The organism is Cellulomonas sp. Root485, from assembly GCF_001426705.1.
Classification (GTDB): Bacteria; Actinomycetota; Actinomycetes; order Actinomycetales; family Cellulomonadaceae; genus Cellulomonas.
The window spans coordinates 1-55,635 of the sequence record NZ_LMFC01000003.1; the positions used below are offsets into that span (position 1 = coordinate 1).

54 protein-coding genes, 1 pseudogene and 2 riboswitches (1 of these 57 only partly in view) are annotated in these 55,635 nt (G+C 72.9%); of the genes and pseudogenes, 23 read left to right on the forward strand and 32 right to left on the reverse strand.

The window, feature by feature from the left end; all coding sequences use genetic code 11:
* The 3 genes and pseudogenes from ASD16_RS22460 to purL form a co-directional block, all read right to left on the reverse strand.
* Positions 1 to 351 (reverse strand): right-handed parallel beta-helix repeat-containing protein (locus tag ASD16_RS22460; RefSeq protein WP_369817990.1); only part of this gene is annotated, 351 nt, incomplete at its 3' end.
* 41 nt (positions 352 to 392) lie between these two features.
* Positions 393 to 1,087: pseudogene (locus ASD16_RS21480) on the reverse strand (cellulose binding domain-containing protein); the annotation flags it as partial.
* A gap of 196 nt (positions 1,088 to 1,283) precedes the next feature.
* Positions 1,284 to 3,647 (reverse strand): phosphoribosylformylglycinamidine synthase subunit PurL, encoded by a 2,364-nt coding sequence (gene purL / locus ASD16_RS13770; protein WP_055918488.1) that lies wholly within the window; start codon positions 3,645 to 3,647, stop codon positions 1,284 to 1,286.
* A gap of 282 nt (positions 3,648 to 3,929) precedes the next feature.
* Here purL and ASD16_RS13775 point away from each other — a divergent pair, with 282 nt between their 5' ends.
* From ASD16_RS13775 to ASD16_RS13820, 10 genes are all read left to right on the forward strand, one after another.
* Complete coding sequence (locus ASD16_RS13775) at positions 3,930 to 4,946, forward strand: LacI family DNA-binding transcriptional regulator (RefSeq protein WP_055918491.1); 1,017 nt, start codon at positions 3,930 to 3,932, stop codon at positions 4,944 to 4,946.
* Between the two features lie 41 nt (positions 4,947 to 4,987).
* Complete coding sequence (locus tag ASD16_RS13780; RefSeq protein WP_055918494.1) at positions 4,988 to 6,262, forward strand: sugar ABC transporter substrate-binding protein; 1,275 nt, start codon at positions 4,988 to 4,990, stop codon at positions 6,260 to 6,262.
* A gap of 4 nt (positions 6,263 to 6,266) precedes the next feature.
* Complete coding sequence (locus ASD16_RS13785) at positions 6,267 to 7,280, forward strand: carbohydrate ABC transporter permease (RefSeq protein WP_055918496.1); 1,014 nt, start codon at positions 6,267 to 6,269, stop codon at positions 7,278 to 7,280.
* Positions 7,277 to 8,152, forward strand: a complete 876-nt coding sequence (locus ASD16_RS13790; RefSeq protein ID WP_055918499.1) for a carbohydrate ABC transporter permease — start codon at positions 7,277 to 7,279, stop codon at positions 8,150 to 8,152. Before ASD16_RS13785 ends, ASD16_RS13790 begins: the two co-directional genes overlap by 4 nt.
* 11 nt (positions 8,153 to 8,163) lie before the next feature.
* Positions 8,164 to 9,717, forward strand: a complete 1,554-nt coding sequence (locus ASD16_RS13795; protein WP_055918502.1) for a glucoamylase family protein — start codon at positions 8,164 to 8,166, stop codon at positions 9,715 to 9,717.
* The gene (locus tag ASD16_RS13800) at positions 9,714 to 11,510 is read left to right on the forward strand and encodes a xylan 1,4-beta-xylosidase (protein ID WP_055918505.1); all 1,797 of its coding nucleotides are present in this window, start codon (positions 9,714 to 9,716) and stop codon (positions 11,508 to 11,510) included. Before ASD16_RS13795 ends, ASD16_RS13800 begins: the two co-directional genes overlap by 4 nt.
* The gene (locus ASD16_RS13805; protein WP_055918508.1) at positions 11,507 to 12,982 is read left to right on the forward strand and encodes an alpha-amylase family glycosyl hydrolase; all 1,476 of its coding nucleotides are present in this window, start codon (positions 11,507 to 11,509) and stop codon (positions 12,980 to 12,982) included. The genes ASD16_RS13800 and ASD16_RS13805 overlap by 4 nt, the downstream gene beginning before the upstream one ends.
* Positions 12,979 to 13,692, forward strand: a complete 714-nt coding sequence (locus ASD16_RS22055) for a DUF2599 domain-containing protein (RefSeq protein WP_200942958.1) — start codon at positions 12,979 to 12,981, stop codon at positions 13,690 to 13,692. The genes ASD16_RS13805 and ASD16_RS22055 overlap by 4 nt, the downstream gene beginning before the upstream one ends.
* 101 nt (positions 13,693 to 13,793) lie before the next feature.
* Positions 13,794 to 14,015 (forward strand): hypothetical protein, encoded by a 222-nt coding sequence (locus tag ASD16_RS13815; RefSeq protein ID WP_055918513.1) that lies wholly within the window; start codon positions 13,794 to 13,796, stop codon positions 14,013 to 14,015.
* Entirely contained in the window at positions 14,012 to 14,590 is a 579-nt protein-coding gene (locus tag ASD16_RS13820; protein ID WP_055918517.1) for a pentapeptide repeat-containing protein, read from the forward strand. Before ASD16_RS13815 ends, ASD16_RS13820 begins: the two co-directional genes overlap by 4 nt.
* A gap of 25 nt (positions 14,591 to 14,615) precedes the next feature.
* On the opposite strand, the gene ASD16_RS13825 is transcribed toward ASD16_RS13820, so the two are convergent.
* On the reverse strand, positions 14,616 to 16,688 hold the full coding sequence (locus ASD16_RS13825) for an acyl-CoA dehydrogenase (protein WP_055918521.1): 2,073 nt from the start codon (positions 16,686 to 16,688) through the stop codon (positions 14,616 to 14,618).
* On the reverse strand, positions 16,685 to 17,518 hold the full coding sequence (locus ASD16_RS13830; RefSeq protein WP_082570881.1) for a TetR/AcrR family transcriptional regulator: 834 nt from the start codon (positions 17,516 to 17,518) through the stop codon (positions 16,685 to 16,687). The genes ASD16_RS13825 and ASD16_RS13830 overlap by 4 nt, the downstream gene beginning before the upstream one ends.
* 104 nt (positions 17,519 to 17,622) lie before the next feature.
* On the opposite strand from ASD16_RS13830, the gene ASD16_RS13835 reads away from it, so the two are divergent.
* The 3 genes from ASD16_RS13835 to ASD16_RS13845 are packed head-to-tail and all read left to right on the forward strand — an operon-like array spanning position 17,623 to position 21,157.
* Positions 17,623 to 18,951 carry an acetyl-CoA C-acetyltransferase gene (locus tag ASD16_RS13835; protein ID WP_055918525.1) on the forward strand — a complete coding sequence of 443 codons (1,329 nt, stop codon included), beginning with the start codon at positions 17,623 to 17,625 and terminating at the stop codon, positions 18,949 to 18,951.
* Positions 18,952 to 18,953: 2 nt separating this feature from the next.
* Positions 18,954 to 20,297, forward strand: coding sequence for a 3-oxoacyl-ACP reductase (locus tag ASD16_RS13840; protein WP_055918528.1), 1,344 nt, complete (start codon positions 18,954 to 18,956; stop codon positions 20,295 to 20,297).
* Positions 20,294 to 21,157 (forward strand): MaoC/PaaZ C-terminal domain-containing protein, encoded by an 864-nt coding sequence (locus tag ASD16_RS13845; RefSeq protein ID WP_055918531.1) that lies wholly within the window; start codon positions 20,294 to 20,296, stop codon positions 21,155 to 21,157. The genes ASD16_RS13840 and ASD16_RS13845 overlap by 4 nt, the downstream gene beginning before the upstream one ends.
* Here ASD16_RS13845 and ASD16_RS13850 read toward each other — a convergent pair.
* The 3 genes from ASD16_RS13850 to ASD16_RS13860 all read right to left on the reverse strand — a co-directional run bounded on the left by ASD16_RS13850 (position 21,141) and on the right by ASD16_RS13860 (position 24,061).
* The gene (locus tag ASD16_RS13850; protein ID WP_055918533.1) at positions 21,141 to 21,719 is read right to left on the reverse strand and encodes a GNAT family N-acetyltransferase; all 579 of its coding nucleotides are present in this window, start codon (positions 21,717 to 21,719) and stop codon (positions 21,141 to 21,143) included. The two genes, ASD16_RS13845 and ASD16_RS13850, sit on opposite strands and share 17 nt — an antisense overlap.
* A 34-nt stretch (positions 21,720 to 21,753) precedes the next feature.
* The gene (locus ASD16_RS13855; RefSeq protein WP_055918536.1) at positions 21,754 to 22,398 is read right to left on the reverse strand and encodes a fasciclin domain-containing protein; all 645 of its coding nucleotides are present in this window, start codon (positions 22,396 to 22,398) and stop codon (positions 21,754 to 21,756) included.
* 268 nt (positions 22,399 to 22,666) lie between these two features.
* On the reverse strand, positions 22,667 to 24,061 hold the full coding sequence (locus tag ASD16_RS13860; RefSeq protein ID WP_055918539.1) for an aminotransferase class V-fold PLP-dependent enzyme: 1,395 nt from the start codon (positions 24,059 to 24,061) through the stop codon (positions 22,667 to 22,669).
* A gap of 44 nt (positions 24,062 to 24,105) precedes the next feature.
* A riboswitch (SAM riboswitch) is annotated at positions 24,106 to 24,220 on the reverse strand.
* 118 nt (positions 24,221 to 24,338) lie between these two features.
* Positions 24,339 to 24,438, forward strand: a riboswitch (SAM riboswitch).
* Positions 24,439 to 24,442: 4 nt separating this feature from the next.
* Between ASD16_RS13860 and ASD16_RS13865 the strand changes: the two genes are divergently transcribed.
* The 3 genes from ASD16_RS13865 to ASD16_RS13875 are packed head-to-tail and all read left to right on the forward strand — an operon-like array spanning position 24,443 to position 26,315.
* Positions 24,443 to 24,649, forward strand: coding sequence for a DUF1737 domain-containing protein (locus tag ASD16_RS13865; protein ID WP_055918542.1), 207 nt, complete (start codon positions 24,443 to 24,445; stop codon positions 24,647 to 24,649).
* On the forward strand, positions 24,646 to 25,059 hold the full coding sequence (locus ASD16_RS13870) for a rhodanese-like domain-containing protein (RefSeq protein WP_055918545.1): 414 nt from the start codon (positions 24,646 to 24,648) through the stop codon (positions 25,057 to 25,059). The genes ASD16_RS13865 and ASD16_RS13870 overlap by 4 nt, the downstream gene beginning before the upstream one ends.
* Positions 25,056 to 26,315, forward strand: a complete 1,260-nt coding sequence (locus ASD16_RS13875) for an O-succinylhomoserine sulfhydrylase (RefSeq protein ID WP_157453948.1) — start codon at positions 25,056 to 25,058, stop codon at positions 26,313 to 26,315. The genes ASD16_RS13870 and ASD16_RS13875 overlap by 4 nt, the downstream gene beginning before the upstream one ends.
* On the opposite strand, the gene ASD16_RS13880 is transcribed toward ASD16_RS13875, so the two are convergent.
* Positions 26,312 to 26,794, reverse strand: coding sequence for a pyridoxamine 5'-phosphate oxidase family protein (locus ASD16_RS13880; RefSeq protein ID WP_055918553.1), 483 nt, complete (start codon positions 26,792 to 26,794; stop codon positions 26,312 to 26,314). The two genes, ASD16_RS13875 and ASD16_RS13880, sit on opposite strands and share 4 nt — an antisense overlap.
* A gap of 91 nt (positions 26,795 to 26,885) precedes the next feature.
* Between ASD16_RS13880 and ASD16_RS13885 the strand changes: the two genes are divergently transcribed.
* Positions 26,886 to 27,266 carry a hypothetical protein gene (locus ASD16_RS13885; protein ID WP_055918555.1) on the forward strand — a complete coding sequence of 127 codons (381 nt, stop codon included), beginning with the start codon at positions 26,886 to 26,888 and terminating at the stop codon, positions 27,264 to 27,266.
* Here the strand turns inward: ASD16_RS13885 and ASD16_RS13890 are convergent.
* The 6 genes from ASD16_RS13890 to ASD16_RS13915 form a co-directional block, all read right to left on the reverse strand.
* Positions 27,194 to 28,171: a GNAT family N-acetyltransferase gene (locus ASD16_RS13890; protein ID WP_055918558.1), complete on the reverse strand. Its 978-nt coding sequence runs from the start codon at positions 28,169 to 28,171 to the stop codon at positions 27,194 to 27,196. The two genes, ASD16_RS13885 and ASD16_RS13890, sit on opposite strands and share 73 nt — an antisense overlap.
* Before the next feature lie 3 nt (positions 28,172 to 28,174).
* Positions 28,175 to 28,870: a phosphoribosylformylglycinamidine synthase subunit PurQ gene (purQ, locus tag ASD16_RS13895; protein ID WP_055918561.1), complete on the reverse strand. Its 696-nt coding sequence runs from the start codon at positions 28,868 to 28,870 to the stop codon at positions 28,175 to 28,177.
* Positions 28,867 to 29,121, reverse strand: coding sequence for a phosphoribosylformylglycinamidine synthase subunit PurS (gene purS / locus ASD16_RS13900; protein WP_055918563.1), 255 nt, complete (start codon positions 29,119 to 29,121; stop codon positions 28,867 to 28,869). The genes purQ and purS overlap by 4 nt, the downstream gene beginning before the upstream one ends.
* Before the next feature lie 80 nt (positions 29,122 to 29,201).
* The gene (locus tag ASD16_RS13905) at positions 29,202 to 30,311 is read right to left on the reverse strand and encodes a hypothetical protein (protein ID WP_055918565.1); all 1,110 of its coding nucleotides are present in this window, start codon (positions 30,309 to 30,311) and stop codon (positions 29,202 to 29,204) included.
* Positions 30,308 to 31,405: a hypothetical protein gene (locus ASD16_RS13910; protein ID WP_055918568.1), complete on the reverse strand. Its 1,098-nt coding sequence runs from the start codon at positions 31,403 to 31,405 to the stop codon at positions 30,308 to 30,310. The genes ASD16_RS13905 and ASD16_RS13910 overlap by 4 nt, the downstream gene beginning before the upstream one ends.
* The gene (locus ASD16_RS13915; protein ID WP_200942959.1) at positions 31,405 to 31,752 is read right to left on the reverse strand and encodes a PadR family transcriptional regulator; all 348 of its coding nucleotides are present in this window, start codon (positions 31,750 to 31,752) and stop codon (positions 31,405 to 31,407) included. The genes ASD16_RS13910 and ASD16_RS13915 overlap by 1 nt, the downstream gene beginning before the upstream one ends.
* 208 nt (positions 31,753 to 31,960) lie before the next feature.
* Between ASD16_RS13915 and ASD16_RS13920 the strand changes: the two genes are divergently transcribed.
* A complete protein-coding gene (locus ASD16_RS13920) occupies positions 31,961 to 32,917 on the forward strand; it encodes a DMT family transporter (RefSeq protein ID WP_055918575.1) in 957 nt (318 codons plus the stop codon).
* A gap of 1 nt (position 32,918) precedes the next feature.
* Here the strand turns inward: ASD16_RS13920 and ASD16_RS13925 are convergent, their stop codons facing one another.
* Together ASD16_RS13925 and ASD16_RS21775 are read right to left on the reverse strand one after the other, a co-directional pair.
* Positions 32,919 to 33,953: a zinc-dependent alcohol dehydrogenase family protein gene (locus ASD16_RS13925; protein ID WP_055920436.1), complete on the reverse strand. Its 1,035-nt coding sequence runs from the start codon at positions 33,951 to 33,953 to the stop codon at positions 32,919 to 32,921.
* A gap of 31 nt (positions 33,954 to 33,984) precedes the next feature.
* On the reverse strand, positions 33,985 to 35,445 hold the full coding sequence (locus ASD16_RS21775; RefSeq protein WP_055918578.1) for an amidohydrolase: 1,461 nt from the start codon (positions 35,443 to 35,445) through the stop codon (positions 33,985 to 33,987).
* On the opposite strand from ASD16_RS21775, the gene ASD16_RS21780 reads away from it, so the two are divergent.
* Complete coding sequence (locus ASD16_RS21780; protein ID WP_055918580.1) at positions 35,446 to 36,237, forward strand: DNA/RNA non-specific endonuclease; 792 nt, start codon at positions 35,446 to 35,448, stop codon at positions 36,235 to 36,237.
* Here the strand turns inward: ASD16_RS21780 and ASD16_RS13940 are convergent.
* The 9 genes from ASD16_RS13940 to ASD16_RS13980 form a co-directional block, all read right to left on the reverse strand.
* Positions 36,234 to 37,052 (reverse strand): ABC transporter ATP-binding protein, encoded by an 819-nt coding sequence (locus tag ASD16_RS13940; RefSeq protein WP_055920440.1) that lies wholly within the window; start codon positions 37,050 to 37,052, stop codon positions 36,234 to 36,236. The genes ASD16_RS21780 and ASD16_RS13940 overlap by 4 nt on opposite strands.
* Positions 37,049 to 38,077, reverse strand: a complete 1,029-nt coding sequence (locus ASD16_RS13945; protein WP_055918583.1) for an iron chelate uptake ABC transporter family permease subunit — start codon at positions 38,075 to 38,077, stop codon at positions 37,049 to 37,051. The genes ASD16_RS13940 and ASD16_RS13945 overlap by 4 nt, the downstream gene beginning before the upstream one ends.
* A complete protein-coding gene (locus tag ASD16_RS13950) occupies positions 38,074 to 39,108 on the reverse strand; it encodes an iron ABC transporter permease (protein ID WP_055918586.1) in 1,035 nt (344 codons plus the stop codon). Before ASD16_RS13950 ends, ASD16_RS13945 begins: the two co-directional genes overlap by 4 nt.
* Positions 39,109 to 39,127: 19 nt before the next feature.
* Complete coding sequence (locus ASD16_RS13955; protein ID WP_055920443.1) at positions 39,128 to 40,159, reverse strand: ABC transporter substrate-binding protein; 1,032 nt, start codon at positions 40,157 to 40,159, stop codon at positions 39,128 to 39,130.
* 106 nt (positions 40,160 to 40,265) lie between these two features.
* On the reverse strand, positions 40,266 to 41,159 hold the full coding sequence (locus ASD16_RS13960; protein ID WP_055918589.1) for a phosphoribosylaminoimidazolesuccinocarboxamide synthase: 894 nt from the start codon (positions 41,157 to 41,159) through the stop codon (positions 40,266 to 40,268).
* A gap of 9 nt (positions 41,160 to 41,168) precedes the next feature.
* Positions 41,169 to 41,576: a hypothetical protein gene (locus ASD16_RS13965; protein ID WP_055918592.1), complete on the reverse strand. Its 408-nt coding sequence runs from the start codon at positions 41,574 to 41,576 to the stop codon at positions 41,169 to 41,171.
* Positions 41,577 to 41,600: 24 nt separating this feature from the next.
* Positions 41,601 to 42,905: a phosphoribosylamine--glycine ligase gene (gene purD / locus ASD16_RS13970; protein ID WP_055918596.1), complete on the reverse strand. Its 1,305-nt coding sequence runs from the start codon at positions 42,903 to 42,905 to the stop codon at positions 41,601 to 41,603.
* A gap of 55 nt (positions 42,906 to 42,960) precedes the next feature.
* Positions 42,961 to 44,817: a phosphoenolpyruvate carboxykinase (GTP) gene (locus ASD16_RS13975; protein WP_055918599.1), complete on the reverse strand. Its 1,857-nt coding sequence runs from the start codon at positions 44,815 to 44,817 to the stop codon at positions 42,961 to 42,963.
* A gap of 105 nt (positions 44,818 to 44,922) precedes the next feature.
* Positions 44,923 to 45,519 (reverse strand): helix-turn-helix domain-containing protein, encoded by a 597-nt coding sequence (locus tag ASD16_RS13980; protein WP_055918602.1) that lies wholly within the window; start codon positions 45,517 to 45,519, stop codon positions 44,923 to 44,925.
* A 67-nt stretch (positions 45,520 to 45,586) separates the two neighbouring features.
* Here ASD16_RS13980 and ASD16_RS13985 point away from each other — a divergent pair, with 67 nt between their 5' ends.
* Positions 45,587 to 46,852, forward strand: coding sequence for an MFS transporter (locus ASD16_RS13985; protein ID WP_055918604.1), 1,266 nt, complete (start codon positions 45,587 to 45,589; stop codon positions 46,850 to 46,852).
* Between the two features lie 19 nt (positions 46,853 to 46,871).
* Positions 46,872 to 47,447 carry a GNAT family N-acetyltransferase gene (locus ASD16_RS13990; RefSeq protein ID WP_055918607.1) on the forward strand — a complete coding sequence of 192 codons (576 nt, stop codon included), beginning with the start codon at positions 46,872 to 46,874 and terminating at the stop codon, positions 47,445 to 47,447.
* Here ASD16_RS13990 and ASD16_RS13995 read toward each other — a convergent pair.
* Together ASD16_RS13995 and ASD16_RS14000 are read right to left on the reverse strand one after the other, a co-directional pair.
* A complete protein-coding gene (locus ASD16_RS13995) occupies positions 47,440 to 48,726 on the reverse strand; it encodes an adenylosuccinate synthase (protein ID WP_055920446.1) in 1,287 nt (428 codons plus the stop codon). The two genes, ASD16_RS13990 and ASD16_RS13995, sit on opposite strands and share 8 nt — an antisense overlap.
* Positions 48,727 to 48,852: 126 nt before the next feature.
* Positions 48,853 to 49,281, reverse strand: a complete 429-nt coding sequence (locus ASD16_RS14000) for a DUF3151 domain-containing protein (RefSeq protein WP_055918614.1) — start codon at positions 49,279 to 49,281, stop codon at positions 48,853 to 48,855.
* A 109-nt stretch (positions 49,282 to 49,390) separates the two neighbouring features.
* Here ASD16_RS14000 and ASD16_RS14005 point away from each other — a divergent pair, with 109 nt between their 5' ends.
* Positions 49,391 to 49,762, forward strand: a complete 372-nt coding sequence (locus ASD16_RS14005; protein ID WP_055918617.1) for an STAS domain-containing protein — start codon at positions 49,391 to 49,393, stop codon at positions 49,760 to 49,762.
* Here ASD16_RS14005 and ASD16_RS14010 read toward each other — a convergent pair.
* On the reverse strand, positions 49,759 to 51,813 hold the full coding sequence (locus ASD16_RS14010) for a SpoIIE family protein phosphatase (RefSeq protein WP_082570943.1): 2,055 nt from the start codon (positions 51,811 to 51,813) through the stop codon (positions 49,759 to 49,761). The genes ASD16_RS14005 and ASD16_RS14010 overlap by 4 nt on opposite strands.
* Positions 51,814 to 51,964: 151 nt before the next feature.
* On the opposite strand from ASD16_RS14010, the gene ASD16_RS14015 reads away from it, so the two are divergent.
* Positions 51,965 to 52,384, forward strand: a complete 420-nt coding sequence (locus ASD16_RS14015) for an STAS domain-containing protein (protein ID WP_055918620.1) — start codon at positions 51,965 to 51,967, stop codon at positions 52,382 to 52,384.
* A 47-nt stretch (positions 52,385 to 52,431) separates the two neighbouring features.
* Here the strand turns inward: ASD16_RS14015 and fbaA are convergent, their stop codons facing one another.
* The 3 genes from fbaA to ASD16_RS14030 form a co-directional block, all read right to left on the reverse strand.
* On the reverse strand, positions 52,432 to 53,457 hold the full coding sequence (fbaA, locus tag ASD16_RS14020) for a class II fructose-bisphosphate aldolase (RefSeq protein WP_055920451.1): 1,026 nt from the start codon (positions 53,455 to 53,457) through the stop codon (positions 52,432 to 52,434).
* Positions 53,458 to 53,538: 81 nt separating this feature from the next.
* A complete protein-coding gene (locus ASD16_RS14025; protein ID WP_235523313.1) occupies positions 53,539 to 54,165 on the reverse strand; it encodes a TrmH family RNA methyltransferase in 627 nt (208 codons plus the stop codon).
* 10 nt (positions 54,166 to 54,175) lie between these two features.
* A protein-coding gene (locus ASD16_RS14030) for an alpha-N-arabinofuranosidase (RefSeq protein WP_055918624.1) crosses the window boundary here: on the reverse strand, positions 54,176 to 55,635 show its 3' portion. Its footprint extends 76 nt past the window's final position; 1,460 of the gene's 1,536 nt are visible here — the last part of the coding sequence; its start codon lies beyond the right edge, outside the window; the stop codon is at positions 54,176 to 54,178.

The following is a 55,635-nucleotide window of genomic DNA, read 5'->3' on the forward strand; positions in this document are numbered from 1 at the left end:
GCCGCGGTCCTGGGACCCGTTGTCGTCCGAGTGCCCGACCAGGGAGTTCTTGTCCTGCCCGTCGAAGTGGTTCCAGGAGATCGTCACGTAGTCCGAGCCRCGCTTGGTGTCCACCGAGCCGTCGTAGCCGGTGAAGAACGTGTTGTGGTCGATCCAGACGTTGGTCGACGTCTCGATGTTGATCGCGTCGTCGTCCCAGTCGTCGAACGAGATGTTCCGGACGATGACGTTCTTCGCGTTCTTGATGTTCAGGCCGCAGCCCACGATCTTGGCGCCGCCGGCCCCGAGCACCGTCTTGTTCGACGCGACGGTGAGCATGCCCGAGCACGAGATCGTGCCCGAGACCCGCACGACGGGCGCCGACCCGGACAGCGCGCTGGACAGCGCCGACNGTCTTGTTCGACGCGACGGTGAGCATGCCCGAGCACGAGATCGTGCCCGAGACCCGCACGACGGGCGCCGACCCGGACAGCGCGCTGGACAGCGCCGACGCGCTGGTCACCGTGGTCACCGAGCCGGAGCCGCCGCCGGTGGTGCCGCCGTTCTGCGACGCCCAGCCGACCAGGCCGGTAGCCGGCGGAGTGGTCGGGTTGCTCGTCGGCGGCGGCGTGGTGGGGTTGCTCGTCGGCGGCGGGGTGGTCGGGTTCGACGTCGGGTTGGTCGTGCCGCCCGTGCACGTCACGCCGTTGAGCGTGAAGGTCGTGGGCACCGGGTTGCTGCCCGACCACGACGCGTTGAAGCCGACCTGCGCGGTGGCACCGGTCGACAGCGAGCCGTTCCAGGCCGCGTTGCTGATCGTAACGGCCGCGCCGGACTGCGTCGCGTTGCCGCCCCAGGCCTGCGTGATCTGCTGGCCGGCCCCGAACGACCAGCCCAGCTTCCAGCTGGAGACCGCGTCGCCGAGGTTGGTGACGACGACGTCACCGCCGAAGCCGCTGGGCCACTGGTTGGTCACCTTGTACTCGACCTTGCAGCCGGTCGCAGCCTGCGCGGGTACCGCCAGGAGCGCGCCGACACCTGCCATCGCGACGAGCGCCGCGGAGGTGAACGCCGCCGTCGCCGTACGTCGTCGGGTCGTGAGTCGCATGGGAGGTCCTCTTCTCGTGCGGCGCCCGGGCTGCACTGCGATGTGCTGGCGCCGTCACGGAAGGGTCCACCTGGGACCTCGGCTCCCCTACCCGGCGAAAGCATTCGGGTAACCGGTTTCTCATTGTTTCAGCGCAGCGTCCCCGACAGGGGGTGGTCGCAGAGCGGCCCACCTGTCGGGGTTCGTCGTGCGCGGGTCAGCCGAAGTAGTGCGGGAGCGTCGCCTCGTGGGCCTCGCGCGCCTCCGCCAGGGGCAGGGTGAACAGGCCCTGCACCTCGACCGCAGGGCCGTGCACGTGGTCGGCGGCGTCGGTCGGGGTGCCGGCACCCGGCGAGCACGACTCCGCGGTCTCGCCCAGGCGCAGCGCCGGCACACCGCGCGCGGTGCAGAGGTCGACCAGGCGGACCTCCTCCGACCGCGGGACGGCGACGAGCACGCGGGCGGTCGACTCCGAGAACAGCGCCTCGAACGGCGTGACGCCGTCGCGTGCGCAGATCGGCTCCAGCGACACCTGCACGCCGACGCCGAACCGCAGGCTCGACTCGATGAGCGCCTGGACCAGGCCACCCTCCGACAGGTCGTGCGCGGCGTCGACGAGCTCGTCGCGGCTGGCGCGGATCAGCACCTCGGCCAGCCGGCGCTCGGCGGCCAGGTCGACGGCCGGCGGCAGCCCGCCGAGGTGGCCGTGCACGACGTCGGCCCACGCCGACCCGTCGAGCTCGGGGCGCGTGGTGCCCAGCAGGTAGACGGCCTGCCCGGGAGCGGTCCAGCCCGACGGCGTGGCGTCGGCGACGTCGTCGAGCACGCCCAGCACGCCGACCACCGGGGTCGGGTGGATGGCGGAGTCGATGAGGCCCGGCTCCCCCGTGCCGTTGTAGAGCGAGACGTTGCCGCCGGTGACGGGGACCTCGAGCACCTGGCACGCGTCGGCCAGACCGCGGATGGCCTCGACCAGCTGCCACATGGAGTCGGGGTGCTCGGGGCTGCCGAAGTTGAGGCAGTCGGTGACGGCCAGGGGGCGGGCGCCCGTCGTCGCGACGTTCCGGTACGCCTCCGCCAGGGCCAGCTGGGCGCCCGTGTACGGGTCGAGCTTGGCGTAGCGGCCGTTGGCGTCGGTGGCCAGCGCGACGCCGAGACCGGTGGTCTCGTCGACGCGGATCACGCCGGAGTCGTCGGGCTGCGCGAGCGCGGTGTTGCCCTGCACGAAGCGGTCGTACTGGTTGGTCACCCACGCCTTGGACGCGAGGTTGGGGCTGGCGAGCAGCTCCAGGACCGTGGCGCGGAGCTCGGCGTTGGTCGACGGCTTCCGCAGCGACGCCACGGTGTCCGCGTTGAGCGTGTCCTGCCACGCCGGGCGCGCGTACGGGCGGTCGTAGACCGGGCCCTCGTGCGCGACCGTCTTCGGGTCGACGTCGACGATGCGCAGGCCGTGGTGGTCGATGGTGAGGCGCCCGGTGCCGGTGACCTCGCCGATCACGGCCGTCTCGACGTCCCACTTGCCGGTGATGGCCAGGAACTCGTCGAGCTGGTCGGGCCGGACCACGGCCATCATCCGCTCCTGCGACTCCGACATGAGGATCTCGCCGGCGGTCAGCGACGGGTCACGGAGCAGCACGTTCTCCAGGTCGACGTGCATGCCGCCGTCGCCGTTGGAGGCCAGCTCGCTGGTCGCGCACGAGATGCCGGCAGCGCCCAGGTCCTGGATCCCCTCGACCACGCGCGCGGCGTAGAGCTCGAGGCAGCACTCGATGAGCACCTTCTCCATGAACGGGTCGCCCACCTGCACCGACGGGCGCTTGGACGGCTTGGTGTCGTCGAACGTCTCGCTGGCCAGGATCGACGCGCCACCGATGCCGTCGCCGCCCGTGCGCGCACCGAAGAGGACCACCTTGTTGCCCGCGCCCGAGGCGTTGGCCAGGTGGATGTCCTCGTGCCGCAGGACGCCCAGGCACAGCGCGTTGACCAGCGGGTTGCCCTGGTAGGAGGCGTCGAACACGAGCTCGCCGCCGATGTTGGGCAGGCCGAGGGAGTTGCCGTAGCCGCCGACCCCGGCGACGACGCCGTGCACCACGCGAGCGGTGTCGGGGTGGTCAACGGCACCGAAGCGCAGCTGGTCCATGACCGCGACCGGGCGCGCACCCATCGAGATGATGTCGCGCACGATCCCGCCGACGCCCGTGGCCGCGCCCTGGTACGGCTCGACGTAGGACGGGTGGTTGTGCGACTCGACCTTGAACGTGACCGCCCAGCCGTCGCCGATGTCCACGACGCCCGCGTTCTCGCCGATGCCGACGAGCAGGTGCTCCTTCATGGCATCGGTGGTCTTGTCGCCGAACTGGCGCAGGTGGTTCTTGCTCGACTTGTACGAGCAGTGCTCCGACCACATGACCGAGTACATGGCGAGCTCGGCGGCCGTGGGGCGGCGGCCGAGGATGTCCCGGATGCGCTGGTACTCGTCCGGCTTCAGGCCCAGCTCCGCGAACGGCTGCTCCTGGTCGGGAGTCGCGGCGGCGACGTCGACGGTGTCGGTCTGGGGGGCGCGCGCAGGTGCGGTGGTCATCGATTCCCTCGGTGGAGACCCGTGGGCCGCTCGTCGGCCAGGCGGCCGACGACACAGCCGACATCGGCAGACGCAGGTCAGGATACCGGCGCCCGGACGCGGTCCGGAGCCGCGTCCGCGCGCACGAGTTTCCGGGCAATTGCGGCGGTATCCCCCGGCTCGGCGATCGCTGCACTGACCTGCGGCGACAGGGTGCGCATGACTGAGCACGGCGCGAGATGACCGCGATCACGCGGCCTCGCTCGAGTTGCGCAACTCCGGGGATGGTGTGACGGTCGCCACATGAAAGCGCTTCCTACGCCGCAAGGCAACGAGCTGGGCACGGTGACGATCTACGACGTCGCCGCGCTCGCCGGCGTCGGGATCGCGACCGTCTCCCGGGCCATGAACGGGTCGGCGCCCGTCGCCGATGCCACCCGGGCCCGGGTGCTCGCCGCCGTGGAGGAGCTCGGCTTCCGCCCCAGCCACGCAGGAACCTCGCTCGCCGCACGCACGCACGCCGCCAACGGGATCGTCTTCCCCGACCTGTCGGGCCCGTACTACGCCGAGGTGCTCCTCGGGTACGAGGAGACCGCGTCCCGTCTCGGGCGCAGCGTCCTCGTCCTGGCCACCCACGGCCGTCCCGACCCCGACGCCGCGGTCCGCGACCTGGCCGGGCGGGTCGACGGGATGGTCGTCCTGGGCCGCACGGTCGCCGACGAGGTCATCGCCAGCCTGGCCGGCCTCCCGGTGGTCGTCGTGGCCCGGCCGGAGCTCGGCGACGTCGACTCGGTCCGCACCGACGGCCTCACCTCCGCCCGCGCCCTCGGCGAGCACCTCGCCGGTCACGGGCTGCGGCACATCGCCCTCCTCGGGTCCCCCGAGGAGTCCCCCGACGTCGCCGAGCGGTTCCTCGGCATCCGCGAGGGCCTCGGCGCGCACGGCATCGAGCCCACCGAGACGCCGTGCCTGTTCGACGAGGCGTCGGGCACCCGCGTCGCCGCCACCCTGCTCGAAGGGCGTCGCCGTCCCGACGCCCTCGTCTGCGCGAACGACGAGATCGCGCTGGGCGCCATCGTCGCGGCCGAAGGAGCCGGCCTGCGCGTGGGGCACGACATCGCGATCACCGGGTGGGACGACGTCATGGCCGCACGCCATGCCCGTCCGGCCCTCACCACCGTCCGCCAACCGATGCGTGCGCTCGGGTCCCTCGCCGCCGAGGTGCTCGACGAGCGCATCACCGCCACCCGCACGACCCCGCGGCACGAGTTGCTCGCCACCGACCTGGTGGTGCGCGACAGCTGCGGCCTGCACCCCTGACGGACCCCACGAGGGAACGTCCGGTTCGAGGAGGAACCACCATGAGGAGAACAGCGCGCATCAGCGTCGCCGCGCTCGCCGTCACGACGCTCGCACTGACCGCCTGCGGTCGCGGCGACGAGACCGCCACCGGGGACGCCAGCGCCACCGCCGTCGACACCAGCGAGCTCAGCGGCACCGTGACCGTCTGGGCGATGGGGACGGAGGGCGAGGCCCTCGGCGACTTCGCGCAGGCGTTCACCGAGGAGAACCCGGACGTGACGGTCGAGGTCACCGCCGTGCCCTGGGACGCCGCCCACGACAAGATCGCCACCGCGATCGCCGCCGACGAGGTGCCCGACGTCTCGATGATCGGCACCACGTGGATGGGTGAGTTCGCCACGTCCGGCGGTCTGGACCCGACGCCGCCGGACCTCATCGACGAGTCCACGTTCTTCGAGGGCGCCTGGGGCTCCACCGAGGTCGGCGGGACGTCCTACGCGGTGCCGTGGTACGTCGAGACGCGCGTGCTGTACGTCGACACCGCGCTCGCCGAGCAGGCGGGCGTCTCCCCGACACCCGCGACGTGGGACGACCTGATGGCGACCTCGACGGGCATGCAGTCCGCGGGCGCGCAGTGGGGCATCAACCTGCAGCCGGGCGAGACCGGGGCGTGGCAGACGTTCATGCCGTTCGCCTGGCAGGCAGGGGCCGAGATCATGAACGAGGACCAGACCGAGTTCACGTTCGACAGCCCCGAGTTCGTCAAGGCCCTCACGTTCTACCAGTCGTTCTTCACCGACGGGGTCGCCCCCAAGGAGCTGCCGGAAGGCACCCTGGAACCCGACTTCGTCGCCGGCAAGATCGGCGCGTTCCAGTCCGGCCCGTGGCACATCGGGATCCTCGACGAGACCGGCGGCGAGGGCTTCATGGACAGCGTGACCATCGCGCCGCTGCCCGCCGGCGAGAAGCAGGCGTCGTTCATCGGCGGCAGCAACCTCGCGGTGTTCAAGAGCGCCGAGAACCGCGACGCGGCGTGGGCCTTCGTGCAGTGGCTGAGCGACCCCGAGGTCCAGGCCGACTGGTACGCCGAGACCAGCGACCTGCCCGCCGTGCAGGCGGCGTGGGAGTCCGGCGACCTGGCCTCCGACGAGCGCCTCGCGGTGTTCGGCGAGCAGATGACGACCGCGCAGTCACCGCCCGCGATCCCCACGTGGGAGCAGATCGCCAACGTGATCGACACCGAGCTGGAGAAGGTCTGCAAGACCGGCATGGACCCGCAGGAGGCCGCCACGGCCATCCAGCAGCAGGCCGAGTCGATCGGGACGGGGCTCTGACCCCATGTCGACGACCCTGACCTCCGGGCAGGGCGTGCGACCCCCGGGGGCAGCCGACGAGGCTGCTCCCCGGGTGCGTCGCTCGTCGCCCCTGCGCCGTCGGCGCAGCATCGCCGCGTGGGGCATGGCGGCACCGTTCGTGGTGCTGTTCCTCGTGTTCACCGCGTGGCCGGTGCTCTCGTCGCTCTTCATGAGCGTCACCGACATCAAGAGCCGCGACCTGCAGAACCCGTTCGCCGTCAACTTCGTGGGGTTCGAGAACTTCGCGACCGTGCTGACCGACCCGATCTTCCACAAGGCCGCGTTCAACACGCTCTACTTCGTCGTCGTCGGCGTCCCGCTGACGATCCTCGTGGCGCTGGCCATCGCGATCGCGCTCAACACCGGCATCACCAAGCTGTCCGGGTTCTTCCGGGTCGGGTACTACATGCCCGTCGTCACGACGATCGTCGCCGTGGCGGTCGTCTGGCGCTTCCTGCTGCAGCCCGAGAACGGGCTGGTCAACGAGGTGCTGGGCTGGTTCGGCATCCAAGGACCCGACTGGCTGGGCAGCACGACGTGGGCGATGCCGTCGCTGATCATGATGTCGGTCTGGCGCTCGCTGGGCACGCTCGTGGTGATCTTCCTGGCCGGGCTCCAGTCGGTGCCCAAGGCTCTGCACGAGGCCGGCGCGCTCGACGGCGCCAACGCCTGGCAGCGGCTGCGGAACATCACGCTGCCGACGCTGCGCCCGACCATGCTGTTCGCCGGCGTCATCACCGGCATCGGGTTCCTGCAGCTCTTCGAGGAGCCGTTCGTCATGACCCAGGGCGGACCGTTGAACAGCACGCTCTCGGTCGCGTACCTGGTCTACAACACGTTCGGCTTCGGCAACTACGGGGTCGCCGCCGCGATGAGCTACGTGCTCTTCGCCGCCGTCGTCCTGCTCACGGTCCTGCAGTTCACGGTCCTCGGTGAGCGCGACGACGCGGCGGGCAAGCGGCGCCGCTGGTTCCGGCCGGCGGGAGGTGCGCGATGACCAGCACGAGCACCACCACGAAGCCCCGCGAGCAGGCGGGGTCGCACATCGGCGAACCGCAGCCGCGCCCGTGGATCTACGTCGTCCTCGGCCTCGGGCTCGTCCTCGTCGTGACGCCGTTCATCTGGATGCTCCTCGGGTCGTTCAAGACGAACGGGGAGCTGCGGTCCAACCCGCCGACGTGGTGGCCGCAGGCACCCACGATCGACAACTACCGGGAGCTGTTCACGCGGCTCGACTTCGCGCAGTTCTTCACCAACTCGTTCGTCGTCGCCGTCGTGGTGACGGTCGGCAACATGGTGTTCTGCTCGATGCTCGGCTACGCGTTCGCGAAGATCGACTTCTGGGGCCGCACCTGGCTGTTCCGGCTGGTCCTGGCCACGTTGATGATCCCGGGCATGGTGCTGCTGGTCCCCCTGTTCGTGCTGGTCAGCAACCTCGGCATGGTCAACACGTACTTCGGGCTGATCCTGCCGTTCCTGGCCGGGCCGTTCGGGGTGTTCCTCATGCGGCAGTTCATGCAGGGGATCCCCGACGAGCTCATCGACGCCGCGCGCGTCGACGGTGCCGGCGAGCTGCGGATCTTCGCGACCGTGGTCCTGCCCCTGTGCAAGCCCGCGCTCGCGACGCTCGCGATCCTCACCTTCCTCGGCTCCTGGAACAACTTCCTGTGGCCGCTGGTGGTCGCCAGCACCGAGGACATGTACACGCTGCCGGTCGCGCTCGCGCTCTACAGCGTCGGGCAGAACTCGACCAACTACGGGCTGCTCCTCGCAGGCTCGTGCGTGGTCCTGATCCCCGTGCTCGTCGTGTTCCTCACGATGCAGCGCCACTTCGTCCAGGGGCTGGCGACCACCGGCCTCAAGTCCTGAAGGGCTCCACGATGAGACTTCGATCCCTCGCGGCCGCCACGGCCGCGGCCGCCCTGCTCCTCACCGGTGCCACGACCGCCTCCGCCGGCGGCCACCACCACGACGACCTCGGCCTGACCCGGCAGGACCGTGCCGACCTGCACCGCTGGGCGGCCGACACGTGGACCTCCTTCGTCGCGATGACGGACGAGACCACCGGCCTGCCCGCCGACAACATCGACGCAACGCTCGACCCGGCCACACGGTCGGGCTACACCTCGCCGACGAACATCGGCGCCTACCTGTGGTCCACGATCTCCGCCGAGGAGCTCGGGGTGATCAGCAAGCGTGAGGCCCGCGAGCGCCTGCGGCAGACGCTCGCGACGGTCGCGACGATGGAGCGCCACGAGCCGAGCGGCATGTTCTACAACTGGTACGACGAGGCCACGGGCGCCAAGCTCACGCAGTTCCCCACCGGCGAGACCGTCTACCCGTTCCTGTCCACCGTGGACAACGGGTGGATGGCCGCGGCGCTCATGGTCGTCGCGACCGCCGAGCCGTCGCTCCGCCGCCAGGCGAACGCCCTCCTGGAGCCGATGAACTTCGGCGCGTTCTACGACGCGGACCAGTTCGGCGGGACGCGCCCCGGCATGATGCGCGGCGGCTTCTGGGTGGACCCGCCCGTGAACCAGTGCACCCAGGCCGGGACTGTCGCGGGGTCGCCCGTGCTGTTCACCTGCCACCACTACGACATCACCAACTCCGAGCCACGGATCGCCAGCTACATCGGCATCGTGCGCGGCCAGGTCCCGCCCGCGCACTACTTCGCGACGAACCGCACCTTCCCGGCCAGCTGCGACTGGGACTGGCTGGAGCAGCGCCCGGTCGGCGTGACCCGCACGTACGAGGGCCTCGAGGTCTTCGAGGGTGCGTTCACGTACCGCGGCATGCACATCGTCCCGAGCTGGGGCGGTGACATGTTCGAGGAGCTCATGCCGGACCTGTTCGTGCCGGAGTCCGAGTGGGCCCCGAAGAGCTGGGGCGTCAACCACCCGCTCGCCGTCCGCGCGCACATCGAGCACGGCCTGGTCGAGGCCGGCTACGGCTACTGGGGGTTCTCCCCCGCCAGCGACCCGTTCGGCACGTACAGCGTGTACGGCGTCGACGCGATCGGCATGGACCCGGGCGGGTACCCGTCGGACGCGGAGAAGACGAACGTGGATGCGGGCTACGAGGGCTGCCGCGAGGCGACGAACCCGACGCCGACGTTCGGTGACGGCGTCGTCACCCCGCACGCCTCCTTCCTCGCGCTGCCGTACGCGCCGCGCGAGGCCGTCGACAACCTCCGCAACATCGAGACGGTGCTCGGCGCGTACGGGGACGGCGGGTTCTACGACTCCGTCGCGGTCCGCTCCAACACCCAGGCGAAGCGGTACCTGTCGCTCGACCAGGGCATGGTCCTGGGCGCGCTGGGCAACGTGCTCGGCGGCGGGGTGCTGCACGACTCGTTCGGCACCCGCCAGGTGGAGAAGGTCCTGCGACCGCTCATCGGCCAGGAGGAGTTCAGCGCGGGGGTGATCAAGTGACCGACGCACGCACGGACTGGGAGAACAGGATCGGGCGCCGCTCCGACACCGCGGCCGCCGGGGAGATCCCGGTGCTCGCACCGCCGGCGGGGCTGTACGCCTCGCCGGGGGTCGGCCAGGTGACACTCCACTGGGAGCCCGTCGACGGTGCGGTCGGCTACCAGGTGGTCCGCGACGGCACACCGCTCGACCACCAGGGTGGCGACGTCCTGGCGGTCCCGCACGGGCCGTACGCGGACACCACCGGCGAGCCCGGCGTCGTGTACCGGTACGCGGTGGCGACGGTCACGGACGTCGACGTCACCGGTCCCGCGGGGGACGAGGTCGTCGCGGCCTCGCTCCCGGCAGACGAGCCCGCCGAGGTCGAGGTCCTCGTGGACCTGGGCACCGTGGTCCGCGAGCTGCCCCGGCCATGGCGGCCGATGATCGGCTCGGAGCACCTCAGCCTCCTGCTGAGCGACGAGACGGTCGGCGGGCAGAGCATCTCCGCGGACCTCACGTCGGCGCTGCGGGCTGCGCACGACGAGCTCGGCGTCTCGACGGTCCGGGCGCACGCGATCCTGTGCGACGACCTGGGTGTCTACCGCGAGATCGACGGCGAGCCCGTGCACGACTTCACCGGTGTCGACGCCACGTACGACGCGCTGCTGGCCCTGGGTCTGCGGCCCGTCGTCGAGCTGTCGTACATGCCGCGCGACCTGGCCTCCGACCCCGACGTGACCGTGTTCGGGTACGGCGCGATCGTGTCCCCACCGAAGGACTGGGACCGCTGGGCCGCTCTGATCACCGACTTGGTCGGGCACCTGGTCCAGCGCTACGGGCTCGACGAGGTCCGGTCGCGGTGGTCGTTCGAGGTGTGGAACGAGCCCAACCTCGAGGTGTTCTGGTCCGGCACGCGCGACGAGTTCTGGCGGCTGTACGACGTGACCGTGAACGCCGTGCGGTCGGTCGACGACCAGCTGGTGGTCGGCGGTCCGTCGACCGCGGCGGCGGGCTGGGTGGACGGGCTCCTGGAGCACGTGGCCTCGTCCGGTGCACCGGTCGACTTCGTCTCGACGCACACCTACGGCAACGCGCCCCTGGACGTGCGGCCGACGCTCGCGCGGCACGGCCGACAGGACGCGCAGATCTGGTGGACCGAGTGGGGGGTGAGCCCCACGCACTTCGGCAACGCCAACGACGGCGTGTTCTCCGCGGCGTTCCTCGTCCGCGGCATGCGCTCGGCGGCCGGGCGCATCGACGCCCTGTCCTACTGGGTGGTCTCCGACCAGTTCGAGGAGCTCGGCCGCCCGCCGCGGCTCCTGCACGGCGGGTTCGGCCTGCGGACCGTCGGCGAGCTGCGCAAGCCCCGGTGGTGGGCGCTGTGGCTGCTGGAGCAGCTCGGTCGCGACGAGGTCGCGGCGACCGTGACCGGTGACGGCGCCGACAGCCTGGTCGAGGTGTGGGCGTCGCGCGACGACGACCGCGTCGCCATCGCGCTGTGGAACGGCACCCTGGACCAGTCGAAGGTCGACGGGTCCGCCGCCCTGGCCCGTACGGTGCACGTGGAGCTCGACGGACTGCCCGACGGGGAGTGGACCGTGCGGGAGTCACGGGTCGACGCCGAGCACTCGAACATCGCGGCCCTGTGGTCGTCGATGTCCGACGGAGCCGACTGGCCGACCGACGAGCAGTGGGCACGGCTGCGCGCCGCCGACCGCCTGGCCGTCACGGAGCGCCCGCTGGACGGCTCCGCCCTGGACCTCGGCCTGCCGAACCCGTCGATCGTGCTGGTCGAGCTGGTTCGCGTGTGAGGTCGTGGTGGCGCAGCGCCGTCGTCTACCAGGTGTACGTCCGGTCCTTCCTGGACGGGGACGGCGACGGCGTCGGTGACCTGGCGGGACTGACCGCCGGGCTCGACGCCGTCGCCCGCCTGGGCGTCGACGCGGTGTGGCTCACGCCCGTGTACCGCTCGCCGCAGGCCGACCACGGGTACGACGTGGCGGACCACCGCGACATCGACCCGCTCTTCGGGGACCTCGCAGCGTTCGACCGGCTCCTCGTGGCGGCGCACCAGCGCGGGTTGCGGGTGCTCATGGACCTGGTGCCGAACCACGTGTCCGACCAGCACCCGTGGTTCGTCGCCGCGAAGGCCGGCGGTCCTGAGCGCTCGCGGTTCCACGTCCGGCCCACGCCGACCCGGTGGCGCTCGATGTTCGGCGGCTCTGCCTGGTCGCCGCTGCCCGACGGTCCCTTCTACCTGCACCTGTTCGCACCCGAGCAGCCCGACCTGAACTGGGCAGACCCGGTGGTGCAGGCAGACTTCGTCACGACCCTGCGGTTCTGGCTGGACCGCGGGGTCGACGGATTTCGCGTCGACGTCGCCGGCGGGCTGGCCAAGGACCCGGCGTACGGCGAGGTGCGTCGCGGCTCCGCGCACCCCCACTGGGACCGGTCGGAGGTGCACGACATCTACCGGTCGTGGCGGCACGTGCTGGGCGATGCGCCCGCGGTGGCTGAGGCCTGGGGACCGCCCGAGCGCACCGCGGCGTTCGCCCGCGCCGACGAGCTGGGCCAGGCGTTCGCGTTCGACATCCTGCGCACGCCCTGGTCCGCCGCGGCGCTGCGCCGGACCGTCGACGCCCAGCTCGCCGCGCACCGCGCGGTCGGCGCCCTGCCCGCGTGGGTGGCCGGCAACCACGACATCGCCCGCGTCGCGACGCGGCTCGGCCCCGAGCGCGCGCTGGCCCTGCACCTGTTCCTGCTCGCCCTGCCCGGCGCGTTCTACCTGTACGCGGGCGACGAGCTGGGCCTGCCCGACGCCGACGTGCCCCCCGAGCAGTGGCAGGACCCGCAGTCGCTGCGGTCCGGCGGTCGGCTGCCCAACCGCGACGGCGCACGCGTGCCGCTGCCGTGGACCTCGGGACCAGGCGTCGGCTTCACGACGGGCACCCCGTGGCTGCCGATCCCCGCAACCTGGGGCGGGTATGCGCGGGACGCCCAGGAGGCCAACCCGACGTCGACCTGGTCGGTGCTGCACCGGGCGCTCGCCGCACGGTCGGGCCTCTGGGCGTCCGACGACCTGACCTGGGAGGACACCCGACCCGGGGTGCTCGCCGGCCGACGCGGCGACGCGCTCGTCGTGCTCAACACGTCGACCCGCCCGTGGCGGCTCCCCGCCCATGCGTCCGTGGTCGCGCGCAGCCGTCCGGACGCCGAGCCGACGATCGTCACCCCGTCGGAGTGCGTCTGGCTCGTGGACGGGCCGGTACCTTTCCGAGGGTGAGACCACAGACGGCCCTGGTCGCAGCGATGGCCGCCCTCGTGCTGGTGGGTTGCAGCCCCGACCCCGCTGCGCCCCCGCCGCCCGCATCCCCGTCGGCCACCCCGACCCCCACCGCGGACCCGACGGACCCCACCCTGATCCGCACGACCGGCACACCGGTCACCTCCGGTGCCGTCACGCTCACCGCCTCTGTCCCTGGCCTGGCGGTGACGGCCGACCCCGACGGGTCCGCCCGCGCCACGGTCCCGAGCGGTGTGCTCATCGCCGCGCCCGAGGGCCTGACTATCGCCGCCCTGACCGACGGCACCGCGGTCGTCCGCGACGGTGCCGGGGCGTTCGTCGCGGGCCTGACCACCGACCCGTGGGGCAGCGCGCTCGCCCAGGTGGGTCCGGAGGTCGTCCGGCTCGATGCCGCCGCCGACCTCTGGTTCACCGCGGTCGCCGTCGAGAGCGCCGTCTGGGGTGAGGCCGAGGGCGGGCGCTCGCTCGCGGTCACGCCCAGCGCGTGGGCCCGCGCCCGCGGCCTGGCCGCACAGGAAGGGCTGTGGGCGCAGGTCGTCGCCCTGGCACCGGACGCCGACACCCCCGGCATGCAGGCGCAGCTCGAGTGCCACGAGCTCGGCGCCCCGGACAAGGCCACGTGGAACCTGGAGCCGTGGCGACCAGAGGTCGACGCCATCGAGATGATCCGCGAGCGCTGCAACCCCTGAGCGCGCCAGACTGACCCACGACGAGGGGAAGCAGGCCCCTCCCGGCACGGAGGCAGTGACATGTCAGGACCCTCGACCCCATCCCGCGCGACGCGGTCGAGATGGGCCTCGACGTTCTGCCTGAACCCGCCCGGGCGAAGGTGGCCGCATTCGTCGGCGCCGTCGACGACCGCTACCGGTCGTTCACCATGGAGGACCCGTCGGGCCGGATGGGCGACGTCGCCGTGCGCGGCCTGACCGGCCGGGGATGGTGGTGGTTCCGGGTCCCGTCGACGGGGCCGATCGTCGAGGACCTGCGCAGCGACGTCGGGCCCCAATCATGAGCGTGTTCGGGCCCGGTTCCGACCTGCGGGGCGCCGACCTGTCCGGCGCCGATCTCTCGGGTGCCGACCTGTCCGGGGCCGATCTCCGCGGTGCGGACCTCGGGCACGCCTGGCTCGTCGACGCGGACCTGTCCGGGGCCGACCTGTCCGGGGCGTACCTCAAGAAGGCGCACCTCGACCGGGTCCGCGCCCGGGGGGCCACGTTTCGCGGGTGCACGCTGATCAGGACGGACCTGACGGGCGCCGACCTCACCGGCGCCGACCTGTCGCGCTCGTTCCTGGTGAAGACGTGGCTCGACGGCGCCGACCTCCGCTCGGCGGACCTGACCGAGGCGGACCTCTACCTCGTCTTCGCCGCCGGTTCGACGTGGGGCGACAACCGGGTCGCGGGGGCAGCCGGCACGCTCGTCGACGTCGAGGACGGCGTCCGCGTCGACGGTCTGACGCAGAGCGTCGGCCGGCTCCTCGAGGCCTGGGTGCCCGCCGGTTCCCGGGTCACCGCGCACACCTCGGGGGCCGACCTGCCGCCGGAACCTGTCTGGCGGTGCGCACAGGACATCGACGCAGGGTCATGACCCTGCGTCGATGCCGTGCGCGCGGTCAGCGCTTGTGCTTCTCCGGGACGGGGGCGTCACCCGAGGCACGCTGCGACCGGTAGTAGGCGCGGGCCTCGTCCTGCCGCTCCTGCTCGGCGCCGGACGCGATCGGTGCGCGCAGGTGCGCCTGCTCGTAGCCGAACGCGTCGACCAGCGACTGCGCGTGCGGGCGCAGGCGGGCCAGCAGCCGGTCGAGGTACGACGTCACCGTGCGGGCGCGACCAGCGGACAGGCGGCCGTTGAGCAGGTACCAGGTGAGGTTCCGCTCGATGACCGTGAGCCCGAACAGGTCCCGTACCCACGTGAGGATCTGGCGGGTGCCGGGGTCGGTGACACGCTCCAGCGCCGCCGTGAACGACTCCCACTGGACCAGCTCGGCGTGCGCGCGGGCGGCCTGCACGAGCTCGTGCTGGTGCGCGTTGAACAGGGCAGCCGCCGTCGCCGGGTCGGCCTTCTGGGCGGGACGCAGGGCCTGCGCGATCTCCGCGACCATCGTCTCGACGCGGTCCACCAGCAGCTCGCGCTGGGTCGCCGTCTCGCGCAGCTGGCCGGCCGAGCGGCGCGGGTCGCCGACGTCGGCGATGGTCTGCACGGCCCGGTGCAGGGGCGTGCGGTAGCGGGCGGCGTCGGACGCGCGCTCGGCCACCATGCGGGCGACCTTCGTCGCGTCGAGGTGCTTGAAGCTCTTGGAGTAGTCGGTGAGCAGGCGCTTGCCGACCAGCTGCAGCAGGACGGTGTTGTCGCCCTCGAACGTCGCGTACACGTCCATGTCGGCGCGCAGCCCTGTGATCCGGTTCTCGGCGAGGAACCCGGCCCCGCCGCACGCCTCACGGGCGACCTGGAGCGTGTTCAGCGCGTGCCAGGTCGACGCCGGCTTGAGCGCCGCGGCGAGCGTCTCGAGGTCCTCGCGCGTCTCCGGGGTGTCGTTGCGGCCGGAGAACACGTCGTCGAACGCGGCGAGCAGGTCCTCGTGCGCGAACCCGGCGGCGTACGTCTCGGCGAGCAGCGGGAGCAGGCGGCGCTGGTGCTCGGCGTAGTCGAGGATGACGACCTCGTCCGTGGGCGACGCCCCGTTGAACTGCCGGCGCTGGTTGCCGTAGGTGATCGCGATGGTCAGGCCGATGCGGGCGGCCGTGACCGCGGCACCGTCGAGAGAGACGCGGCCCTGCACCAGCGTGCCGAGCATCGTGAAGAAGCGACGGCCCGGGCTCGCGATCGGCGACGAGTACGTGCCGTCCTCGTCGACGTCGCCGTACCGGTTCAGCAGGTTGGTACGCGGGACCCGGACCTGGTCGAACCAGAGCCGGCCGTTGTCGATGCCGTTCAGACCGCCCTTGAGCCCGTCGTCCTCACCGCCGACGCCCGGGAGGAACTCCATGGTGTCCTCGTCGCGGATCGGGACGTAGAACGCGTGCACACCGTGGTCGGTGCCTGCCGTGATCAGTCGCGCGAAGACGGTGGCCGCCGTGCCGTGCACACCGGCGTTGCCGAGGTAGTCCTTCCATGCCGCGCGGAACGGCGTGTGGATGACGAACTCCTGCGTCGCGGGGTCGTACGTGGCGGTGGTGCCGATGGCGGCGACGTCCGAGCCGTGGCCGGTCTCCGTCATCGCGAAGGCGCCCGGGACCTTGACAGACAGCGCGTCGGCCAGGAACTCGTCGTGGTTGCGCTCGGTGCCCAGGTGGTAGATCGCGGACGCGAACAGCCCCCACTGCACGCCCGACTTGATCTGCAGCGACGGGTCCGCGTGCGTCAGCTCCTCGAACCGGGCCAGGAAGCCGCCGTGGTCCTCGGCGCCGCCGAACCGCTCCGGGAACGACCGGTGCACGTCGCCCTCGGCGGCGAGCAGGCGGAGCTGGCCGATGACGCGCTCGCGGTGGTCGGCCAGCGACTGGCCCTCGATCCGGTGGAACCGCTCGTCGGCCATGAGCTTGCGGGCGGCCAGGCGCAGCTCGGGGTAGTGGCCCAGGAGGACCTGCTGGAGGTGCGCGATGTCGACGTTGGTGACGTCGGCGTCGAGGCGGGGGTCGCCGGCCTCGGGGGTCTCGACGGTGGGGCGGGCGCTGGTGGTGGTCATCGAGACTCCTCGTGGGTCGTGCGGTTGCGGTCACGGGCCAGGAGCCCGACGGGTCCGGCCCAGAGCCATGCGGCGACCTGGGCGGTGAGCTCTTCACGATCGGGGCTGGCGGGCTCGTCGCGGTGGGCCAGCCACCACTCGCCGGAGCCGCGGACGAAGCCGACGGCGCCGGCGGCCCAGGACTCGGCCAGGGCGACGCGGGAGGCCAGCGCGGCGTCGTCCTCCTCGGACGCCTCGGGCCTGCGTGCGGTGCGCCGACCGTCGTGCTCCTCGGTCAGCCCACGGGCGAACGGGGCAGCGACCAGCGCGGTGACCGAGTCCAGGAAGTGCCCGAGCGGTCCACCCGACTCCACCGAGCCGTTCCGCGTCACGAACGCGTACACGTTCGGCGACGACTCGATCATCTCGAGGTACACCGCGACCATCGCCCGCAGGCCGTCGCGGGGGGTCGGCGCGATCCGCAGGACCCCTTCGAGCGCCCCCTGGATCTGCAGCACGACCGCCTCGGCGACGGCGATCTGCAGACCGGTCTTGTCCGCGAAGTACCGGTAGACGATCGACTTGGAGGTGCCCGCGGCGGCCGCGATCTCCTCCATCGACACGTCGGGGCCCTTGTGGTGGACGGTCCGGCGCGCGATGCGCACCAGCTCGGCGCGGCGGGCCTCGCGGTGGTCGGCCCAGCGGGTGGACCGGCCGTCGGCCGCGAAGGCATCGTCGACGGGGCGCCTCGTCGAGGGGGGCGTCGGAAGGGCCGGTCGCGCACGACCGGCCTCGGAGTTCAGAAGGGTGAGGGCCGTCGCCTTCGACGGACCCGGTGTGACAGGGCTCACGAGACCGAAGGTATCAGGTACTGTGGGTTTCGGACACCACGTCATCATCATCGAGCCTCCGTGCTCGGTCCCCGCTCAGCGACGAAGCGAGAGGAACGCGCCCCATGGCACGCCCCACCACCCCCACTCCCGAGGTCCGCAGGGCCTACGTGCTCGGCGGGAACCGGATCCCCTTCGCCCGCGCCGGCGGCCCCTACGTCCGGGCCAGCAACCAGGACATGCTCACCGCCGCGATCGACGGGCTCGTCGCCCGGTACGGCCTGCAGGGCGAGCGCATCGGCGAGGTCGCCGCGGGTGCGGTGCTCAAGCACAGCAAGGACTTCAACCTCACCCGCGAGGCCGTGCTCGGGTCGGCGCTCTCGGCCGAGACCCCCGCGTACGACGTGCAGCAGGCCTGCGCGACCGGCCTGGAGACCGTCGTCTCCCTGAGCAACAAGATCCGCCTCGGCCAGCTCGAGTCCGCGATCGCCGGCGGCGTCGACTCCACGTCGGACGCCCCCATCGCGGTGAGCAACCGGCTGCGTCGCGCGCTGCTCGACCTCTCGCGCGCCAAGACCGTCGGTCAGAAGCTCGCGGCCGTCGCGAAGATCCGCCCGAAGGACCTCGCGCCCGTCGCCCCGAACACCGGCGAGCCGCGCACGCACCTGTCGATGGGCGAGCACCAGGCACTCACCACCGCGCAGTGGGAGATCACCCAGGCGGCCCAGGACGAGGTCGCGCTGGCCAGTCACCAGCGCCTCGCCGCGGCGTACGACTCCGGCTTCTTCGACGACCTGGTCACCCCGTTCCGCGGCCTGACGCGCGACGCCAACCTGCGCGCCGACTCCTCCTTGGAGAAGCTGGCCAAGCTCAAGCCGGCGTTCGGGCTCGGCCTGGACACCCCCGCGACGATGACGGCCGGCAACTCGACGCCGCTGTCCGACGGGGCCTCGACGGTGCTGCTCGGGTCCGCCGAGTGGGCCGCGGCGCACGACCTGGTGCCGCTCGCATCGCTGGTCGACGCCGAGGCCGGCGCGGTCGACTTCGTGCACGGGGACGACGGCCTGCTGATGGCCCCCGCGTTCGCGGTGCCACGGCTGCTCGCCCGCAACGGGCTGACGCTGGACGACCTCGACTACATCGAGATCCACGAGGCATTCGCGGCGACCGTGCTCACGACGCTGGCCGCGTGGGAGTCCGAGGAGTTCGGTCGCACCCGCCTCGGCCTCGACGGCGCGTTCGGCACCGTCGACCGCGCCAAGCTCAACGTGCACGGGTCGTCGCTGGCCGCGGGCCACCCGTTCGCCGCGACCGGCGGGCGGATCGTCGCGACCATCAGCAAGGAGCTGCACCGCAGGAAGGCGGCGTCGGGCTCCGACGCCCCGGTGCGCGCGCTCGTGTCCGTGTGCGCAGCCGGCGGGCTGGGCCTCACCGCGATCCTCGAGGCGGCCTGAGCATGAGCGACACCTACCTGAACCTGGTCAACAGCGGCTTCACCAAGAAGGTCGCGAAGCAGCTCGGGCTGCCCCAGCCGTCGCCCCTGCGCCGCTACGAGCCCGGGCAGCCGCTGCTCCAAGGCGCGGTGCTGGTGCTCGGGCGCGGGTCCGAGTCCGACGCGCTCGCCGGGTTCCTGTCCTCGGACTGGGACCTCGACGTGCACCGGCACGCGACGCCCGGCACGCGGTACTCCGCGGTCGTCCTCGCGCTGACCGAGCTGACGCACCCCGACCAGCTGTCCGAGCCGGTGCTGGCCGTCGGCGCCGTGCTCAAGGAGCTGCCGAAGGGCGCCCGCGTCGTCACCGTCTCGCGCGCCCCGCGTGCCGACGACGCCCCCGCGGTCGCAGCGGCACGTCAGGGCGTCGACGGGTTGCTGCGGTCGCTCGCCAAGGAGCTGCGCGGCGGGTCGACCGGCAACGGTGTGATGCTGGCCGCCGGCGTGCCGGTCACGGCTCCGTCGGTCGTCGGCGCCCTGAGGTTCTTCCTGTCGACCAAGTCCGCGTTCGTCGACGGTCAGCTGCTCGCCGTCGACTCCACCGCGGGCACGCTGCCCGACGACTGGGCCGCGCCGCTGGCCGGTCGCGTCGCGGTCGTCACCGGAGCCGCCCGGGGCATCGGCGCCTCGATCGCCGACACCCTCGCCCGTGACGGCGCCACCGTCGTCGCGGTCGACGTCCCCGCCGCGGGCGAGCAGCTGGTGGCGGTCGCCAACCGCGTCCGTGGGACCGCGTTGCAGCTCGACGTCACTGCCGACGACGCCGGGGCACGGATCCTGGAGCACGCGCTGCAGCGGCACGGGCGGATCGACATCGTCGTGCACAACGCCGGGATCACGCGCGACAAGCTGCTGGCCAACATGACCCCCGACAAGTGGGACTCGGTCCTCGCGGTGAACATCGCCTCGCAGCTGCGCATCAACGAGGCGCTGCTGACGTCCGGCGACTTCACCGACGCGCCGCGGATCGTCTCGCTCGCGTCGACGTCGGGCATCGCCGGCAACCGCGGGCAGACCAACTACGCGGCGTCCAAGGGCGGGGTCATCGGCATGGTCCGGGCGACCGCGCCGCTGCTCGAGGCGTTCGGCGGGACCGCCAACGCGGTCGCACCCGGGTTCATCGAGACCGAGATGACGGCACGCATCCCCGCCGTCACGCGGCAGGTGGCCCGCCGGCTCAACTCGCTGCAGCAGGGCGGGCAGCCGGTGGACGTCGCCGAGACCGTGGCGTTCCTGGCCTCCCCCGCCGCCGGTGGCGTGGTCGGACGCGTGCTGCGCGTCTGCGGCCAGAACATGGTGGGCCAGTGACGACGACCGTCGTCCTGCCCAAGGTCCCCGCGCTCGGCGGGCTGTTCGCACGCGGCGCCGGGCTGTCCCTGGCGCGGCGCGTGCGGTCCGGGCCGACGGTGCTGCCCGACGTCGAGTACGTCGTCCGCGGCGTGCGGGCGTCGTCGGACCACCTGACCGAGTACCAGCACCTGCTCGGGGAGTCCGCGTCCGACGCGCTCCCCGCCGGGTTCGTGCACGTGCTGGCGTTCCCCGTCGCGACCGCGCTCATGGTCCGCAGCGACTTCCCGCTGCCGCTCGTCGGCCTGGTCCACGTCGCCAACCGCGTGACGCAGCACCGCCCGGTGCTGCTCACCGACGCCCTCGACGTCCGCGCCACCGCCACCGACCTGCGGGGACACCGGTCCGGCACGCAGGTGGACCTGGTGACCGAGGTGTCCGTCGACGGGTCGGTCGCGTGGCGCGGGGTGTCGACCTACCTCGCGCGCGGGGTCCGCCTCGGCGGGTCCGGCGACGAACCGGCCACCTTCGTGCCGCCCACACCCACCGGGCGGTGGAAGCTCGACGGCGACATCGGGCGCCGGTACGCAGCCGTCTCCGGCGACCGGAACCCGATCCACCTGTCCGCGCTGTCCGCCAAGGCGCTCGGGTTCCCGCGGGCCATCGCGCACGGCATGTACACCGCGTCGCGCGCCCTGGCCGACGTGGGCGCCGGGCGCGGGGACGCGTTCGAGTGGTCCGTCGAGTTCGTGAAGCCCGTGCTCCTGCCGGGGACCGTCACCGTGCGGGTCGCGGGCTCGTCGGAGGGCTTCACGTTCGCCGGCTGGGACGCCCGGTCCGGCAAGCCGCACCTGACCGGATCGGTCACCCCGCTGCGCTGAGCCGCGCCTGCAGTCCCGCGCGGACGGCGGGCCACTCGTCGGTCAGGATCGAGAAGTAGGCGCTGTCCCCGCGGGTGCCGTCGGGGGCCAGGCGGTGGCTGCGCAGGACACCCTCGGGCACCGCGCCGAGACGCCGGATCGCCGCGATCGACCGGGCGTTGCGCGCGTCGGCCCGCAGCGCCACGCGGGCGCAGCCCCACGTCTCGAACGCGTGCGTGAGCATGAGCAGCTTGCAGGCGGGGTTGTTCGTCGTGCCCCACCAGCGCGGGGCGTAGTACGTGTAGCCGATCTCGACGCGCCCGATCCGCGGGTCCCAGTCGTAGAACGACGTCGACCCTCGGACCTCCCCCGTCGCGCTGTCGAGGACCGCGAACGCCAACCTGCCCGGGGCCTCGTGGGCGGCGCGGATCTCGATGCGCATCGCCGACGGGGTGTCGGGCGTCGGGGAGGACATCCCCGCCCACAGGCGGTCGTCGACGAACGCGGACAGCGGCTCGGCGTGCTCGTCGGCCAGCGGGACCAGCCGGGTGCCGTGGCCCTCGAGGGTCAGGTCGTGCAGCATCCGTCGATGCTGGCACGACCTGACCCTCCGGTGCTCAGAGGTCCGCGGGGCGCAGGACGAACGTGATCGCGTGCGCGATCTGGACGTTGCCCGCGCTCAGGTCCAGCTTGCCGGGGATGAGGAACGGGTTCAGGTCGTTGCGGTCCTGGTCGCGCAGCTGCACGACACCCCAGCGCTTCGAGAGCACGTCGACGGTGAACGTGCCGCCCTGCGCGGTGGTCAGGACGGCGTTGTCGCTGGCCAGCGCCGTGGCGGAGTCGATCGTCGCGCCCGCGACGACGTGGTAGAGCAGCACCTGCTCGATGGCGTCGATGCCCACCGCACCGGCGAGCGCCGTGAGCACCTCCTGCTCGCTGCCGTACCAGCGGTGCGTCAGGTCCTTGGCCAGGAGCTGGAACGCGCGGTCGGTCGGCACGAAGGCGGTGAGCGGGACGGTGCCGTCCGCGAGGACCGCGACCGGACTGCCCGGCTTGGCGGCGAGCACGGCTCCGACGGCCTGGTCGAGGATGTCGAAGTCCCGCCAGTTCCGGTCGAACGTGTCGCCGTCGGAGGCGAGCAGGGCGGCCAGGCTGGACGTCCCGGTGGGTGCTGCGGCGCCGGCCGCGGGGGCGAGGGCGAGTCCTGCACCGGCGGCGACACCGGCGGCGACGAGGGCGGAGAGCGTGCGGCGGATCCTCATGGTGGGCTCCTGCGGACGACGGGTCGCGGCCGACGCCCCTGCGCCGCACCGCGCGAGCGCCCGGGAGGACGCCCTGTGTCCCCTTCGTCCGGAACCGCGGCACCGGATGCAGCCGCGCGGGATCAGCCGAGGAGCGGCCCGTCGCCGGGCTCCTTCGCGACGGCGAACACCGGCGCCGCCGGCGAGAACGTGGCTTCGGCACGAGATCGGGGATGCGAACCCTCGATTTCGCGCCGAACCGTCGGTCTCGTGCGCCGCGGTCGGGAGGTCAGTCGTCCAGGGCTGGGCCGCAGGCTGCTGCCGCCGTGGCGGCCAGGTGGTCCAGGCCGTGGACGGCGAGCAGGGGGCGAGTGTCCTCGACGACCGCCCAGCAGCCGTCGACGACCTCGTAGCGGACCGCGGGGCCCGTGGACAGGTACTGCGTGAGCCCGACGATCAGGCGGTCGACGGCCTCGCTCGTCGTGCCGACGCCCACCGACGCGCGGATGGCACCGCCGGACGCGCCGAGGTGCGCCAGGAGCGGGTGCGCGCAGAAGCGGCCGTCGCGGACGCCGATGCCGTGCTCGGCCGCGAGGTAGGCCGCGACGAGGCCCGGGTCGTGGTCGGGCACCGTGAAGGTGAGCACGCCGACGGGTGCCTGCGAGTCCGGCCAGATGCGCGCGATCTCGACGCCGTCGATGCCCGAGAGCCCGGCGACGAGCCGCTCGCGCAGCGCCTCCTCGTGGGCGGCCAGGGCACCGGCCGGCAGCGCGGCGAGCTGGTCGCACGCCTCCGCGAGGGCGATCGCACCGATCACGTTGGGCGACCCGGCCTCGTGGCGTGCCGGCGCCGGCTGCCAGACGGTCCTGTCGGCGCGCACGTCGCGCACCGCACCTCCCCCTGCGAGGTACGGCGTGCCCGTGTCGAGCCAGTCGCGGCGACCGACGAGCGCCCCCGCACCGAACGGCGCGTAGGTCTTGTGACCGGAGAACGCGACGTAGTCGGCGTCCGTGGCCGCGAGCGAGAAGCCACGGTGCGGGACCAGCTGGGCCCCGTCGACGGCCACGCGGGCACCCTCGGCGTGCGCGAGCGCGACCACGTCGTCGATCGGGAGCGCCTCCCCCGTCACGTTGGACGCGCCCGTGATCGTGACCAGCGCGTACGGCTGGCGGGCGAGCTCGGACCGCAGCGCGTCGAGGGTCGCGGCGACAGTGCGCTGGATCGGCAGGATGGTGGTCCGGTTGCCGTGACGCTCGCTCGACTGGACCCACGGCAGCAGGTTGGCGTGGTGCTCGACGTCCAGCACGAGGACGCGGCCGCCGTCGGGGACCACGCCCGCGAGCAGGTTGAGCGAGTCCGTGGTGTTGCGCGTGATGATCGCGACGTCGTCGGGACGCGCGTCGACGAACCGTGCGACGGTCTGGCGGGCCGACTCGTAGAGGGCCGTCGACACCTGGGACAGGTAGCCCGCGCCGCGGTGCACCGAGGCGTACAGCGGCAGCACCTCCGTGACGCGGGCGGCGACGGCCTCCAGGGCCGGGGCGCTGGCGGCGTAGTCCAGGTTGGCGTAGACGCGCTGCGTGCCGTCGACCAGGGGGACGGTGGTGGTGCCGCCGACGACCGGGAGCAGGGCGCTCACCTCGTCGACGGGAGCACACGAGAGGCGCTCGGCGATGACGGTCATGATGGTCCTCCGACACGTTCCGGGGGGACACCGGCAGTGGTGGAACCCCGCGCTTGCCGCGCCCCGGTCGGGACGCGGCCAGGTCGTCACCCGGGGCACCCCACCGCGGAGGAGGGTTGCCGGCCAGCGAGCCGGGGCTTGACGCTGGCGCTCATGACCTGTGACGAGGGTCCCGGCAGCCCCGGGGACCTGTCAACGCGGCACGCGAACCGTCTCGCCTGGCGGGACGAGTTGTCCACCACTTGGAGGGTGGGTGCCGCCGCGCGTAGCATCACGGCCACCATCCAGAGCGGCTGAGAGATCTGGCTCGACGACGCCGCAGCAACCCGCGGGCACCTGTGCCCGGCCGAGGGTGCTACCGCCAGGACCGATGGAGGCGACATGACTTCTGTACCCCCGGAGCCCCGGCGCTACCGGCTGCTGACCGGCCCGGACGATGCCGCGTTCTGCGACCGCGTGACTGCTGCGCTGGACGAGGGCTACGTCCTGTACGGCAGCCCGGCCGCGACGTTCGACGGCGAGCACGTCATCGTCGCGCAGGCCGTGGTCCTGCCCTCCGCCACCACCCACGAGACGAGGCCCGTATGAGCTACGCCGGCGACCTGACACCCCAGCAGGCCTGGGACCTCCTGACGTCCGACCAGAGCGCCGTGCTCGTCGACGTCCGGACCGACGCAGAGTGGCGCTACGTCGGCATCCCCGACTCCGCACCCATCGACGGGCGCGCCGCCCTGGTCGAGTGGGTGTCCTACCCGTCGGGACGCCCGAACCCGCAGTTCCTCAAGCAGCTCGCCGAGGCGGGCGTCGCGGCCGGCCGGCCCGTGGTCTTCCTCTGCCGCTCCGGCGTCCGCTCGGTCGCCGCCGCGCAGGCAGCGACCGCTGCAGGCCTCGGCCCGGCCTACAACGTGCTCGAGGGCTTCGAGGGTGACGTCGGCCCCGACGGCCACCGCGGGCACTCCGGCTGGCGTGCCGCCGGTCTCCCGTGGCGGCAGGCGTGAGCGCCGCGCGCGTCCCCGGCCCGAGCGACTGGGACGACCGGCGCACCCCCGGCACCGACCTGCGCCCCGACACCCTCGCGGTGCGCGGTGGACTGGTCCGCAGCCAGTTCCAGGAGACCTCCGAGGCGCTGTTCCTCACGCAGGGCTTCGTCTACACCAGCGCCGCCGAGGCCGAGGCCGCGTTCGCCGGTGACGCCGACCGGTTCCTGTACTCCCGCTATGGCAACCCCACCGTGTCCACGTTCGAGGAGCGCCTGCGCCTGCTCGAGGGCGCGGAGGCGGCCTTCGCCACCGCCTCGGGCATGTCCGCGGTGTTCACCGCGATCGCCGCGCTGGTGAAGTCCGGCTCGCGCATCGTCTCCGCTCGGGCGCTGTTCGGGTCCACCGTCGTGATCTTCGAGGAGATCCTGGCCAAGTGGGGCGTGCGCACCGACTACGTCGACGGGCACGAGCTCGACCAGTGGGAGGCCGCGCTGTCGACGCCGGCCGACGTCGTCTTCTTCGAGACGCCGTCCAACCCGATGCAGGACCTCGTCGACATCGCCGCGGTCAGCCGGCTCGCGCACGCCGCGGGCGCCACGGTCATCGTCGACAACGTCTTCGCCACCCCCGTGCTGTCCCGGCCGCTGGAGCTCGGCGCCGACGTCGTCGTGTACTCCGCGACCAAGCACATCGACGGGCAGGGGCGGGTGCTCGGCGGTGCGATCCTCGGCACCGACGAGTACATCCACGGTCCGGTGCAGACCCTCATCCGCAACACCGGACCGTCGCTGTCCGCGTTCAACGCGTGGGTGCTGCTCAAGGGTCTGGAGACGCTGTCGCTGCGCGTGCGTCACCAGACCGCGTCGGCCCTGCAGGTCGCGACGTGGATCGAGCAGCAGCCCGGCGTCTCGCTCGTGCGCTACCCGTACCTGCCGTCGCACCCGCAGCACGAGCTCGCGCTCGCGCAGCAGGCCGGGGGCGGCACCGTCGTCACGTTCAACCTCGCCGTGCCGGACGGCGCCACCCCGGACGTCGCCAAGAAGGTCACGTTCGGCGTGCTGGACGCGTTGCGCATCGTCGACATCTCCAACAACCTCGGCGACGCCAAGTCCCTGGTCACGCACCCGGCGACGACGACGCACCGCAAGCTCGGTCCCGACGGACGCGCGGCCGTCGGCATCGCCGAGTCGACCGTGCGACTGTCCGTGGGGCTCGAGGACCCCGCCGACCTGATCGACGACCTGGCGCAGGCCCTGGGGACGCTCGCGGGCTAGAGCTGCACGGTCTCGTTCTCGCCGCCGTCGTAGCGCTCCCCGGTGACCTTGGCCTTGACCAGGCTGAACGCCGTCGTCAGGCGGCCGCCCTTGGCGTGCCAGTACTCCGCGGTCTGCCCGTGCACGACGACGAGGACCAGGCCGGGCGTCTCGGGACCGTCGGGGAACCAGGCCTCTGCCGTCACGCCCCACAGCTCACGGTTCTTGGCGACGTCGCGGACCACCTCGGCCGGACCGGACACCGAGACCCATGCGGTCGAGTCGGCGAAGGCGGCGTTCGCGGGGCTGCCCGCCTCGATCTCGTGGACCTTGTGGCTGTCGGCGTCGGCGAAGAACCAGAGGTCCCCGTCGAAGTCCACGTCCTGCACTCCCATCGGGCGGCTGACCAGCGACCCGTCGGCGCCCACCGTCGTGAGCATCGCGATCTTCGCGTCCTTGATCAGACCGGCCACCGTGGCGATGTCGTCGTCGTGCGTCATGCGTCCTCCTCGACCAGCGCGCTCGCGGGGCTGCTGACCGCGGCGGCATGGCCACGGTAGGCATGTCGCAGGGATGCTGCATGCTCAGAGGATGACCGAGGAGAGCGACTACGAGGCGATGGCCGACGACCTGGTCGCCCGCGGCGCCACACGCGCGCAGATGATGGGGCGGCCGATCCTCAAGGCTGGGTCGACCATGTTCGCCGCGCACGTCGGCGGGGACCGGCTCGCCGTGAAGCTCGGCCGGGACACCACCGCGTTCGCGGACGCCCTCGCACTTCCCGGGGCCGCGGTGTGGTCACCCGGCGACAGCGGCCGGCTGTTCCACGACTGGGTCGCGCTGCCGTCGTCGGTGGAGGACGAGTGGATGCGGTTCGCCGAGATCGCGCGCGTGAGCGCTCAGACGTCCTTGGCCATCCAGAGCGACAAGAAGTCGCCGGCGAAGTCGAAGAAGGGCACGACGGGGCGGTAGCCGGCCGACAGGTAGAGCGTGACCGCCTCGGGCTGCCGGATCCCCGTCTGCAGGACCACGCTCGTCAGGCCGCGCGCACGGGCGTCGTCCTCGATCGCGGTGAGCAGGGCGCGCGCCGCACCGGAGCCGCGGGCGGACTCGTCGACCCAGACCTTCTTGAGCTCGGCCGACCCGGCGGGATAGCCGTCGCGCGCCGCGCGCAGGGTCGCGCAGCCGACCGGGCGGCCGTCGATCCAGGCGACGACCGTGTCCAGTGCGCCGACGCCCTGCCGGGGGTCGTCGACCGCGAAACCGCCCGGGGTCATCTCGACGACCTCCGGGTAGCGCACCTCGATGTCGCGCCACATCGCGAGGCGCAGGGCCTCTGCCACGGGGTCGGACCAGTCGGTGTGCGTGACGGTCACCGTCGGGCGCTCACCGCTGCGGGGAACGCGCGGCGGCGTCGGCCCGAGGTCCTTGGCGAAGCATCGGGACTCCGACTCCGTGGCGTACTCGCCGAAGTTCGGGATCGAGCGGTAGCCCTCGCTGAGGTACAGCCCGATCGCCGACGCCTGGAGCACACCGGTCTCGAGGACGAGTCGCCGGAAACCCTTCTCCGCAGCGACACGTTCGAGCTCACGCACGACCGCACGGGAGTGCCCGCGACCCCGGTGCTCCGGGACGACGAACATGCGCTTCAGCTCGCCGACGCCCTCCCCGAGCTCGCCGGACGCGTCACGGATGGCGCCGCACGCCACGGCCTGGCCGTCGACCCGCACGAGGAGCATCGCGACGATGCTCTCGCCGGTCATCGCGGCGCCGATGTCCTCCTCGCCGTACAGGGCGAGCAGCTCAGCCTGCTGCGCGGTGCGCAGGCGGAGGGCGTCGGGGTCGTCCCAGTCGACGAGCGTGATGCTGGTGGTCAACGCTCAGCCGACGAGGGCCTTGAGGACCGACGTGAAGAAGCGCAGCCCGTCCGTGCCGGTGCGCGGGCCCTGGGCACCGTCCGGGCCGAAGCCGGACTCGACCGCGTGCTCGGGGTGCGGCATGAGGCCGACGACGTTGCCCGCCGCGTTGGAGATCCCGGCGATGCCGCGGCGCGACCCGTTCGGGTTCCAGCCCTGGTAGCGGAAGACCACGCGGCCCTCGCCCTCCAGCTCGTCGAGCGTGTGCTCGTCGGCGACGTACTGCCCGTCCTGGTTCTTCAGCGGGATCGTGATGTGCTCGCCCGCCGTGTAGTCGCGGGTCCAGGCCGTGTCGACGTTGTCGACCGAGAGGACCTGCTCGCGGCACACGAAGTGCAGGTGGTCGTTCTTGATCATCGAGCCGGGCAGCAGGTGCGCCTCGGTGAGGACCTGGAAGCCGTTGCAGATGCCGAGGACCGGCAGACCCTTGTGCGCGGCGTCGACGATCTCGCCCATGACCGGCGCGAACCGGCTGATCGCACCCGCACGCAGGTAGTCGCCGTAGGAGAAGCCGCCGGGCAGAACCACCGCGTCCACCCCGTGCAGGTCCGCGTCGCCGTGCCAGAGGGAGACCGCCTCGGCGCCCGCGAGGCGGACAGCACGGGCGGCGTCGCGGTCGTCGAGCGTGCCGGGGAAGGTGACGACGCCGATGCGGGTCATGCCTCGGTGTCCTCGTAGACCGCGACCACGTCCTCGATGACCGGGTTGGACAGCACGTGCTCGCCGGCCTCACGGGCCGCCGCGAGGATCTCCTCGGTCACCGGCCCGTCGACCTCGAGCTCGAACCGCTTGCCCTGACGGACGGACGCGAACTGCCCGAACCCGAGCCGCGGCAGGGCGCCGGCAACGGCCTTGCCCTGCGGGTCGAGGATCTCGGGCTTCGGCATGACATCGACGACGACTCGTCCCACGAAAGGGCTCCAGGTGTTCGCGCGGCGGTGGGGGGTCGCGGCGATTCTAGCCAGTGCGCGCCGGGGCCCGGTCCAGGTGCTCAGTCGGTGGCGACCAGGGCGGGCACGAGGCCTTCCTGGTAGGTGTCGACGGACGGGACGGTGCCCGCCCTGGCGATCCTGAGGACGTCGACGAGCGCGAGATCGGCGGGGCCGGACCGAGCGGCGCGCCAGACCATGAGCAGCGCAGGCAGGGTCAGCAGGGCGCCCACCGCAGACACGACGGAGAAGAAGAGGTCCGCGCGCCCCGTCCCCTCGATCCAGGCGATGCCGATCGCGATGAGGCTGATCGCGCCGATCAGCATGCCGTGCCGCACGGTCGGACGGACCAGCCGTCGGGCGTGCTGCGGGTGCCGTGCGGGAACGAGCCGGCGCAGGCGGCGCGCGGAGAGGACCGACCCGAGCACACCGGCCAGAAGCGCGACGCCGAGCGCGGTCAGGAGCTCGGGCGACGCACCGGCCCGCGGGTCCGTGACCGTCTCGAAGCAGCCTGACCCGCACCCTTCGACGCCGAGCCGGGTGGGAGCCACGAGGCACGAGACGAGGGCCGCGAGCCCGACGACCCCGACGGCGACCGCCAGCATCCCTGCGGTCCCGCGCGCCGTCAGCCGGTCGCGCATGACCATCCCGAACAGGAAGGTGTCGGCGGTGACCTCCTCGCCCGGCTCCGCGACCAGGTGCTTGCGCGCCTGCGTGCGCAGCTGCCAGGTACCCCGCGACAGCAGGCCGATGGACATCCCCAGCATGACCGCCACCGCGCCGGTCGACGGTGCGTGCGGTCGATCCCCGGTCGCCAGCGGAAGGAGCACCGAGACGACGAGGACCACCGCCGCCACGTTGACCAGCACCCGCAGCGGCGCGCACGCCCCCTCGAGGTCGTCGCGGACCCACCCCCGGTACTGGGCAGGGACGCGACGGTCGACCAGCCGGTACGCCAGCACGTGCCGCAGCGGCGGCCGGGTCCGCGCGCGCGTCGCCCACCCCGCGCGGACCAGCCCCGCGGCCGTCCGCAGGTCGACTCGCGTCGCTCCCGGGGCCGCGAGGTCCGCGAGCAGCGCGACCATCTCGTCGGCCCTCCGGAGTCGCCAACGACGCGGGTAGGCCCGCAGCCAGAGACGGACCGAGCGCTCGAAGCGGGGATCGATGGTCATCGGCGCTCCCGGACGACGGCGGGGACGAGCTCCGTGTCGTACCGGTCCACCGGCACCGGGCGGCCGGTCCACGCGACGTGCCGCAGGTCGACGAGTGCGAGGTCCGGTGCCGTGCGGGACCGGAGCCAGACGACGACGGCCGCCGGGAGCAGCAGCAGGCACGCGGGAGCAGCGACAGCGGACAACGAGAGCAGCCAGGTGCCGGTCGCCTCCGCCGACGCCTCCGCGACGACGAGCCCCGCCCACAGGGCGAACCCGATACCGGCGTGAGGGGCCGGACCGACGAGGTGACGCGCGGGCTGCTCCGGGCGGTCGGCCAGGTGGCGGCCCAGGCGTCGGTGGACCGCGACGGCGATCGCGATGCCGGTGAGGGCTGCGGCAGCGATCGGGGCCGTGATCAGACCGGCGGAGTCCCGCGCCACGACGACGAACTCGGAGCACGAGAGCGCTCCGGCGGCGTCGCACGGGACCGCACCGAGTCGGGTCGGGGCGAGGACCGCGGCGGCGGACCATGCCACCGCGCCGACCGCGAGCAGGAGCACCAGCACCCGTGCGGCCGGCTCGGCCGAGACCCGCGCCCGCGACGTGCGCACCCACACCGACGGGCCGAGCTCGGTCGGCCTCGTGCTCGCGTGGTGCTGCAGCCTGCGCCGCACCGCGGAGCCCGGGCGGACGCACAGCAGCGTCGCCAGGAGCGCGATCCCCAGCACCGACCACATGGGCACGAACTCGCCCCGGGTCTCGGTCGTCAGTGTGGAGTAGATCGGGAGGAGGAACACCCAGAGTCGGCCCGTCAGGTTCCGACGCAGGGCACCCGGTGTCGTGATGTCCTGGTGCACCCACTCCCGGTACTGCGCCGGGACGCGGACGTCGAGCATCCGGTACTGCAGGTAGACGCGGAGGGGTGGGGTCCGGTGCCAGCGCGTCGCGACCCCGCCGCGCAGCAGACCGAGGGCTGTGCGGGCGTCCAGGCGTCGCGCGTCGTCGGGAGCGAGGTCGACAAGGACAGCGGTGACCTCGTCGGCACGCTGCGCCCGCCAGGCCGGCGGGTAGGCGCGCAGCCAGAAGGCGGCGGACCGCTCCAGGCCACTCATCAGGCCGGTCCGAGGGCGGGGCGGGACGTCGCGCGGGCGGCGATCACGCGGCGCGCGAGCGAGGCGAGGTCGGTCAGGCGGGCGGTCTCGGCGGCGAGGGCCGCCATGCCGTCGGGGGTGAGCCGGTAGTAGCGGCGGAGGCGGCCGTCGACGACGATCTCGCCCGACGCCTCCGTGTACCCCGCCTCGACCAGGCGGTCGAGGATGCCGTAGAGCGTGCCCGCGCCGAGCCGGACGCGGCCGTCCGACATCGCCTTGACCGCCTGCACGATGCCGTAGCCGTGGCGGGGCTCCTCGGCCAGCGAGAGCAGGACGTAGTACGCCTGCTCGCTCATCCGGAATGCCATGGGCGATATATATCGTGTGACGACCTATGAGGACAAGGGCTCGTCCACCTCGCGCAGCCGGACCAGCTCCTGCGGTGCGCCGAGGACGTGGACGTCGGTGCTGACCGGACTGCGCGGCGATTCGGGGTGGGTTCGGCATGTTTGTGCTGGTCAGCGCCTCGGTCGACGGCGTGCGCGGAGTGTCGGTGGTCGGGGGCATGATGCGTGGGTGACTTCCCTCGCCCCCTCGACCCGCGGCTGGATCGGGCCGTACCTGCTGCTCGCCGTGCTGTGGGGATGCAGCTTCCTGTTCATCGCCACGGCGCTGCAGACATTCGCGCCGACGCAGGTGGCGTTCGGCCGGATCGTCATCGGGTTCGCGCTGCTCGCCGGGATCCTGCTGATCCGGCGTGAGCGCGTGCGGGTCGAGCGGCGGCGGATCGGCGACTTCGTGATCGTCGGCGCGGTCATGACGGCGATCCCGTTCGTGCTCTTCGCGCTCGCCGAGCAGCGGGTCACCTCCGTGCTCGCCGGTCTGGTGAACGCGACGACTCCCCTGTTCACCGCCGTGTTCGTCGCGCTCCTGCTGCCCCGCGAGCGGCCGGACCGGGTGCAGGTCGGCGGGCTGCTGCTGGGCTTCGGGGGCATCGCGGTGCTGCTGGGTGTCTGGAACTCCGGCGCGATCGACCTCGTCGGCGGTCTGATGCTGCTGGGGGCCACGTTCTGCTACGGCCTCGGGAACGCGTGGAGCCGTCGTCGGCTGACCAGCACCGGGCTGTCGAACGTGGCCCTGCCCGCCATCCAGCTCGCCGTCGGCGCCCTGGTGATCCTGCCGTTCGCCGTGTCCACCCCGCTCGTGGGGCCGGTCGCGCCGGCGCCCGCGCTTGCCCTGCTCGCGCTGGGCCTCGGCGGTACCGGGCTGGCCTACGTGCTGTTCTGGCGCGTCCTCGCGGTCGCCGGAGCCACCGTCACGGCGAGCGTCACCTACGTGATCCCGCTGGTGTCGACGACCCTCGGCGTCCTCGTGCTGCACGAGGGGCTGCACTGGTACGAGCCGGTGGGCGGCGCGATCGTGCTCGCGGGTGTCGGTCTGACGCAGTGGGGTGCGGCGCGACGCCGGTCGGCCGACGCCGCGCGGGCTGCGGACCAGCCCGAGACGGAGCGCGCCGAGGCCGAGATCTCCTGAGTCAGGGGACGACGACCGTCATCCCCGGGCCGCCCGTCCCGTCGCCGAGGGCGGCGAGCGCGGTCGGTGCCTCGTCGATCCCGATCGTGCGTCCGACCAGCCGCGACGGGTCGAGCTCGCCGGAAGCGATCCGCGCGAGCATCGCGGGGTACTCGTGGGCCGCCATGCCGTGGCTGCCGTAGACCTCGAGCTCCCACCCGATCACGCGGCCCATGGGCAGCGGAGGGGCGGCGTCGGTGCCGAGCAGGAGACCGACCTGGACGTGCCGGCCGCGGCGGCGCAGCGACAGGACCGACGCGGTCGCCGTGGCGCGGCTGCCGAGGGCGTCCAAGGAGACGGCGGCACCTCCGGAGGTCACCTGGTGGACCTGCTGGGCGACGTCGCCCGTGCCGTCCAGGACGATGGCGGCACCCATCGCCAGGGCTGCGTCGCGGGCGACGGGTGAGACGTCGACCGCGACGACCTGGGCACCGGCGGCGACGGCGACCATGACAGCCGACAGCCCGACGCCGCCGCAGCCGTGCACCGCGACCCAGTCCCCCGCCCGGACCCGGCCGTGGACGGTGACTGCTCGGTAGGCGGTCGCGAACCGGCACCCCAGGCCGGCGGCGGTGACCGGGGACATGCCGTCCGGGAGCCGGACCAGGTTGACGTCGGCGTGATGGATCGCGACGAGCTCGGCGAACGACCCGTCGTCGGTGAACCCCGGCTGGCGCTGCCGCTCGCACACCTGCTGCTCCCCCGCGAGGCACGCGGCACAGGACCCGCACGCGCACACGAACGGCACGGTGACCTCGTCGCCGGGCGCCCACGCACGGACCAGCGGACCGACCTCGACGACGACCCCCGCCAGCTCGTGGCCGGGCACGTGCGGGAGCGTGATGTCGTCGTCGTGACCCTGCCAGCCGTGCCAGTCGGACCGGCACACGCCGGTGGCGGTGACCCGCAGGACGACGCCGTCGGCGGGGCAGGTCGGCGCCGGGACCTCACGCACGGTCGGGAGGACGCCGAACTCCGAGATCACCACGGCACGCATGCCGCCCATCCTCGCCGACGTGGGGCCGACGTCAGAACGCGCGGTGCGTCCACTCCCCCGCGACGAGGGTGCCCGCCACCGGCATCCCCCGCAGCGGTGCGGTCAGCGGGTCGGCGTCGAGCACGACGAGGTCGGCGGGCGCCCCGACCGCGACGGTCAGCCCGTGGCCGTCGACGGAGGACTCCAGCGCGACCCTGCGGTCGATCGCCTGCTCGGGGTGCCAGGCGGCGCGTCCGTCGCGGGACCGGCGGACCGCGGCGTCGACGGCGACCCACGGGTCGAGGGGCGCGACGGGTGCGTCGGACCCGAGCGCCAGCCGGACACCCGCGCGGTGGAGCGAGCCGAAGGCGAAGGCGCGGTCGGTGCGGCCGGACCAGTACCGGTCGGCGACGTCCCGGTCGTCCATGGCGTGCTCGGGCTGCACGCTGGCGACCACCCCGAGCGCCGCGAACCGCTCGACGTCGTCCCAGGACACCAGCTGGGCGTGCTCGATCGACCCGGCCGCACCGGACGCGGCGAAGGCGTCGAGGGCCAGGGCGTTCGCGGCGTCGCCGATCGCGTGGATCGCGCAGCGCAGGCCGTGGCGCGTGGCGTGGGCCATCAGCGGCGCGAGCCTCGACGGCGGCACCGCGAGGATGCCGCGGGCGTTCGGGCCGGTCAGCCCGGCGTACGGGTCGTGGCAGTAGGCGGTGCGGGTGTTCAGCGAGCCGTCCGTGATGACCTTGAGCGGCCCCTGCGTGACGAGCCCGGCGATGGTGTCGCCGGTGTGCAGGTCCTCGCGGACGACACGGTCGAGGAACTCCTCCCACACGCCCGCGCGCACGCGCAGCCGGGCGGGCCGGGTAGCGACGCGACGACGCCAGACGTGCACGTTGTCGGCGATCTCCAGGTCGACCACGCCGACGACCCCGCGTGCGGCGGCGGCGGCCGTGGCGTCGTCGACAAGGGCGTCGGCGACATCGTCGGGCACGTGGTCGACGGCGCCCTGCCGTGGGAGCCACTCCGACTCCCGGAGCAGGCCGGTGGGGTGCGCGCCGACGCCGAGGAACCGCAGCCCGGCCGTCGATGCCCACGCGCAGTGCAGGTCACCGGAGACCAGGACGACGGGCAGGTCGCCGACGGCGGCGTCGAGCAGGGCAGCCGTCGGCTCGTCGGGCCAGAGCCCGTCGCGGAACCCGAACCCGACCAGCGCGGTGCCCGGCGGGGGCGGGGGCGCGGCGGTGACGAGCGTGACGGCGTGCGCGGCGGAGGTGGCCCCGGAGACGTCGAGCCGGCGACGGGCCAACGCCCACTGGGTCAGGTGCACGTGCGCGTCCCACAGGCCGGGCATGAGCCACCGGCCCTCGAGCGACGCCTGCGGGACGTCGGCGGCGAGCCCGGGTCCGACGGCGGCGACCCGACCGTCGCGCAGCAGGACGTCGACGGGTCCGTCACCGTCCACCAGGCGAGCATCGCGCAGCAGGAGGTCGGAGGTGGTCGGTACGGTCCGCATGTGAGCACCGTAGAGGGATACGACCCGACGTTCCTCGGCCCCCTGGTGCCCCTCCCGGTTCCGGCGCAGACCGTCCGCGACCTGCCGTCGACGCACTTCACCGTCCTGCTCGACCCGGTGCGGCGGCTGGCGGCGGCGACCGCGGTGAACATCGACGGTGCGCAGCTGGTCAACCTGGAGCGGGGCGACGACTGGCACCTCGACCCACGCGTCCCCGCCGACGAGCAGGCCGGTCCGGAGCTGTACGCGCGCAACGACCTCGACCGCGGGCACCTCGTGCGCCGTCGCGACCCGGTCTGGGGTGACCTGGTGGTCGCCCGGAAGGCCAACTTCGACACGTTCGCGTACCCGAACGCCGCCCCGCAGGCCTCGGCGTTCAACCAGGGCGAGCTGCTCTGGGTCGGCCTGGAGGACCACGTGCTCGAGTACGCCCGGGAGTACGGGCACCGGCTCTCGGTGTTCACCGGGCCGGTCCTCGCCGACGACGACCCGGTCTACCGCGGAATCCAGATCCCGCGGAGGTTCTGGAAGGTCGCCGCGTGGGCGTCGGGCGCCGACCTGCGTGCCACGGCGTTCGTGCTGGACCAGACGCCCTTCGTCCGGACCCTGCAGGTGGAGGTGCCCGACCTCGCGCCGTTCCGGACGTTCCAGGTGCCCGTCGTGGACATCCAGGAGCTCACCGGGATCGCCCTCGGCCCCCTGGTCGACGCCGACGTCCTCGCTCCCGTCGGCGCACTGGCGGACCGCGAGCGCTGGGTGCCGCTGACCACGGTGGAGCAGGTCCGGCTCTAGCGGGGGTGCCGCACGTGCGCGTCGCGGCGGGCCGGCACGACCATCGGCGTCCCGGTCTCCGGGTCCGGCACCACCCGGCACGCCAGCCCGAACACCTCCCGCACGAGCGGCTCGGTCACGACGTCGGCGGGGGCCCCCTCGGCGACGACAGCCCCGGCCTTCATCGCGATGAGGTGCGTGGCGTACCGGGCGGCCTGGTTCAGGTCGTGCAGGACCGCGACGAGCGTGCGGCCCTCCTCGTGCAGGCGGGCGCACAGGTCCATGACCTCGAACTGGTGCGCGATGTCGAGGAACGTCGTCGGCTCGTCGAGCAGCAGCAGGTCGGTCTGCTGGGCGAGCGCCATGGCGAGCCACACGCGCTGCCGCTGACCGCCGGACAGCTCGGCGACGTAGCGCTCGCGCAGGTCGGCGACCTCGGTGGCGTCCAGGGCGTCCGCGACGGCCCGCGCGTCGGCGGCGGACCACTGCCGCAGGAGCCCCTGGTGGGGGTACCGGCCGCGGGAGACGAGGTCCCCGACCGTGATGGACTCGGGCGCGATCGGGCTCTGGGGCAGGAGCGCGAGCCGTCGGGCCACCTGCCTGCTCTTCATCGCCGAGATCGGCGTGCCCTCGAGCAGCACCCGTCCTGCGCGCGGCGTGATGGTGCGACCGAGCGCCCGCAGGAGCGTCGACTTGCCGCAGCCGTTGGGGCCGATGATCACGGTGAACGACGCGCGCGGGATCTGCACGGACAGGTCCTGGGCGACGACGAGCTGGTCGTAGGCGAGGGTCAGGCCCTCGGCCTCCAGCGGTGAACCTTGTACGGGAGAGCTCACGCGGGGCTCCTCCTCCACTCGCGGACCAGCAGGAACGCGAGGTACACGCCGCCGAGCGCGGCAGTGACCACCCCCACGGGGTAGACGACACCCGGCACGGCGTACTGGGCGATCAGGTCGGCGACGACGAGCACCGCGGCTCCGCAGCACGCGGCGGCGACCAGACCGGGTCCGGTCGACCTGGTGAGCCGGCGGGCGATCTGCGGGGCGGTCAGCGCGACGAACGCGATGGGCCCGCTCACGGTGACGGCGGCCGCGGTGAGCAGCACGCCGACCACCACGGCCCACGTGCGCACCCGGTCCGCGTGGACGCCGACCGAGACGGCGACCTCGTCGCCCATCTCGACCAGCTGCATCGGCCGGGTCAGCGCGAGCGCGACGGGCAGCAGCACCACGAGCGTCAGCACGATGAGCACCACGTCCGACCAGGCCCGCGCCGCGAGGCTGCCGTTGAGGTACGCGGCGACCACCTGCGCGTCCTGGCGGGTGGCGCGCGCAAGGGCCAGCTGCACGAACGCCATCGCCATCGCACCGACGGCGATGCCGACGACGACCATCCGCAGCGGCGCCCGGAACCCGGCGCCCGAGCCGAGGTAGACCGCGCCGATCGCGATGCCGGCACCGATCAGCGCGCCGACGGGGACCGGTACGACGCCCGGCCACACGAGCCCGGCGGCCGCTGCTCCCGCGGCGGCGCCCGCGCCGAGGCCGATGACGTCGGGGCTGCCCAGCGGGTTGCGGGTGACGGACTGGAACATTGCGCCAGAGACCGCGAACGCGGCTCCGGCCGCCGCACCCACGAGCAGCCGCGGCAGCCGGCTGGTCCACAGCACCCACTCCTGCGCACGCGACCCGGTGCCGGCGACGACCCCGGGCAGCTCCGCCAGCGGGATGCCCAGCTGTCCGGCGGCCAGCGTGACGAGCATCGTGACCAGCATGATCGCCAGCGCGACGACGCAGACCACGACCGGTCGGCGCCGCCAGCGCACGGCGACCGCGGGCCCGAGGGTCAGGACGGCAGTCACAGCCCCACCCGCCCACGACGGACCGCCATGATCAGGAACGGCGCCCCGACGAACGCCGTCACGGCGCCCACCGGCAGCTCGCCGGGGCGTGCGACGACCCGACCGACGACGTCGGCGGCGAGCAGGAGGGCCGGGCCGAGCACGAGGCAGTACGGCAGCAGCCAGCGGTGGTCGGAACCGGTGAACGAGCGCACGACGTGCGGCACGGCCAGCCCGACGAACGCGATGGGGCCGACGGCGGCGACCGCCGCGGCGCACAGGAGGGTCGCGCCGGCGGCGCCGAGCAGCCGGGTCCGACCGGCCCGCAGGCCGAGCGAGGTCGCGGCCTCGTCGCCGAGCGCCAGCGCGTTGAGCGGCCGGGCGAGCAGCAGGCACAGGACCAGCCCCACGACGACGAACGGCAGGACGGCACCGACCGTGGACGGCGGCCGTCCGGCCAGGGACCCGACCACCCAGGAGCGGTAGGTGTCGAACACGGTCGGGTTGGCCAGGGTGATGGCCTCGACGAGCGCGATCAGCACCGCGGAGACGGCCGCGCCGGCCAGGACGAGCCGCACGGGAGTCGCCCGGCGGCCTCCCGACCCGATCAGGTACACCGCGGCAGCGGCGAACAGCGCACCGGGCACGGCGGCCCAGACGGTCCGGCCGGCGACCCCGCCGAGCACCGCGGCGGTGACCACGAGCGACGCCGACGCCCCGGCGTTCACGCCGAGCAGCCCCGGGTCGCCCAGCGGGTTGCGGGTGAGGCCCTGGATCACGACGCCCGCCACGGCGAGCGCGGCACCGACGAGCAGGCCGAGCTGCGTGCGGGGCACCCGGGACGCGACCACGGTGGACGCGTACGAGCCGTCCGGGTTCCGCCACGCCGACCACACGTCGCCCAGCGGCAGCGGCTTGGCGCCGACGGCGATGCTCAGTCCCACGACGAGCACGAGCAGCAGGAGCGCGGCGACCAGCCCGAGCCCGAGCACGAGCGCGCGAGAGCCCCGCACGCGGGGGGCGTGCGGGGCTCGTGCGACGGCGGTGCTCATGGCGCCGGGAGGAGGACGGTCAGCCCTGGACCTGCTCCGCGCCGGCGGTGATGAGCGGGACGTACTCGTCGATCGCCCACGGCACGCTCAGGGGAGTGGCCACCGAGACGGCCATGCCGAGCTGCGGGTCGAGCATCGGGACGTAGGCGCCGGCCGCGAAGGCGGGGATCTGCGCCCAGAGCGGCTGGGCCTCGGTCGCGGCCTGCTCGTCGGCGCTGTTGAACCAGGTGAAGAGGAGGTCGGCGTCGTTGAGCTGGTCGGCGTTCTCGAGGCCGAGGGTGCTGACGAACGTCCCGGGCGAGGCCGACAGCGTCGAGACGGAGGGGGCGAGCTCGAGGCCGAGACCGGTCAGCAGCTCGACGCGCGGGTCACCGGGAAGGTAGACCGACAGGGCACCCGGCTGGTCTCCGCCGTAGACGTACGCGAACGTCACGCCGGACAGGTCGGGGTTCTCCTCGGCGGCGGTGTCGATGGCGGCCTGACGCTCCACGAGCAGCGGCTCCGCCTTCTCCGGGACACCCAGCGCCTCGGCGGCGATGGTCACCTGGTCCTCGAGCGAGGTCTGCCACGGCTCCCCCGGGTAGGCGACCACCGGGACGAACGCGGAGAGCTGGTCGAACACGTCCTGCTCGAGCCCCGACTGCGGCGCGAGCACGAGGTCGGGCTCCAGCGCGATGATCGCGTCGACGTCCAGCTCGGGGTACATCGCGATGGTCTCGGGCAGCTCGGCGCCCTCGTCCTCGACCGCGTCGCGGAACCACGGCTGGTACCCGTCGGCGTCGCCGCCCCAGGTGTCCTCCTCGATCCCGACCGGGACGGTGCCCAGCGAGAAGGCGATGTCCGCGGCGCCCCAGCCGAGGGTCACGACGCGCTCGGGCTTCTCCTCGATCTCCGCCGTGCCGAGGGTCGAGTCGATCGACACGGGGAAGATGCCGTCGGAGGTCGGCGACGAGCTCGCCGTGGGCTCGTCGGCCGTACCGGCGCAGGCAGCGAGGGTGAGGGCGACGGCGGCGGCGGCGGCCACTGCTGCCGCGCGACGAGCGATGCGCACGGGGTGCTCCCATTCGTTGGGGACGGCCACCTCGGCGGGCGACGTCGAATGAGGCAAGCCTAACCTCTGTTGCGCGCCGTCCCCGGGCTCCGGGGTGAGCGAAACATCACACCGACAGCGACGTCCCCGTCAGCCGCTCGTACGCCTCGAGGTACCGGTCCCGGGTGCGCTCGACCACGTCGGCGGGGACGCGCGGCGGCGGGGAGTCGGAGGCACGGTCCCACCCGGACGCCGGCGACGTGAGCCAGTCCCGGACGAACTGCTTGTCGAAGCTGGCCTGCGCACGACCGGGCTGCCACAGGTCCGCCGGCCAGAACCGCGAGGAGTCGGGGGTCAGCACCTCGTCGCCGAGGGTGATCGCCCCGGTCGTCGGGTCGGTGCCGAACTCGAGCTTGGTGTCGGCCAGGATCACGCCCCGCTCGCGCGCGATGGCCTCGGCCCGGGCGTACACCGCCAGGGTCAGGTCCCGCAGCGACGCCGCCGTCTCGGCGCCGACCGTCCCGACGACGGTCTCGAACGGCACGTTCTCGTCGTGCTCCCCCAGCTCGGCCTTGGTGGCCGGCGTGAAGATCGGCTCCGGCAGCCGCGAGCCGTCCACCAGGCCGGCGGGCAGCGCGATACCGGTCACGGAGCCGGACACCCGGTACTCCGCGAGCCCCGACCCGGTGAGGTAGCCCCGCGCGACGCACTCGACGGGGAACATGTCGAGGCGACGGCAGACCATCGCGCGGCCGGCGACCTCCGCCGGGACGTCCGTCGACACCACGTGGTTGGGCACCAGGTCCGCCAGCTGCTCGAACCACCACAGGCTCAGCTGCGTCAGGACGACGCCCTTGCCGGGGATGCCCGGGGCGAGCACGTGGTCGAACGCGGAGACCCGGTCGCTGGCGACGACGAGGACGACGTCCCCCTGCGACGCGTCGGTCGGCACGTACAGGTCACGGACCTTGCCGGAGTAGGTGTGGGTCCAGCCGGGGATCTGCGCAGTCACGGGAGCCAGTGTGCCGGATCAGACGAGGTCGTCCCCGCCCTCCAGGCCCTCGGGGATGGGCAGTCCCACCAGCCGGACCAGCCGCTCCACGGTCTCCTCGACGAACGTGTCCTCGGGCTCGTCCACGTGCGCCTCGGCCAGCAGGCGCCGCACGTGCTTGGCCTCGACGTCCACCGCGCCGACCAGCAGCGCCCACTCCGCGAAGGCCTCCGCCTCGGCGTCCAGGTCGACCGGGTCGCTCTCCGCGGGATCGTCGAAGTAGTCCCGCGGCTGGAAGCCCAGGTAGAACCGGCCGAGCCCGTCCGGCGCCGGGCGGTAGTCAAGGGTCGCGATGTCGCCGTCCTGCACCTCGATGCTCAGGCTCGGGGTCGCAGCCGCGTCCCCGCCCCAGGCGCCGTCGCCGTACACGAACGTGGTGGTAGCCATCCCGCGATGATGCCGTACGACCTGTCAGACGAGCGGGACGTCCGCGACCGCCGCGGCGATGTCCGAGCGGTGGTGCGAGAACGGCAGGTCGATCTGGTCGACGCCCGCGTAGGCGGCCGCGCGGGCGGCGTGCAGGTCGGGACCGACCCCGACGACGGACAGGACGCGACCGCCGGCGGAGACGAGATGGGCGCCGTCGATCGCGTCGTCGTCGTCGCCGGCCGCGTTGAGCTGCAGGGCCGTCCCCGCGTGCAGGACGTGCACGCCGGGGAGCGCCTCGGCGTCCTCGGTCCCGGTGATCGGGTCGCCGGACCGGACGGCTCCGGGGTACCCGCCCGAGGCGATGACGACGGTGACCGCCGCGTCGTCGCGCCACAGCAGCGGGGGCAGGGTGCCGAGCGTCCCCGTCGCCGACGCGAGCAGCACCGCGGCCAGAGGCGTCTCCAGCCGGGCCAGCACGACCTGTGTCTCCGGGTCCCCGAAGCGGGCGTTGAACTCGACGACCTTCAGGCCGGACGACGTGAGGGCGAGCCCGACGTAGAGGACGCCGGAGAAGGGGGTGCCGCGGCGAGCCATCTCGGCGATCGTCGGGCGCGCGACGCGCTCGACCACCTCGTCGACCAGGTCCGCGGGCGCCCACGGGAGGGGCGAGTACGCCCCCATGCCACCGGTGTTCGGCCCCTCGTCGCCGTCGTGCGCGCGCTTGAAGTCCTGCGCGGGGACCAGCGGCACCACGTCGATGCCGTCGGACAGGACGAACAGCGAGATCTCGGGACCGTCGAGGTAGTCCTCGATGACGATGCGGCCGTCGGGCTTGGCCAGGCACGCCTGCGCGTGAGCCAGCGCCTCGGCGCGGTCGTGGGTGACGACGACTCCCTTGCCGGCGGCGAGCCCGTCGTCCTTGACCACGTACGGGGCGCCGAACGCGTCGAGACCGGCGGCGGCCTCCTCGATCGTCGTCGCCACCCGCGGCTCGGCCGTGGGCACGCCCGCGGCGGCCATGACCTCCTTGGCGAAGGCCTTGGAGCCCTCCAGCCGGGCACCCGCGGCGGACGGGCCGAAGACCGGGATCCCGACGGCCCGGACCGCGTCGGCGACACCGGCGACCAGGGGCGCCTCCGGTCCGACGACGACGAGGTCCGCCGCCAGCGAGGTGGCGAGCGCTGCGACGGCGGACCCGTCGAGCTGGTCGACGGCGTGCAGCGTGGCGAGGGCCCCGATGCCGGGGTTGCCCGGAGCGGCGTGCAACGCGGTGACCGCCGGGTCGAGGGACAGCGCGCGCACCAGCGCGTGCTCACGGGCACCGGTGCCGACGACGAGGATCTTCACGGGCCGGGAGCCTACCGGCCGCACCTCGACGGCGCGCCCGGCGACCGGTGCGGGCTCAGCCGGCCGCGCGGAGCCGTGCGCGCAGGCCGTCCAGCTCGTCGACCATCGCCAGCGGGAGCCGGTCGCCGAACTGCACGAAGAACTCCTCGGTCAGGTCGCACTCGGCGAGCCAGGCCTCACGGTCGACCGCGAGCAGCTGCTCGAGCGCGTCCGCCGGCAGGTCCAGCCCGTCCAGGTCCAGCTCGCCCGGCGCCGGCAGCACCCCGATCGGTGAGTCGGTCCCCTCCACCGACCCGTCGAGCCGCTGCAGCGCCCAGGCGAGCACCCGGGCGTTCTCCCCGAACCCGGGCCACAGGTACGACCCGTCGGCACCCTTGCGGAACCAGTTGACGCCGAAGATCGCGGGCAGCGGGATGCCCCGGGCCGACAGCTGCGCGCCGAGCCGCAGCCAGTGGCCCCAGTGGTCGGCCATGTTGTAGCCGCAGAACGGGAGCATCGCGAAGGGGTCGCGACGCAGCGTCCCGACGGGCCCCTCGGCGGCGGCGGTCTGCTCGGACGCGATGGTCGCGCCCAGGAACACCCCGTGCGACCAGCTGCGCGCCTGCGCGACCAGCGGCACGTTGGTGGCCCGCCGACCGCCGAACCAGATGGCGTCGACGGGCACGCCCTCGGGCGAGTCCCAGGAGTCGGCGATGGTCGGGCACTGCGCGGCGGAGACCGTGAACCGGCTGTTCGGGTGGGCGGCCGGCGTCTCGGACGCGGGTGTCCAGTCGTCGCCCCGCCAGTCCGTCAGGTGGTCCGGCGGCGTGTCGGTCAGCCCCTCCCACCACACGTCGCCCTCGTCGGTGAGGGCGACGTTGGTGAAGATGACGTCGTGCGCCAGGGTCGCGATCGCGGCCGGGTTGGTGGCCTCGCCGGTGCCGGGGGCGACGCCGAAGAAGCCGGCCTCGGGGTTGATCGCCCGCAGCCGCCCGTCGGTGCCCGGGCCGCCGGGACGCAGCCACGCGATGTCGTCGCCGATCGTCTCGACCTTCCAGCCCGGGATGGTCGGCCGGAGCATCGCGAGGTTGGTCTTCCCGCACGCGGACGGGAACGCAGCCGCGACGTGCGACACCGTCCCCTCCGGCGAGGTCACGCGCAGCACCAGCATGTGCTCGGCGAGCCAGCCCTCGTCGCGCGCCATGACGGACGCGATCCGCAGCGCGAAGCACTTCTTGCCCAGCAGCGCGTTGCCGCCGTAGCCCGAGCCGAACGACCAGATCTCCCGCGTCTCGGGGAAGTGCACGATGTACTTGGTCGGGCTGCACGGCCACGGGACGTCGTCGTCCCCGGGACCGAGCGGTGCGCCGACGGAGTGCACCGCGGGGACGAAGTCGCCGTCGGACCCGAGCAGGTCCAGCACCGGGGTCCCCACGCGGGTCATGACGCGCATGCTCACGACGACGTACGGCGAGTCGGTGACCTGCACGCCCAGCTGCGAGATCGGTCCGCCCAGCGGGCCCATCGAGAACGGGACGACGTACATGGTCCGGCCGCGCATCGACCCGGAGAACACCCCCGCCAGCTCCGCGCGCATGACGTGCGGCTCGCGCCAGTGGTTGGTGGGCCCGGCGTCGTCGGGGTCGACCGAGCAGATGAACGTGCGGTCCTCGACGCGGGCGACGTCGGAGGGGTCGGAGCGCGCGAGGAAGCTGTTCGGCCGCAGCTCCTCGTTGAGCCGGATGAGGGTGCCCGCGTCGACCATGCCCTCGACCAGCGCCGATGCCTGCTCCGCGGACCCGTCGACCCAGACGACCTCGTCCGGCTCGGTGAGCGCCGCGACCGCGCCGACCCACGCGTGCAGCGCACGGTGCCGGTGCGCACCGGGCGCAGCCGGGACGGTGAGGAGCGGGTGGTGCTCGACGAGCGTCATGACAACCTCCGGGAAAGGAACCAGTCCTTCCACCGTGGACCTCTCGGCCCGCGGATTCCATCACCTCACTCGTGAAACATCCGCGATTCTTTCGATCTGCACAACTCAGGCGTCATCGTCGAGGGGCAGCGGGAGCGCGTCGAAGTAGATGCGTACCCGGCGACGCCCCTCGGTGTCGCCGGCCGCCTTGCGGCCCTTGGCGTGCTTCACGGCGCCGTCGATGATCCCCTGGACCGCGAGCACGACCTCCCGGAACTCCTCGAGGGTGAGGTCGCTGGTGGACGAGTCGTTGAGGGACGCGTCCTCCCACTCCGGGGTGTCCCCCAGGGACAGCCACCGCTGCAGCACCTTCGCCCGGTCGGCGATGACGCCCTGGAGCAGCGCCTGGGCCGCGTCGGCGGTCCGGGGGTCCCGCAGCATGTCCCGTCCGTCGATGCTGTAGCCGACCGCGCGCCACCACCGGTCCCGGCCGCGCTCGTGGGCCGGGTCGTCCTCGACGAAGCCGTGCTTCTCCAGCTGGCGCAGGTGGTAGCTGGTCTGCCCGCTGCTCTCGCCCAGGTGCCGGCCGAGCTGGCTCGCGGTGGCCGACCCGTGCTCGGACAGGTAGTCGTACATCGCCATCCGCAGGGGGTGCGCCAACGCCTTGAGCTCCTCCGGTCCGATGGCACGGGCCCGGAAGGGCAGGGGGTTGCTCTCGCTCATTCGCAGAGATACCTTTGCAGAGTTGTCTTTGCAGAGTTTTCTCTTCGATCCTAGCGGGAGCACACCCATGAGCGAGCAGGTCGCCACGCGGGAACCCCTCGGCCGACGGTTCGCCGCGCACCTGACGGCCACCGGCATGGCGAACCTCGGCGACGGCATCGTGCAGACCGGCGTCCCCCTGTACGCCCTGACGCTCACGCGCTCCCCCAGCCAGATCGCGCTGCTCACCGCCGCGGCGTGGCTCCCGTGGCTGGTGTGCGGGCTCGCCGCGGGGGTGGTCGTCGACCGGCGGGACCGCAAGTACACCCAGGTGGTCGGGCTGGCCGCCCGCGCGGTCCTGCTCGGCGTCGCGGTCTGGCTGGTCGCGTCCGGGCAGATGACCATGCCCGGGCTGACGGTGGTCGTGCTGCTCTACGGGGTGACCGACGTGTTCGTCGACCTGGCCGGCTCGGCGCTGGTCCCGGACCTCGTGCCGCGCTCCCGCCTCGAGGCAGCGAACGGGCGCACGCTCGCCGCGCAGCAGGTCATGTCCGCGTTCGTCGGCGGCCCCGTCGCCGGCGCCCTGCTCGTGCTCGGCGCCGGCTGGGTCCTCGGCGTCCCGGCCGGTCTCGGCGTGCTCGCGCTGCTGCTCATCGCCACCCGGATCCCCGGGTCGTACAAGCACGCCGCGCCGCAGAGGCGTTCGGCGACCGCCGAGATCCGCGAGGGCGTCGGCTTCCTGGTCCGGCACCCCGTCCTTCGGCCGCTGCTCGTGGCCGGCAGCGTGATGAACATGGCGAGCACCGGGTACTTCGCCGTGTTCGTGCTCTGGATGGTCGGTCCCGGGTCGCGCGTCGGCCTCGAGCCCGCGCAGTACCCGCTGGTGATCGCCGTCCTGGCGGTCGGTGCGGTCCTCGGCTCGGTCGCGGCCGAGCCGCTGGGCCGCCGCATCCCCGAGGTCCGGCTGCTGCTGACGTCCTGGCTGCTGCAGTCCTTGCTCATGCTGGTCCCCGTGCTCGTGCCCACGGTGCCGGCGATCACGGCGGGCATCTTCCTGCTCGGGTTCCTCAACACGAACGGCAACGTGATCTCGCAGTCGATGCGGCAGCGGATGGTCGCGCCCGGGATGCTCGGCCGCGTCGGCGGCGCCAGCCGGACCCTGGCGTACGGGCTCATGCCGGTCGGCGCGGTGCTCGGCGGGCTGGTCGCGGAGCGGTGGGGCCTGCCGGCCGTGTTCGTCGGCGCGACCGTGGTCTGCGTCGCCGTCGTCGCCTACCCCGTCGCGGTGGTCCGCCAGCGCATGGTGACCGAGCTGGAGCTGCCGCTCGTCGAGAAGGTCCCCACGACGGTCTGACCGTCGCCATACTGGGCGCGTGCCCCGACTGGCCCCGCCCACGATCGCGCCCGGCAGCATCCGAGCCCGACCGCAACCGGTGCTCGTCGCCCACGGGATCGTGCTCCGCCCCTGGCGGGCAGGTGACGAGCACGCGGTGGTCGAGGCCTACGCCGACCCGGACATCCGGCACTGGCACCAGCGGTCGATGGATGCCGACGAGGCAGTCGCGTGGGTCGCCCACTGGGCCGCGCGATGGCAGGCGGAGACCGGAGCCGGCTGGGCGATCACGATCGACGACGAACCCGTCGGGCAGATCAGCCTGCGCACGTTCGAGCACGGCGACGGCATCTCCGAGGTCTCCTACTGGGTGCTGCCCCGTGCCCGCGGTCGGGGGGTCGCGACGACCGCGCTGCGCACCGTGGCCGACTGGGGCTTCGGGACCCTGGGGCTGTACCGGATCCAGGTCGACCACGCGACGCAGAACACGGCCTCGTGCGGGGTGGCCACCCGCGCGGGGTTCCTCCTCGAGGGCACCAAGCGGGGGTCGTACCTGCAGAGCGACGGCCGCCACGACGCGCACCTGCACGCCCGGCTGGCGGGAGACGTCAGCTGAGCAGCTCGTGCCGGACGATCGTGGCCTCGCGGCCGGGACCGACGCCGATCGAGGAGATGCGGGCACCCGAGATCTCCTCGAGGCGCAGCAGGTAGCGCTGGGCCGCGGCGGGCAGGTCGTCGAACTCACGCGCCCCGGAGATGTCCTCGGACCAGCCGTCCAGGTACTCGTAGATCGGCGTCGCGTGGTGGAAGTCCGACTGGTCGTAGGGCATCTCGTCGAACCGGCGGCCCTTGACGTCGTACGCCACGGCGACCGGGATCTTGTCCCGGCCGGTCAGCACGTCGAGCTTGGTGACCACCAGGTCGGTGAGCCCGTTGACACGGCTGGCGTAGCGGACCACGACGGCGTCGTACCAGCCGGTGCGGCGCGGGCGGCCGGTGGTCGTGCCGAACTCGCCGCCGGTCTGCCGCAGCCACTCACCGTCGTCGTCGAGCAGCTCGGTGGGGAACGGGCCCTCGCCCACGCGGGTGGTGTACGCCTTGGCGACGGCGACGACGCGGTCGATCCTCGTCGGCCCCACGCCCGAACCCGTGCACGCGCCGCCGGCCGTGGCCGACGAGGACGTGACGAACGGGTAGGTGCCGTGGTCGACGTCGAGCATGGTGGCCTGGCCGGCCTCGAACACGAGCGTCTTGCCGTCGTCGAGCGCGGTGTTCAGCAGCAGCGGGGTGTCCGTCACGAGCGGGTGCAGGCGCTCGGCGTGGCGCAGCAGGTCCTCGACCGTCTCGTCGACCGTGATGGCCCGGCGGTTGTAGACCTTCACCAGCAGGTGGTTCTTCTGGTCGAGGGCGCCCTCGACCTTCTCCCGCAGGATCTTCTCGTCGAACAGGTCCTGGACGCGGATACCGACGCGGTTGATCTTGTCGGAGTACGCCGGGCCGATGCCGCGGCCGGTGGTGCCGATGCGGCGCTTGCCCAGGAACCGCTCGGTGACCTTGTCGAGGGTGCGGTTGTACGGGGCGATCACGTGGGCGGCCGACGAGACCTTGAGGGCGGAGGTGTCGACGCCACGCGCCTCGAGCGCGTCGATCTCCTCGAACAGCACCTCGATGTCCACGACGACGCCGTTGCCGATGACCGGGACGACACCAGGCGAGAGGATCCCGGACGGCAGCAGGTGCAGGGCGTACTTCTCGCCACCGATCACGACCGTGTGGCCCGCGTTGTTCCCGCCGTTGAACTTCACGACGTAGTCCGTCCGCGCACCGAGCTGGTCGGTCGCCTTGCCCTTGCCCTCGTCGCCCCACTGAGCCCCGAGCACCACGACGGCCGGCATCCAGATCACCACTCCCACCCTGCCTACGGTGCGGACCCGGGTGCTGGACGTGTGCCGGGGGCCGTGCACCAGGCGGCAGTGACCTAGTACCCACAGAGGCTACCGGATCGTCAAGAGATGGTCATGTCACCGCAGGTTCGCGACCTCTTCGACGGAGGTGCCGCTGTCGGAGAGGAACGTCTCGCACCGGGTCGCCTCCTCGGACTCGCCGATGGCCTCCGCGGCCTCCGCGAGCGCGAGCAGCGACCGCAGGAAACCCTGGTTGGGGGCGTGGTCCGCGGGGATCGGGCCGCGGCCGTGCCAGCCCGCGCGGCGCAGGGCGTCGAGGCCCCGGTGGTATCCGGTGCGCGCGTAGGCGTAGGCAGCCACGGGGTCGCCGTCGTCCGCGAGGGCGTTCTCCGCCAGCAGGGCCCACAGGATCGATGCCGCCGGTGCCGCGGCGACGGCCTCGCGCGGGGAGGAGCCGCTGCTCAACGCATCACGGGCGTCGGCGTCCGGGCCGTCGGCGGGGAGCAGCGTCGGGGCGGGACCGTCCAGCAGGTTCTCGTGGCTCATGCGCACAGTGTCCCCTACCGCGTGCGTCCCCCTGGGAGCGCGACTACAGTCGTGCCGCCGACCTGGACCCTTGTTCGGTGCGCACCTCCCCCCTCCAGACAGGGTGCCCATGATCGAGATCTCGACGTCCTCGACGACGACGACGTTGACCGTCGCCGGCGACCTCGACCTGGCCGAGCGTGACCAGTTCCCGGAGATCGCCGCACGCGTCGTGGGTCTGCGCCGCCAGCTCGTGGTCATCGACATGTGCCGTGTCACGTTCATGGACTCCACCGGTGCGGCGTTCCTCATCTCGCTGGCCGACTCCGGTCGCAAGCGTGGCGGCGCGACCGTCCTGCGCGGAGCGGACCCGCGGGACCTGTTCGTCATCGAGATCTGCGGTGCCCTCGACCTGTTCCGCATCGACACGGACCACCGGTGCGAGTCGGGCGTCGAGCAGTCGGACTTCCGCCGTCCCGACGGGGCGTCCGCCCCGGCCTAGCGACCGGTGGCGGGGAGCGACCCCGGTCGCACCTTCGCCCACACGAGCTTGCCGCCGCGCGACTGGCGCCAGCCCCAGTCCGCCAGGCGCTCGACGATCTGCATGCCGAAGCCCCCCACGCGCCCGGGGTGCCCGTCGGTGGTGACCGGCGGTGCGGGGTTGGCGTCCTCGACCTCGATGCGCAGACCGTCCCCCGTGTCGTAGAGCTGCAGCGACACGTGCCCGAACCCGTGCAGCACGGCGTTGGCCACGAGCTCGGAGACCACCAGCTCCGCGTTCGCCACGTCCTCGATCCCCCACGCCTGGCAGGTCCGCACGACCGCGTGCCGCGCGCGCCCGATGGACGCAGCCTCGCTGGGCAGCGACCAGCGCCGACGGCGGGGGCTGCGGGTGCGCGCGGAGGTGTCCAGCGGCGACGGCACCCGCACGACGACGACGGCCACGTCGTCCTCCGGGTGGTCCGCGAGCCGGGACAGCAGCTCCTCACCGACCCCTGCCGCGTCCCGTGCGGTGACGCCGGCCGCCACCGCGGACAGCGCCGCGAGCCCGTCGCGCAGGCCACGGTCGCGCCGCTCGATGAGACCGTCCGTGTAGTAGACGACGACGTCACCGGCGTCGAGCTCGACCGCGCCCGTGCTGCGGGGGACCCCGCCGAACCCGATCAGCGGACCGCCCGCCGCGTCGAGCGGGGTGACGTGGCCCGCCCGGACGAGCAGGGCCGGTAGGTGACCGGCCCGGGAGTACTCCAGCCGCCACCGGTCCTCGGAGCGCGTCAGCGTCGACAGGACCAGCCCGGCCGGTCGCGGCACCCGCATGCCCGCGACGAGCTGGTCGACGCGCTCCAGCACCGGGCCGGGCGTCGTGATGTCGAAGATGTACGAGCGGACCACCGAGCGCAGCTGACCCATCGACGCGGCCGCCTCGACGTCATGGCCGACAACGTCCCCGATCACGACGCCGACCACGTCGGTGCTGACCTGCAGCACGTCGTACCAGTCGCCGCCCACCTGGGCGTTCTCCGAGTTCGGTGCGTAGTACGTCCACACGTCGAGGCCGTCGACCTCGGCCTGCTCGGGGAGCATCGCCCGCTGGAGGGTCTCGGCGAGGCGGTGCTCGCGGTCGTAGAGGCGCGCGTTGTCGATGACCAGCCCGACGCGCCGGGCCGTCAGGTCCAGGACGGTGCGGACGGACGGCTCCAGGCTGCGCAGGCCGTGGCCGTCGTGCGCGTGCACGACGAGCACCCCGAGCACCCGGCGGCGTCCGGGCAGCGGGAAGACGAGGACTGAACGGTCCTCGTCTCCGTCGGCGGCGCCGAGCTCGGCCTCAGCCTGCTGCGCGAGCCACGCGGACGCGCTCCCGAGCCCGTAGGAACCACCGAGCGCCAGCTCGACCGGCCGGTCGGTCTCGGCGTCGAGGAGCTGCTGGACGGCGTCGGGCCCGACGTCCCGCACGGCCGGTCCCTCACCGTGCCGCGATCCCTTGCCGGTGGGCGGGCGCCCCGCGTCGATCCCGTCGGCGATCCGCAGCCCGCCGTCGTTGAGGTAGAACGCGGCCCAGCCCACGACCGCCCGCCGCAGGATCGTCGCGATCTCACGCAGGGCGTGCGGGTCGTCGACGTCCATCAGGAGGTCCGAGACCTGCGCGATCAGCCCGAGGCTGCGGCGCTCGCGGCGCTCGGTCTCCACCATCGCCGCCTGCTCGGCGTCGTGCGACAGCTGCTCCGTCAGGTCCTGGAGCGCGGCGACCCAGTGGGTCAGGGGACCGTCGTCGCCGGCACGGACCGGGGACAGGTGCACGCGGCAGGCGAGCTGGGTGCCGTCGCCGCGCCGCAGCACGATCGTGTGGGCGATCTCTCGCCCGGCGCGCAGCCCGTCCCGCAAGCGGACCAGATCGGGACCCTGCAGCGCCGTGTCTCCCAGGATCGCGGTCTGGCGGCGCCGCGCCTCCTCCACGTCGTAGCCGGTGACCTGCTCGAACGCGTCGTTCACCCAGATCACGGGCAGGTTCTCCGCCGTCGCATCCAGAAGGGCCATCGGCACGGAAGTGGACATGAGGGCGCGGTCGCGGACGTCGGCCAGGGCCCGATCGGGAAGGGCTGAGGCGTGGGAGTTGACCACCACCACCTCCCATCGTCTAGCGTTCCGAACAGGCACGTCGTCGAGAACCGGCGCTGGCCCGCCCGAAGAAGCTGAAAGGAGCGCCGTGCGCGACGGTAACAGCACGATCCCCGACGGGCCTGCGGACGTCTCGCAGGCCGACCAGAGTGCAGGGATCGTCGGCGAGCCGGGAGCCGTGCAGGTCATCGTGGGGACCGACGCCACCCGCATCGTGCTCTCGGGCGAGGTCGACGCCGATCTCGGTCCCGAGCTGCAGGAAGCGACGGCGGAGGCGGAGCAGGTGGGCCTCCCCATCGAGGTCGACGCCCACCACGTGACGTTCATGGACTCCTCAGGAGTCGCCTTCCTCGCTCGCCTGTCCATCCGGTCCCAGCACCGTGTCCGCCTGCTGCGGGTGCCGCCCACCGTGCGGTTCCTGCTCGAGGTCACCCGGATCGGGGAGCTCCTGGACGTCGTCGAAGGGGACGAGTCCGAGTTCCAGCCGGTCGGAGACAGCACCAGCTGAGGACAGGAAAGGCCCCCGGGTGACCGGGGGCCTTTCCTGTGCTGGTGTCAGGCGCCGAGCGTGTGCCCGGCCGAGCGGAGCTGCTGCGCGGCCTCGACGAGGCGCTTCGCCATGCCGGCCTCGGCGAGCTTGCCCCAGGCGCGCGGGTCGTAGGCCTTCTTGTTGCCCACCTCGCCGTCCACCTTGAGCACGCCGTCGTAGTTGCGGAAGAAGTGGTCCGCCACCGGACGGCTGAACGCGTACTGCGTGTCCGTGTCGATGTTCATCTTGATGACACCGTTGTCGACGGCCTCGGCGATCTCGGCCTCGGTCGAACCGGAGCCACCGTGGAACACCAGGTCGAACGGGTTCTCCTTGCCGATGGCGTCGCCGACGGCCTTCTGGATCTCGGCGAGGATCGACGGACGCAGCTTGACCGCACCCGGCTTGTAGACGCCGTGCACGTTGCCGAACGTGAGGGCCGTCAGGTAGCGGCCCTTCTCGCCCGCACCGAGCGCCTTGACCGTGGCCAGGCCGTCCTCGACGGTCGTGTACAGCTTGTCGTTGATCTCGGCCGTGTGGCCGTCCTCCTCGCCACCGACGACGCCGACCTCGATCTCGAGGATCGTGCGGGCGGCGACGCTGAGCTCCAGGAGCTCCTCGGCGATGATCAGGTTCTCGTCGAGCGGCACGGACGAGCCGTCCCACATGTGCGACTGGAACGTGGGGAGCTTGCCGGCCTTGACCTGCTCGATCTCGAGCGCGAGCAGCGGCCGCACCCAGGAGTCGAGGTTCTGCTTGGCGCAGTGGTCGGTGTGCAGCGCGACGGTGATCGGGTAGCCCTTGGCCACCTCGGCCGCGTACGCCGCGAGGGCCAGCGAGCCGGCGATGCGGTCCTTGACGGTCGAGCCGGCCGCGTACTCGGCGCCGCCGACGGAGACCTGGATGATGCCGTCGGACTCCGCCTCGGCGAAGCCCTGCAGGGCGGCGGTGACGCTCTGGGACGACGTGACGTTCACGGCCGGGTAGGCGAACTTGCCCGCCTTCGCCCGGTCGATCATCTCGGCGTAGACCTCGGGGGTGGCGATGGCCATCTGCAGCATCTCCTGCGCATAGAGGGGAGGGGGTATCGCATCGATTCTGGCACGCCCGCACGGCCCGACGCCCGGGACGTTCTACCCCTGGACACCCGGTGACGCGTGCCGGCCGATCCAGGCGTGCATGGCGATCGCGGCCGCTGCGCCCGCGTTGATGGAGCGGGTGGAGCCGAACTGGGCGATGTGCAGGACGTCGACGGCGGCCTCGCGTGCGGCGTCCGACAGGCCCACGGACTCCTGCCCGAACAGCAGGACGCAGGCGCGCGGGAGCGGGTACCCCTCCAGGGCCACGGAGCCGGGGAGGTTGTCGACGCCGAGCACCGGGAGGTCGCGCTCGGCCGCCCACGCGACCAGGTCCTCGACCGTCGGATGGTGGCGGACGTGCTGGTAGCGGTCGGTGACCATGGCGCCGCGACGGTTCCAGCGGCGGTTGCCGACGATGTGCACCTCGGCTGCCAGGAACGCGTTGGCGGTGCGGACGACCGAGCCGATGTTCAGGTCGTGGGCCCAGTTCTCGACGGCCACGTGGAACGGGTGCCGCCGGGTGTCGAGGTCCGCGACGATCGCCTCGACCGTCCAGTACCGGTAGCGGTCGACGACGTTGCGGCGGTCGCCCTCGGCCAGCAGCACGGGGTCGTAGCGCTCGTCGGCCGGCCGCTCGCCCACCCACGGCCCGACACCGACCTCCGCACGCTCCTCGTCCACGGGCGTCACGCTAGGCCAGCGTGACCTCCAGCTCCACGACCGCCCACGCCAGCGGGGGCAGCCGCAGGGTCACCGTGCCGCCCTCGGCGCGCACCCCGTCGAGCGGGCGCAGTCCCACGCGGTCCTGCGCGTCCTGCGCGTTGGTGGTGTGGCGGTCGCCGCCCTCGGGCACGGTGAGCACCTCGGCACGCCGGACCTGGCCGGCCGTCCAGCCGCGCAGGTCGACCGTGACCTCCGCGTCCTCGTCGAGACCCCGGTGCGCCAGGAAGAGCGCGACGCGGCCGTGCTCCTCGTCCCAGGTGGCGGAGACGTCGACCAGGTCCACCGCGTCGAACTTCGCGGTGTCGTAGCGGTCGGACGTGACGGCCGTGCGCAGGATCACCCCGCGGGCGAGGGCCGCCGTCCGCGCGAACGGCCAGAAGATCGACTGCCGCCACGCGGGTCCACCCTCCTCCGAGCGGATCGGCGCGATGACGTTGACCAGCTGGGCCTGGTTGGCGATCTTCACCCGGTCGCCGTGCCGCAGCAGCGAGTTGAGGAACGTGCCGACGACGACCGCGTCGGTGACCGAGTACTCGTCCTCGATGATCCGCGGGTGCTCCTGCCAGATCCCGGCCCTCTCGATCACGTGCGGCTGGTCCGCGGTGTCCTTGCCGGTGGCGTACCAGACGTTCCACTCGTCGAACGAGAGATGAATGAGCTTGCTGTGCTTTCCGCGTGCGCGCACGGCGTCGGCCGTCGCGACCACCGACTCGATGAAGTAGTCCATGTCGACCGCGCTGGCCAGGAAGCTCGCGTGGTCGCCGTCGTGCTCCTGGTAGTAGGCGTGCAGCGACACGTAGTCCACCTGGTCGTAGGCGTGCCCCAGCACGGTCTGCTCCCACGCGCCGAACGTCGGCATGCCGGAGTTGGAGGAGCCGCACGCGACCAGCTCGATCCGCGGGTCCACCAGCCGCATGGCCTTGGCGGCCTCCTGCGCGAGCCGGCCGTACTCGTCGGCAGTCTTGGCGCCCATCTGCCACGGGCCGTCCATCTCGTTGCCCAGGCACCACAGCCGGATGTCGAACGGGTCCTCGTGGCCGTTCTTGCGCCGCCGGTCGGACAGCTCGGTGCCGCCCGGGTGGTTGGCGTACTCGACCAGCGCGCGCGCCTCCTCGACGCCCCGGGTACCGAGGTTCACGGCCTCCATGACCTCGACGCCGGCCACGCGGGACCAGTCGACGAACTCGTGCAGCCCGAAGGCGTTGGTCTCGACCGTGTGCCAGGCGCCGTCGAGACGTCGGGGCCGGTCCGGGCCGACGCCGTCCTCCCACGCGTACCCGGAGACGAAGTTCCCGCCGGGGTACCGGATGACCGTCGCGCCGAGCTCCTTGACCAGGTCGAGGACGTCACGACGGAAGCCCTGGTCGTCGGCGCTCGGGTGGCCGGGCTCGTAGATGCCGCTGTAGACGCACCGGCCCATGTGCTCGA

Excerpts from the sequence above, each read along its gene's own strand:
- ASD16_RS13865 (WP_055918542.1), top strand. The coding sequence starts at position 24,443 with ATGACTTCTGTACCCCCGGAGCCCCGGCGCTACCGGCTGCTGACCGGC.
- ASD16_RS13840 (WP_055918528.1), top strand. The coding sequence starts at position 18,954 with ATGAGCGACACCTACCTGAACCTGGTCAACAGCGGCTTCACCAAGAAG.
- ASD16_RS13820 (WP_055918517.1), top strand. The coding sequence starts at position 14,012 with ATGAGCGTGTTCGGGCCCGGTTCCGACCTGCGGGGCGCCGACCTGTCC.
- ASD16_RS13950 (WP_055918586.1), bottom strand. The coding sequence starts at position 39,108 with ATGAGCACCGCCGTCGCACGAGCCCCGCACGCCCCCCGCGTGCGGGGC.
- ASD16_RS13980 (WP_055918602.1), bottom strand. The coding sequence starts at position 45,519 with ATGAGCGAGAGCAACCCCCTGCCCTTCCGGGCCCGTGCCATCGGACCG.
- ASD16_RS13850 (WP_055918533.1), bottom strand. The coding sequence starts at position 21,719 with ATGCTGCACGACCTGACCCTCGAGGGCCACGGCACCCGGCTGGTCCCG.
- ASD16_RS13985 (WP_055918604.1), top strand. The coding sequence starts at position 45,587 with ATGAGCGAGCAGGTCGCCACGCGGGAACCCCTCGGCCGACGGTTCGCC.
- ASD16_RS13780 (WP_055918494.1), top strand. The coding sequence starts at position 4,988 with ATGAGGAGAACAGCGCGCATCAGCGTCGCCGCGCTCGCCGTCACGACG.
- ASD16_RS14000 (WP_055918614.1), bottom strand. The coding sequence starts at position 49,281 with ATGAGCCACGAGAACCTGCTGGACGGTCCCGCCCCGACGCTGCTCCCC.
- fbaA (WP_055920451.1), bottom strand. The coding sequence starts at position 53,457 with ATGGCCATCGCCACCCCCGAGGTCTACGCCGAGATGATCGACCGGGCG.
- ASD16_RS13870 (WP_055918545.1), top strand. The coding sequence starts at position 24,646 with ATGAGCTACGCCGGCGACCTGACACCCCAGCAGGCCTGGGACCTCCTG.
- ASD16_RS13860 (WP_055918539.1), bottom strand. The coding sequence starts at position 24,061 with ATGACCGTCATCGCCGAGCGCCTCTCGTGTGCTCCCGTCGACGAGGTG.
- ASD16_RS13825 (WP_055918521.1), bottom strand. The coding sequence starts at position 16,688 with ATGACCACCACCAGCGCCCGCCCCACCGTCGAGACCCCCGAGGCCGGC.
- ASD16_RS13790 (WP_055918499.1), top strand. The coding sequence starts at position 7,277 with ATGACCAGCACGAGCACCACCACGAAGCCCCGCGAGCAGGCGGGGTCG.
- ASD16_RS13910 (WP_055918568.1), bottom strand. The coding sequence starts at position 31,405 with ATGAGTGGCCTGGAGCGGTCCGCCGCCTTCTGGCTGCGCGCCTACCCG.
- ASD16_RS13905 (WP_055918565.1), bottom strand. The coding sequence starts at position 30,311 with ATGACCATCGATCCCCGCTTCGAGCGCTCGGTCCGTCTCTGGCTGCGG.
- ASD16_RS13995 (WP_055920446.1), bottom strand. The coding sequence starts at position 48,726 with ATGCCGGCCGTCGTGGTGCTCGGGGCTCAGTGGGGCGACGAGGGCAAG.
- ASD16_RS13885 (WP_055918555.1), top strand. The coding sequence starts at position 26,886 with ATGACCGAGGAGAGCGACTACGAGGCGATGGCCGACGACCTGGTCGCC.
- ASD16_RS13965 (WP_055918592.1), bottom strand. The coding sequence starts at position 41,576 with ATGGCTACCACCACGTTCGTGTACGGCGACGGCGCCTGGGGCGGGGAC.
- ASD16_RS21775 (WP_055918578.1), bottom strand. The coding sequence starts at position 35,445 with ATGCGGACCGTACCGACCACCTCCGACCTCCTGCTGCGCGATGCTCGC.
- purL (WP_055918488.1), bottom strand. The coding sequence starts at position 3,647 with ATGACCACCGCACCTGCGCGCGCCCCCCAGACCGACACCGTCGACGTC.
- purQ (WP_055918561.1), bottom strand. The coding sequence starts at position 28,870 with ATGACCCGCATCGGCGTCGTCACCTTCCCCGGCACGCTCGACGACCGC.
- ASD16_RS13835 (WP_055918525.1), top strand. The coding sequence starts at position 17,623 with ATGGCACGCCCCACCACCCCCACTCCCGAGGTCCGCAGGGCCTACGTG.
- ASD16_RS13975 (WP_055918599.1), bottom strand. The coding sequence starts at position 44,817 with ATGACGCTCGTCGAGCACCACCCGCTCCTCACCGTCCCGGCTGCGCCC.
- ASD16_RS14010 (WP_082570943.1), bottom strand. The coding sequence starts at position 51,813 with ATGTCCACTTCCGTGCCGATGGCCCTTCTGGATGCGACGGCGGAGAAC.
- ASD16_RS13795 (WP_055918502.1), top strand. The coding sequence starts at position 8,164 with ATGAGACTTCGATCCCTCGCGGCCGCCACGGCCGCGGCCGCCCTGCTC.
- ASD16_RS14005 (WP_055918617.1), top strand. The coding sequence starts at position 49,391 with ATGATCGAGATCTCGACGTCCTCGACGACGACGACGTTGACCGTCGCC.
- ASD16_RS13785 (WP_055918496.1), top strand. The coding sequence starts at position 6,267 with ATGTCGACGACCCTGACCTCCGGGCAGGGCGTGCGACCCCCGGGGGCA.
- ASD16_RS13815 (WP_055918513.1), top strand. The coding sequence starts at position 13,794 with ATGGGCCTCGACGTTCTGCCTGAACCCGCCCGGGCGAAGGTGGCCGCA.
- ASD16_RS13855 (WP_055918536.1), bottom strand. The coding sequence starts at position 22,398 with ATGAGGATCCGCCGCACGCTCTCCGCCCTCGTCGCCGCCGGTGTCGCC.
- ASD16_RS13880 (WP_055918553.1), bottom strand. The coding sequence starts at position 26,794 with ATGACGCACGACGACGACATCGCCACGGTGGCCGGTCTGATCAAGGAC.
- ASD16_RS13775 (WP_055918491.1), top strand. The coding sequence starts at position 3,930 with ATGAAAGCGCTTCCTACGCCGCAAGGCAACGAGCTGGGCACGGTGACG.
- ASD16_RS13915 (WP_200942959.1), bottom strand. The coding sequence starts at position 31,752 with ATGGCATTCCGGATGAGCGAGCAGGCGTACTACGTCCTGCTCTCGCTG.
- ASD16_RS13925 (WP_055920436.1), bottom strand. The coding sequence starts at position 33,953 with ATGCGTGCCGTGGTGATCTCGGAGTTCGGCGTCCTCCCGACCGTGCGT.